Source organism: Streptomyces sp. NPDC126499, assembly GCF_040302485.1.
In the GTDB taxonomy this organism is placed as follows: Bacteria; Actinomycetota; Actinomycetes; order Streptomycetales; family Streptomycetaceae; genus Streptomyces.
The window spans coordinates 1-57,671 of record NZ_JBEOUO010000026.1 but is presented as its reverse complement, the minus strand read 5'-3'; the positions used below and the strand labels follow the sequence as shown (position 1 = coordinate 57,671).

General features: G+C 73.1%; 42 protein-coding genes, 1 other RNA gene and 1 pseudogene. 21 read left to right on the top strand and 23 right to left on the bottom strand.

The features are described 5' to 3' along the window. Positions 1 to 156: 156 nt before the first annotated feature. Positions 157 to 1,194 (top strand): nucleotidyl transferase AbiEii/AbiGii toxin family protein, encoded by a 1,038-nt coding sequence (locus ABTZ91_RS29080; RefSeq protein WP_407078052.1) that lies wholly within the window; start codon positions 157 to 159, stop codon positions 1,192 to 1,194. A gap of 264 nt (positions 1,195 to 1,458) precedes the next feature. Then, entirely contained in the window at positions 1,459 to 2,286 is an 828-nt protein-coding gene (locus tag ABTZ91_RS29075; RefSeq protein ID WP_352080185.1) for a helix-turn-helix domain-containing protein, read from the top strand. A gap of 29 nt (positions 2,287 to 2,315) precedes the next feature. On the opposite strand, the gene ABTZ91_RS29070 is transcribed toward ABTZ91_RS29075, so the two are convergent. From ABTZ91_RS29070 to ABTZ91_RS29055, 4 genes are all read right to left on the bottom strand, one after another. After that, positions 2,316 to 3,008, bottom strand: coding sequence for a GNAT family protein (locus tag ABTZ91_RS29070; RefSeq protein ID WP_352080184.1), 693 nt, complete (start codon positions 3,006 to 3,008; stop codon positions 2,316 to 2,318). A gap of 44 nt (positions 3,009 to 3,052) precedes the next feature. After that, positions 3,053 to 4,381: a uroporphyrinogen-III synthase gene (locus ABTZ91_RS29065; protein WP_352080183.1), complete on the bottom strand. Its 1,329-nt coding sequence runs from the start codon at positions 4,379 to 4,381 to the stop codon at positions 3,053 to 3,055. A 114-nt stretch (positions 4,382 to 4,495) separates the two neighbouring features. Beyond that, positions 4,496 to 5,851 (bottom strand): nitrate/nitrite transporter, encoded by a 1,356-nt coding sequence (locus tag ABTZ91_RS29060; RefSeq protein ID WP_352080182.1) that lies wholly within the window; start codon positions 5,849 to 5,851, stop codon positions 4,496 to 4,498. 226 nt (positions 5,852 to 6,077) lie between these two features. Beyond that, positions 6,078 to 7,016: a LysR family transcriptional regulator gene (locus ABTZ91_RS29055; RefSeq protein ID WP_352080220.1), complete on the bottom strand. Its 939-nt coding sequence runs from the start codon at positions 7,014 to 7,016 to the stop codon at positions 6,078 to 6,080. A gap of 197 nt (positions 7,017 to 7,213) precedes the next feature. Between ABTZ91_RS29055 and ABTZ91_RS29050 the strand changes: the two genes are divergently transcribed. Next, positions 7,214 to 8,461: an MFS transporter gene (locus ABTZ91_RS29050; RefSeq protein WP_352080181.1), complete on the top strand. Its 1,248-nt coding sequence runs from the start codon at positions 7,214 to 7,216 to the stop codon at positions 8,459 to 8,461. Positions 8,462 to 8,656: 195 nt separating this feature from the next. On the opposite strand, the gene ssrA is transcribed toward ABTZ91_RS29050, so the two are convergent. The 5 genes from ssrA to ftsE all read right to left on the bottom strand — a co-directional run bounded on the left by ssrA (position 8,657) and on the right by ftsE (position 12,668). Then, positions 8,657 to 9,025: a transfer-messenger RNA gene (gene ssrA, locus ABTZ91_RS29045) on the bottom strand. Positions 9,026 to 9,182: 157 nt separating this feature from the next. After that, positions 9,183 to 9,731, bottom strand: coding sequence for an SsrA-binding protein SmpB (gene smpB / locus ABTZ91_RS29040; protein WP_352080180.1), 549 nt, complete (start codon positions 9,729 to 9,731; stop codon positions 9,183 to 9,185). Between the two features lie 18 nt (positions 9,732 to 9,749). Further along, positions 9,750 to 10,964, bottom strand: a complete 1,215-nt coding sequence (locus ABTZ91_RS29035; protein ID WP_352080179.1) for a S41 family peptidase — start codon at positions 10,962 to 10,964, stop codon at positions 9,750 to 9,752. A gap of 79 nt (positions 10,965 to 11,043) precedes the next feature. Beyond that, positions 11,044 to 11,961, bottom strand: coding sequence for a permease-like cell division protein FtsX (ftsX, locus tag ABTZ91_RS29030; RefSeq protein ID WP_352080178.1), 918 nt, complete (start codon positions 11,959 to 11,961; stop codon positions 11,044 to 11,046). A 17-nt stretch (positions 11,962 to 11,978) separates the two neighbouring features. Next, on the bottom strand, positions 11,979 to 12,668 hold the full coding sequence (gene ftsE / locus ABTZ91_RS29025) for a cell division ATP-binding protein FtsE (RefSeq protein WP_345487862.1): 690 nt from the start codon (positions 12,666 to 12,668) through the stop codon (positions 11,979 to 11,981). A gap of 225 nt (positions 12,669 to 12,893) precedes the next feature. Between ftsE and ABTZ91_RS29020 the strand changes: the two genes are divergently transcribed. Next, on the top strand, positions 12,894 to 13,079 hold the full coding sequence (locus ABTZ91_RS29020) for a hypothetical protein (RefSeq protein WP_352080177.1): 186 nt from the start codon (positions 12,894 to 12,896) through the stop codon (positions 13,077 to 13,079). A gap of 114 nt (positions 13,080 to 13,193) precedes the next feature. Here ABTZ91_RS29020 and ABTZ91_RS29015 read toward each other — a convergent pair whose 3' ends face one another. Then, positions 13,194 to 14,225 carry a hypothetical protein gene (locus tag ABTZ91_RS29015; protein WP_352080176.1) on the bottom strand — a complete coding sequence of 344 codons (1,032 nt, stop codon included), beginning with the start codon at positions 14,223 to 14,225 and terminating at the stop codon, positions 13,194 to 13,196. A gap of 738 nt (positions 14,226 to 14,963) precedes the next feature. Between ABTZ91_RS29015 and ABTZ91_RS29005 the strand changes: the two genes are divergently transcribed. Together ABTZ91_RS29005 and ABTZ91_RS29000 are read left to right on the top strand one after the other, a co-directional pair. After that, positions 14,964 to 15,218, top strand: a complete 255-nt coding sequence (locus ABTZ91_RS29005) for a CopG family transcriptional regulator (RefSeq protein ID WP_352080175.1) — start codon at positions 14,964 to 14,966, stop codon at positions 15,216 to 15,218. Further along, positions 15,215 to 15,658: a PIN domain-containing protein gene (locus ABTZ91_RS29000; RefSeq protein ID WP_352080174.1), complete on the top strand. Its 444-nt coding sequence runs from the start codon at positions 15,215 to 15,217 to the stop codon at positions 15,656 to 15,658. Before ABTZ91_RS29005 ends, ABTZ91_RS29000 begins: the two co-directional genes overlap by 4 nt. A gap of 79 nt (positions 15,659 to 15,737) precedes the next feature. Here the strand turns inward: ABTZ91_RS29000 and prfB are convergent, their stop codons facing one another. From prfB to ABTZ91_RS28985, 3 genes are all read right to left on the bottom strand, one after another. Next, positions 15,738 to 16,850, bottom strand: coding sequence for a peptide chain release factor 2 (gene prfB, locus ABTZ91_RS28995; protein WP_352080173.1), 1,113 nt, complete (start codon positions 16,848 to 16,850; stop codon positions 15,738 to 15,740). Between the two features lie 154 nt (positions 16,851 to 17,004). Beyond that, positions 17,005 to 18,246 carry a serine/threonine-protein kinase gene (locus ABTZ91_RS28990; RefSeq protein ID WP_352080172.1) on the bottom strand — a complete coding sequence of 414 codons (1,242 nt, stop codon included), beginning with the start codon at positions 18,244 to 18,246 and terminating at the stop codon, positions 17,005 to 17,007. A 116-nt stretch (positions 18,247 to 18,362) separates the two neighbouring features. Then, entirely contained in the window at positions 18,363 to 20,090 is a 1,728-nt protein-coding gene (locus tag ABTZ91_RS28985; RefSeq protein WP_352080171.1) for a protein kinase domain-containing protein, read from the bottom strand. Positions 20,091 to 20,567: 477 nt separating this feature from the next. On the opposite strand from ABTZ91_RS28985, the gene ABTZ91_RS28980 reads away from it, so the two are divergent. From ABTZ91_RS28980 to ABTZ91_RS28955, 6 genes and pseudogenes are all read left to right on the top strand, one after another. Beyond that, entirely contained in the window at positions 20,568 to 24,440 is a 3,873-nt protein-coding gene (locus ABTZ91_RS28980) for an FHA domain-containing protein (protein WP_352080219.1), read from the top strand. Positions 24,441 to 25,100: 660 nt separating this feature from the next. Continuing rightward, positions 25,101 to 26,459: an ABC transporter substrate-binding protein gene (locus ABTZ91_RS28975; RefSeq protein ID WP_352080170.1), complete on the top strand. Its 1,359-nt coding sequence runs from the start codon at positions 25,101 to 25,103 to the stop codon at positions 26,457 to 26,459. A 129-nt stretch (positions 26,460 to 26,588) separates the two neighbouring features. Next, positions 26,589 to 27,860, top strand: a complete 1,272-nt coding sequence (locus tag ABTZ91_RS28970; protein WP_352080218.1) for a sugar ABC transporter permease — start codon at positions 26,589 to 26,591, stop codon at positions 27,858 to 27,860. Next, positions 27,857 to 28,798, top strand: coding sequence for a carbohydrate ABC transporter permease (locus ABTZ91_RS28965; RefSeq protein ID WP_352080169.1), 942 nt, complete (start codon positions 27,857 to 27,859; stop codon positions 28,796 to 28,798). Before ABTZ91_RS28970 ends, ABTZ91_RS28965 begins: the two co-directional genes overlap by 4 nt. A 6-nt stretch (positions 28,799 to 28,804) precedes the next feature. Beyond that, positions 28,805 to 29,056 (top strand): annotated as a pseudogene (locus ABTZ91_RS28960) (ABC transporter ATP-binding protein); the annotation flags it as partial. 11 nt (positions 29,057 to 29,067) lie between these two features. Further along, a complete protein-coding gene (locus ABTZ91_RS28955; protein ID WP_352080168.1) occupies positions 29,068 to 30,420 on the top strand; it encodes a glycosyltransferase 87 family protein in 1,353 nt (450 codons plus the stop codon). 53 nt (positions 30,421 to 30,473) lie between these two features. Here the strand turns inward: ABTZ91_RS28955 and ABTZ91_RS28950 are convergent, their stop codons facing one another. Further along, positions 30,474 to 35,435 (bottom strand): NAD-glutamate dehydrogenase, encoded by a 4,962-nt coding sequence (locus ABTZ91_RS28950; protein ID WP_352080167.1) that lies wholly within the window; start codon positions 35,433 to 35,435, stop codon positions 30,474 to 30,476. A 384-nt stretch (positions 35,436 to 35,819) separates the two neighbouring features. Here ABTZ91_RS28950 and ABTZ91_RS28945 point away from each other — a divergent pair, with 384 nt between their 5' ends. Beyond that, entirely contained in the window at positions 35,820 to 36,377 is a 558-nt protein-coding gene (locus ABTZ91_RS28945) for a DJ-1/PfpI family protein (RefSeq protein WP_352080166.1), read from the top strand. Positions 36,378 to 36,488: 111 nt separating this feature from the next. Here ABTZ91_RS28945 and ABTZ91_RS28940 read toward each other — a convergent pair whose 3' ends face one another. After that, positions 36,489 to 37,148 carry an HAD family hydrolase gene (locus tag ABTZ91_RS28940; RefSeq protein ID WP_352080165.1) on the bottom strand — a complete coding sequence of 220 codons (660 nt, stop codon included), beginning with the start codon at positions 37,146 to 37,148 and terminating at the stop codon, positions 36,489 to 36,491. A gap of 23 nt (positions 37,149 to 37,171) precedes the next feature. Continuing rightward, positions 37,172 to 37,678 carry a DUF6912 family protein gene (locus ABTZ91_RS28935; protein ID WP_352080164.1) on the bottom strand — a complete coding sequence of 169 codons (507 nt, stop codon included), beginning with the start codon at positions 37,676 to 37,678 and terminating at the stop codon, positions 37,172 to 37,174. 205 nt (positions 37,679 to 37,883) lie between these two features. On the opposite strand from ABTZ91_RS28935, the gene ABTZ91_RS28930 reads away from it, so the two are divergent. Next, the gene (locus tag ABTZ91_RS28930; protein WP_407078050.1) at positions 37,884 to 38,294 is read left to right on the top strand and encodes an Rv3235 family protein; all 411 of its coding nucleotides are present in this window, start codon (positions 37,884 to 37,886) and stop codon (positions 38,292 to 38,294) included. A gap of 963 nt (positions 38,295 to 39,257) precedes the next feature. Here the strand turns inward: ABTZ91_RS28930 and secA are convergent. Then, the gene (gene secA / locus ABTZ91_RS28925) at positions 39,258 to 42,068 is read right to left on the bottom strand and encodes a preprotein translocase subunit SecA (RefSeq protein ID WP_352080163.1); all 2,811 of its coding nucleotides are present in this window, start codon (positions 42,066 to 42,068) and stop codon (positions 39,258 to 39,260) included. Between the two features lie 252 nt (positions 42,069 to 42,320). Between secA and ABTZ91_RS28920 the strand changes: the two genes are divergently transcribed. Together ABTZ91_RS28920 and ABTZ91_RS28915 are read left to right on the top strand one after the other, a co-directional pair. Continuing rightward, on the top strand, positions 42,321 to 42,905 hold the full coding sequence (locus tag ABTZ91_RS28920) for a GNAT family N-acetyltransferase (protein ID WP_352080162.1): 585 nt from the start codon (positions 42,321 to 42,323) through the stop codon (positions 42,903 to 42,905). A 178-nt stretch (positions 42,906 to 43,083) separates the two neighbouring features. Then, positions 43,084 to 44,250: a DNA glycosylase AlkZ-like family protein gene (locus tag ABTZ91_RS28915; protein ID WP_352080161.1), complete on the top strand. Its 1,167-nt coding sequence runs from the start codon at positions 43,084 to 43,086 to the stop codon at positions 44,248 to 44,250. 44 nt (positions 44,251 to 44,294) lie between these two features. On the opposite strand, the gene ABTZ91_RS28910 is transcribed toward ABTZ91_RS28915, so the two are convergent. The 6 genes from ABTZ91_RS28910 to mtrA form a co-directional block, all read right to left on the bottom strand. Then, complete coding sequence (locus ABTZ91_RS28910) at positions 44,295 to 45,050, bottom strand: response regulator transcription factor (protein WP_345487824.1); 756 nt, start codon at positions 45,048 to 45,050, stop codon at positions 44,295 to 44,297. 275 nt (positions 45,051 to 45,325) lie between these two features. Then, positions 45,326 to 46,006 carry a ribosome hibernation-promoting factor, HPF/YfiA family gene (gene hpf / locus ABTZ91_RS28905; RefSeq protein WP_352080160.1) on the bottom strand — a complete coding sequence of 227 codons (681 nt, stop codon included), beginning with the start codon at positions 46,004 to 46,006 and terminating at the stop codon, positions 45,326 to 45,328. Between the two features lie 292 nt (positions 46,007 to 46,298). Continuing rightward, positions 46,299 to 47,129: a ComF family protein gene (locus tag ABTZ91_RS28900; RefSeq protein ID WP_352080159.1), complete on the bottom strand. Its 831-nt coding sequence runs from the start codon at positions 47,127 to 47,129 to the stop codon at positions 46,299 to 46,301. 92 nt (positions 47,130 to 47,221) lie between these two features. Beyond that, entirely contained in the window at positions 47,222 to 49,045 is a 1,824-nt protein-coding gene (locus ABTZ91_RS28895) for an LpqB family beta-propeller domain-containing protein (RefSeq protein ID WP_352080158.1), read from the bottom strand. Positions 49,046 to 49,085: 40 nt separating this feature from the next. Continuing rightward, on the bottom strand, positions 49,086 to 51,083 hold the full coding sequence (gene mtrB / locus ABTZ91_RS28890; protein WP_352080157.1) for an MtrAB system histidine kinase MtrB: 1,998 nt from the start codon (positions 51,081 to 51,083) through the stop codon (positions 49,086 to 49,088). A gap of 1 nt (position 51,084) precedes the next feature. After that, positions 51,085 to 51,762: a two-component system response regulator MtrA gene (gene mtrA / locus ABTZ91_RS28885; protein WP_197990047.1), complete on the bottom strand. Its 678-nt coding sequence runs from the start codon at positions 51,760 to 51,762 to the stop codon at positions 51,085 to 51,087. Between the two features lie 414 nt (positions 51,763 to 52,176). On the opposite strand from mtrA, the gene ABTZ91_RS28880 reads away from it, so the two are divergent. Genes ABTZ91_RS28880 through ABTZ91_RS28860 form a run of 5 tightly spaced genes read left to right on the top strand, consistent with a single transcriptional unit; the run spans position 52,177 to position 57,543 of the window. Continuing rightward, positions 52,177 to 53,376, top strand: a complete 1,200-nt coding sequence (locus ABTZ91_RS28880; RefSeq protein ID WP_352080156.1) for a glycerophosphoryl diester phosphodiesterase membrane domain-containing protein — start codon at positions 52,177 to 52,179, stop codon at positions 53,374 to 53,376. Between the two features lie 4 nt (positions 53,377 to 53,380). Next, entirely contained in the window at positions 53,381 to 54,061 is a 681-nt protein-coding gene (locus ABTZ91_RS28875; RefSeq protein WP_352080155.1) for a DUF4129 domain-containing protein, read from the top strand. Then, a complete protein-coding gene (locus tag ABTZ91_RS28870) occupies positions 54,058 to 55,254 on the top strand; it encodes a DUF4350 domain-containing protein (protein WP_352080154.1) in 1,197 nt (398 codons plus the stop codon). The genes ABTZ91_RS28875 and ABTZ91_RS28870 overlap by 4 nt, the downstream gene beginning before the upstream one ends. After that, positions 55,251 to 56,234: a MoxR family ATPase gene (locus ABTZ91_RS28865; protein WP_352080153.1), complete on the top strand. Its 984-nt coding sequence runs from the start codon at positions 55,251 to 55,253 to the stop codon at positions 56,232 to 56,234. Before ABTZ91_RS28870 ends, ABTZ91_RS28865 begins: the two co-directional genes overlap by 4 nt. A gap of 13 nt (positions 56,235 to 56,247) precedes the next feature. Continuing rightward, positions 56,248 to 57,543 carry a DUF58 domain-containing protein gene (locus ABTZ91_RS28860; RefSeq protein WP_352080152.1) on the top strand — a complete coding sequence of 432 codons (1,296 nt, stop codon included), beginning with the start codon at positions 56,248 to 56,250 and terminating at the stop codon, positions 57,541 to 57,543. Positions 57,544 to 57,671 lie beyond the last annotated feature (128 nt).

Here is a 57,671-nt window from a genome sequence, read left to right as displayed (position 1 = left end):
GAGGACGTGGGAGGGGACGTGGACGAGGAGCCGGCCGAGAAGGGCGAGGCGGGTCCGGCGGGCGCGGCGGACGAGGCGGACGAGGCGGGCGCGGCGGGTCCGGCCGGCGAGGCGGGTCCGGCCGGCGAGGTGGGTCCGGCCGGCGCGGCGGGCGAGGTGGGCGGCTGGGGTGACGACCGGTGGCGTGCCGCGCACCGGGCCGCGCTCGACCATCTGGTCCGGCTCGTCGCCGGCTCGCCGCTCGGGGACGAGCTGGTGCTGCGGGGCAGCGCGGTCATGCCGGCCTGGGTGGGGGCCGAGGCGCGGGAGCCCGCCGATCTCGACTGGATCGTGCCGCCGCCGCTGCTGGTCCCGCTGGATCCCGCGCATCCCTACCCGTACGTGGACGAGCTCGCGACCGTCCAGCAGTGGCCCGAGGCGGCCGACGGCGCCGGCCGCTACGAGATCTGGACCTTCGAGGAGTTCGAGACCCGTGGCCTGCACCCACGGCTGCCGCCCGAGGGGCTGCGCTGGGTCGTCGAGCCGGAAGCGCCGGTGGAGCCGGAGACCACCGCGCCGCACGAGGTCCTGCTCGCCCTGGTGCGGGAGAACCCGGTGGCCGCGCCCGGTGTGGTGCTCGACGCGGACGGCGCCCGTGTCGACGGGACGTGGACCTACACGGCGTACGACTGTCCGGGCATCCGCCTCGTCGTGCCCTGGACGGCGCAGGCCCTCCCGCCGGACCTGCCGCCGGGCCGGGTGCGGCTGGACTTCGCCCGCGACGAACGGCTCCCGGAGCCGCCGGTCCTGACGGCGGTGCCGCGCGGGGACGGCTCGGGGCGGACCGTGGTGCGGACCGCCGGGCGCGCGCTGTCGCTGGCCTGGAAGCTGCTGTGGCTGTACGAGGACTCGGCGACGGAGGGGCGGGCGCGGGCCAAGGACCTCTACGACGCGGTGCTCCTCGCGGAGGCGGAGGGCGCCCCGCCCTCGCGCGCGCTGCTGCGCAGGGTCTTCGGCGTCTTCGGCGACCGGCCGGACGTCGAGGCCCCGGGCCTGGGCACCCCGGACGGGTGCGAGCCGGACGGGTGCGCGCCGGGCCGACGGCAGATCGTGCTGCCGCCCGCCGACTGGGAGGCCTTCCGCGCCGAGCACCCACGGGTGCGGGGTACGGCCGAGGAGTGGCTGGAGCGGCTGCGCCGGGCGCTGGAGCCGTAGCGGGGCGGGGACCCGGAAGCGGGGAAGGGGCGCGGGGAGAGGGGCGCCGGGAGAAGCGAGGGCGTCCGGGAAAGGGGGGGCCGGCCCGGGCGTACGGGGGAGCCGCCCGGGCCGGCGGCAACCGGACTGCTCGGGGGCGTGCCGTCCGGTTGACATGGTGTCCCCGCAGGTCAGCGCGGGGCACCCACAGCATGAACGTTCAACTGTTTATTATCTACGGACCGTTTTTCCTAGTAATTCGCGCACGGACATATGGGGGGTGTGGTGAACAAGACGGCGCTACGGGCCCTTCTGAAGGAACGCCGTGAACTGATCGCACCCGAGTCCCACGGCCTCTCCCGGCCGACCGGCCGCGGCCGGCGCGCCCGCGGCCTGTCCCAGCAGCAGGTCGACGAGCTGACCTGCCGTGCGGTCGACACGTACAACCGCCTGGAGACCGGCCGCTATCCGAACCCGCCCGCCGACTACCTGCGGCAGGTCGGCCGCCTCTTCGGCCTCAACGAGCAGGAGTGGGTGATGCTCTGCCGGTACGCGGGGATCGGCGACCCGCCCGGACCGCTCACCCCTTCCTCCGGCCTGGAGGTCCCCGGGGTGTGGCAGGAGGCCGTCGACGGCATCGGCCACATGGCGTACGTCACCGATGCCTCCTGCAACCTGCTCGCCCACAACCGGCACTTCGCCGACATGCACCCGGGGCGCCGGGTCCCCGCGAACACCATGCGGTGGATGCTCCTCGACCAGGAGGCCCGCGAGACGACCCTCGTCGACTGGCACACCGTGTGGGCCCCGCTGGTCCTGCCGCAGCTGCGCGCCGCACTCGCCGCGCGCCCGGAGGACGAGACCCTGCGCCGGATCGAGCGGGAGGTGCGCGCGGACCGGGACCTCGGCCCGATGTGGGAGGCGGGCGGCGCCCACATCCACCCGGACGGCGACGAACGGCCGCTCCACCACGCCCTCCACGGCCCGGGCCACGTCAGCATCTGTGCCGCCCAGCCACTCACGGCCCCCGGCGCCCGTCTGATCATCATGTTGTTCCGGCCGGGCCCCGGGAAGTCCCACCCGAGGGTGCCGATGCTGCGGGCGGAGCACTGAAGCATCGGCACCCTGGGACGGCTGGGCTCCTACGAGAGGGCCGGCGGCGGGTCGTCGTGCAGGACGCGCTGGAAGAGGTGGTGGTCGCGCCAGTCGCCGTCGATGTGGAGATAGCGGGGCGCGGTGCCGATCCGCTCGAAGCCGCACTTGTCGAGGACCCGCTGGGAGGCGTGGTTGTGGAGCAGGGTGCAGGCCTCGATCCGGTGCAGGCCGAGCTCCTCGCGGGCGGCCCGGCACGCCTCCTCGACCAGGGCGGTGGCCAGGCCGCGTCCCGCGTGGTCCTCGGCGACCCAGTAGCCGAGCGAGGCGCTGCGGAAGGGGCCGAGCGCGATCCCGGACAGCGTGACCGACCCGACGATCACCTCACCCGCACCGCCCACACCGTGCCCACCGCCGGCACCCTCCGCACCGCCGACACCGTGCGCACCGCCGGCATCATCCGCGCCGCCGACACCGTGCGCACCGCCGCCCCTGTCGGCCCTGCCTGCCCCGTCAGCGCTGCCCGGTCCGTCGGCCCTGCCCGGCCCGTCGACCACGGCGAACCACCGCGGCCGTCCGTCGCCGAGCCGTGCCGCCTGCCCCTCGGCCGTGTAGTAGGTCTCGCTCCACCGCGGCTCCCAGGGCCGCAGGTACGCCCGGTTGCGGAGCAGTGCGTCGGCGAGGGCGGCGGCGTCGGCGGGGGTGCCCGGTCGGATGCGGACGTTGTCGGGGATCTTGGTCATCCGCGTACGGTAATCGCGCGGGCGCACCGGTGGGTGCGGACCCCCTACGTCCCCTCGCCCGCCCCGTACTTCGTGTCCGCCGCCGGGTCGAGGGCCAGTCGGTAGCCCCGTTTGACCACCGTCTGGATCAGCTTCGGTGCGCCCAGGGCCGTGCGGAGGCGGGCCATCGCCGTCTCGACGGCGTGCTCGTCGCGGCCCGCGCCCGGCAGGGCGCGGAGGAGTTCGGGGCGGCCGACGACCCAGCCGGGGCGGCGGGCGAGCAGGCCGAGCAGGGCCATGCCGGCCGGCGGGACCGGGCGCAGGGCGCCGTCGACGAGGACCGCGTGGCCGCGGATCTCGATGCGGTGGCCGGCGACCGGCAGCACCCGGGCCCGGGCGGGCAGCTCCTGGCACAGGAGCTGGACGAGGGGGCCGAGCCGGAAGCGCTCGGGCTGGTGGGTGTCGACGGCGAGGGCCTGCAGCGGAAGCGCCGTCACGGGGCCGACGCAGACCGGAAGCACGTCGTGCCGCAGGGCGGCGAGGAGCTCGTCGAGGAGCCCGCGGTCGCGCGCCCGGTCGAGCAGGGAGGCGGCAGCCGGGGCGCTGGTGAAGGTCACGGCGTCCAGGGCGCGGCCCACGGTCGCGTCGAGCAGCCGGTCGAGCGGGGCGATGTCCTCGGGCGGCATCCAGCGGTAGACGGGGACGGGCACGACCTCCGCGCCGGCCGCGCACAGCGCCTCCACGAAGCCGGGCAGCGGCTCGCCGTGCAGCTGGAGGGCGATCCGCCGCCCCGCGACGCCCTCGTCGAGGAGCCGGTCGAGGACCTCGGCCATGGACTCCGAGGACGGCGACCAGGACTCGGTGAGCCCGGCCGCCCGCACGGCGCCCTTCACCTTGGGGCCGCGGGCGAGCAGTTCGACCCCGCGGAGCCGGTCGACGAGCTGTTCGCCGAAGCCCCAGCCGTCGGCGGCCTCGACCCAGCCGCGGAAGCCGATCGCCGTGGTGGCGACGACGACGTCCGGGGCGTGGTCGATGAGGTCCTTGGTCGCGGCGAGCAGCTCGGTGTCGTCGGCCAGGGGCACGATCCGCAGCGCGGGGCCGTGGACGACGCCCGCGCCGCGGCGGCGCAGCAGCGCGATCAGCTCGTCCGCGCGCCGGGCCGCCGTGACCCCGACGGTGAAGCCGGCCAGGGGCCCCTGCTCGCCCGGCCCGCCGGCCCCGCGCCCGCCGCCGCCCGCCGCGCGCCCACCGGACCCACCCGGCCGGCCCGTCCCGTTCTCGCGCGTCTCGTTCTCGCCCGTCCCGTTCTCGCGCGTCCCGTTCTCCCCCGTCCCGTTCTCGCGCGTCTCGTTCTCGCCCGTGTGGCGCTCGTCCATGTCGTGCTGTTCGCCCATGTCGTGCTCGCCCCTGTCGTGCTCGTCCCTGTCGGCCGAGACTGCCGGGGCCGCGTGTCGGTCTCGGTTCGCGCGTATTTCCTGGTCGTTACGGCCGTACGGGCCCACTGTGACTCATACCTCGGCGGGTGCGCGCCGCTGTTCCGCTCCGGCGGCGGTGTCCGGGACGGGGGCCACGGCGGAGGGCCGGCGAAGGTATACCGCCCAGGTGACCAGCATGCACGCCGCGTAGAAGGCGAGGAAGGCGACGAAGGCGGCGGTGCCGGAGCCGACGGTGAGGAAGGACTGGCGGAAGGCGAGGTTGATGCCGAGGCCGCCGAGCGCGCCGACCGCGCCGATGAGCCCCATCGAGGCACCGGACAGGCGCCGGCCGTACGCCTCGGCCTCCTCGCCCGCGAGGCCCTTGCGGTGCCCCTGGGTGAGGAAGATCGCCGGGATCATCTTGTACGTGGAGCCGTTGCCGAGGCCGCTGAGGACGAAGAGGCCGATGAAGCCGACCAGGAAGAGGGCGAGGGACTCCACGACCGAGGCGTAGAGGACGACCCCGGCGGCGAGGGCCATGGCGGCGAAGGTGGCCAGGGTGATGCGGGCGCCGCCGTGCCGGTCGGCGAGCGCGCCGCCGACCGGACGGACGAGCGAGCCGAGCAGCGGGCCGATGAAGGTGAGCGAGGCGGCCTGGAGCGGGGTGCGCCCGAACTGGGTCTGGAGCACCAGGCCGAAGGCGAAGCTGTAGCCGATGAAGGAGCCGAAGGTGCCGATGTAGAGGAAGGCCATGATCCAGGTGTGGCGGGCCTTCACGGCCTCCTTGACGGCGCCGGTGTCGTTCCTGACGGGCGCCAGGTTGTCCATGAACAGCGCGGCGCACACGGCGGCGACGACGATCAGCGGAAGGTAGACGCCGAGGACGATCCTCGGGTGCATCGCTCCGGCGGTGCCGATGACGAGAAGGCCGACGAGCTGGACGACGGGGACGCCGATGTTGCCGCCGCCCGCGTTCAGGCCGAGCGCCCAGCCTTTCTTCCGCAGCGGAAAGAAGGCGTTGATGTTGGTCATGGACGAGGCGAAGTTGCCGCCGCCGACGCCGGTGAGGGCGGCGACGAGCACGAAGGTGCCGTACGAGGTGCCCGGCTCCATCACCGCGTAGGCGAGGCCCGTCGGCAGCAGGAGCAGCAGGGCGCTGAAGATCGTCCAGTTGCGGCCGCCGAAGCGGGCGACGGCGAAGGTGTACGGGATGCGGATGAAGGCGCCGACGACGGTGGCCGTGGCGATGAGGAAGAACTTGCCCGCCGGGTCGACGCCGTACTGGGGCCCCATGAAGAGGACCATGACGGACCACAGGCTCCAGATCGAGAAGCCGATGTGCTCCGCCAGCACCGAGAACCACAGGTTCCGGCGCGCGATCCGCTCCCCCTGTTCACGCCAGAAGGTCTCGTCCTCCGGCTCCCAGCGTTCGATCCACCGGCCGCCCATCTCGCACCTCCACGCTGTCGGTCCCCTTGCCCCAGTGCTCGGGTCCCTGTGGGGCCGACGCTAGAAAGGCCGCGTTTCAGGGCGGTGCCGTGAGGTGACGGGTACGGAACCTTGCTCTCACCCGGAGCACGGGACTGCTGTGAGCGCCCCCGCCCCCGCCGACTGCCCCCGCCCTCGTCCCCGCCGACCGCCCTGGTCCCCGTACGGCGCCCAGCCCGTACGGCGGCTACGCCGCGTCCGGGAGGCCCGGCTCGCCCTCCGGCAGCCAGGAGCCGGGCGGCCGGACGTGCCAGCCCTCGCGGGCGGCGAGCTCGGCGGCGGCGCGGCGCAGGGCGTCGAGGCCGGGATGCCGCAGCCCCCGGCGCCACACCAGGCTCACGGGCGACAGCGGTACGGGGTCGGCCAGGGGCCGCAGGACGCTGCCCGGCATGGGCGGGAAGTCGACGACGGCGAGCACCGAGACGCGGGCCTTCTCCATGATCCGGCGAAACTCCTCCTTGCCGACGGCCAGCGGCGCGGGCGGCGCGACCCGGATGCCCCGGCCGGCGAACAGCCGGGCGGCGAGGTCGGTCCACTCGGGCGTGCGGTCGTTGCCGGCGCCCGCGTAGACGTCCCGGCCGGCGAGGGCGGCGAGCGGGACGGCGGGCAGCTCGGCAAGCGGGTCGTCCTCGGGCAGCAGCACGGCCATCGGCTCGTACCGCACGAACTGCGTGTCCAGGCCGGCCCGCAGCTCGGGCGCGAGCCCCCCGTACCGTCCGAAGGAGGCGTCGAGCCGGCCGGCCAGGATCTCGCGGACGGCGCCGGTCAGTCCGCTCTCGTAGCGGGCCATGAGCTCCAGCTCGGGGGCGAGTTCGCGGGCGCGGTGGAGCACGGACTCGTGGCCGAGGCCGGGGCTGTTGAGGTCGACGAGGAGGGGGCGGGGAACGCCGCGGAAGGCGTCGGCGAGCTCGTCGTGCGCGGCGAGGACCGCGCGGGCGTACGGGAGGAGCCGTTCGCCGTCGGGGGTGAGGGTGACCTGGCGGGTGGTCCGTACGAACAGTTCGGCGCCCAGCTCCCGTTCGAGCCGCCGCACGTCCCGGCTGAGGGCCTGCTGGGCGACGAAGAGCCGGCCGGCGGCACGGGTGAAGTGGAGCTCCTCGGCGACGGCGACGAAGGCGCGCAGCAGCCGGGGGTCGACGTCGGTGCGCTGTCCGACGGAGGAGGCGGCGCGGGACGTGGCGCGGGACGTGCTTGGAGGGCTCGGGGTGCTTGGAGGGCTCGGGGTGCTCGGGGTGCTCACCGCCGCAGTTAACAACCCGAACGCGTGAATCGCCACCGAATAGGTGTTGGACCGACAGGGCCATGCCAAATGAGCCTTGATCCATGCCGCCCTCCGACCATCTGACGCTGACCCCCACCGGCCCCGCCCTCGCCCCCCGCTACCGCGAGACCGCGCCCCGACCGCCCGCCAACCCCTACCTCCGCCTCTTCACCGTCCCCGGGGCCCGCGCCTTCACCGCCGGCAACCTCATCGCCCGGCTGCCCATGGGCATGTTCGGCGTCAGCACGGTCGTCATGATCGCGGAGGGGTACGGCTCCTACGCCCTCGCCGGGGCCGTCAGCGCGGCCGGCCTGGTCGCCGGGGCGCTCACCGCGCCCTGGATCGCCCGGCTCGTCGACCGCCACGGCCAGGCCCGCATCGCCGTGCCCGCCACCGTCTGGGCCGTCCTCGGTCAGCTGCTCCTGCTGCTGGGCGCGTACAGCCACGCCCCGGCCTGGGTGCTGGCCGCCACGGCCGTGCTGAGCGCCACCGCGCCCAACACCGGCGGCATGTCCCGGGCCCGCTGGGCCCACCTCCTGAAGGACGACCCGAACGCCCTGCACACCGCCAACGCCTTCGAACAGGCCGCCGACGAGCTGTGCTTCATGCTCGGCCCGGTGCTCGCCGCGTTCCTCTGCTCGGCGCTGTTCCCGGAGGCGGGCACCCTGGTCGCCGCCGTCCTCTTCCTCACCGGAGTGCTGCTGTTCGCCGCGCAGCGCGCCACCGAGCCGCCGGTCGCCCCGCGCACCAGCGCCGGCTCCCCGCTGCGCGCCCCGGGCATGCCGGCGCTGCTCGCGGTCTTCCTCGCCACCGGCGCGATCTTCGGCGCGATGGAGGTGGTCACCCTCGCGTACGTGGACGGGCCCGTCGCCGGCCCCGTGCTCGCCCTCCAGGCCGCCGGCTCCTGCGCGGCCGGCCTGGTCTACGGCCGCGCCCGCCGCTCGGCCCGGCTCGCGAGCTGCCTCGCCGCGATGACCGTCCTGATGGCCCTGCCGCTGCTCGCCGCCCTCACGGGCTCCCTGTTCGTCCTCGCGGGCGCCCTGCTGGCGGCGGGCATGGCGATCGCCCCGACGATGGTCACGGGCATGTCCCTCGTCCAGCGCCTGACCCCGGCGGCCCAGCTCAACGAGGGCATGACCCTCGCCGTCACCGCCCTGCTCGGCGGCATCGCCACCGGCTCGGCCACCGGCGGCTGGCTCGCGGACCACGCCCCCTCGACCACCTACGGCTACCTGATCCCCCCGACGGCGGCAGCCCTGGCCCTGACCCTGTGCCTGGCGGCCCGGGTGGGCAGGGGGCGAGTCGAGTGACGAGACAGCGAGGCGGTGTTCGTCGTCCACGCGGCGGGACCAGTAGCCGGACAGCTCCCCCTTGAAGGGCTCGTGTACCGGGCCGACGACAAGGAAGTCGTGATCATCAAGGCCCGCTACCGCACTGAACTCCACCCGGCATGACAAAGGCCCGGCGGTCGCGTACGACCACCGGGCCTGTGCCCACATGGGATGAAGTGGAGATGGCGGGAATCGAACCCGCGTCCAACGGTGCGGAACCAGGGCTTCTCCGTGTGCAGTCTGGTACGAGTTTCTCGGCCCTCCGGATCACCCAGACAAGTCCGGAACGGGCTCAGTCACTGTTTGATTTCCCTCTTCACCCCGTGACCGGGATCAAGGTTTAGTTCCCTGCATGATGCCAGGATCCGGGTCGGGAACAGCCCCGGGCTGACACTTCGCGAGTCGCTACTTAGGCAGCGAGGGCGAAGGAATCGCGCTTGGTGTTGGCGATTATTGGTTTCGGCGCGTGGTTAACGAGATCATTGCCGCTTCCTCGACACGCTTCCCCTGCTTCGACATCCGCTGTCGAAACCGATCATCCCCATGTTGATTTTTCAATCCGCGCACCCTCGGTGAGGTGCGTGGCCCATCGTACGTGACCAACGGCCACGCGTGCCAGCGTATTCCCGGCGGTCGGTCCAGCGGTCGGTCCAGCGGTCGGCCCGGGCCCAGTGGCCGGCCCGGCGGTCGGCCCCGGCGGTCAGCCAGCGGCGAGCTTCGCCGCCCGCTCACGGCGGCGCGCCGCCGCGATGGCGCGGCTCGCCTCGCGCGTGTCCTGCTTCTCCCGCAGCGTCTGCCGCTTGTCGTACTCCTTCTTGCCCTTGGCGAGCGCGATCTCGCACTTGACCCGGCCGCCCAGGAAGTACAGCGCGAGGGGCACGATCGTGTGACCCGTCTCGGAGGACTTCTGCGCCAGCTTGTCGATCTCCGCCCGGTGCAGCAGCAGCTTGCGCTTCCGCTTCGCCGAGTGGTTGGTCCAGCTGCCCTGGGAGTACTCCGGGACGTGGATGTTGTGCAGCCAGGCCTCTCCGCCGTCGATCTGGACGAAGCCGTCGACGAGCGACGCCCGGCCCATCCGCAGCGACTTCACCTCGGTGCCCATGAGCACCAGGCCGCACTCGTAGGTGTCGAGGATGTGGTAGTCGTGCCGCGCCTTCTTGTTCTGCGCGATGAGCTTGCGCTCCGGCCCCTTGTCCTGGCTCTTCTTCTTCGCAGGCTTGCCCTGCACGTTGACGAGTCCCTTTGCCATAGTGCGGTCATTTTCGCACTACGAGCCCCCTCCGAGGCCACTCAATACCGTACGGGCCCGCTGCTCGGCCCGGTCGCCGCCCGCGTCGCGGACCACGAGGTCCGGGACGATGCCGCGGCCGTCGACCGCGTGCCCGGCGGGCGTCCGGTAGTGCCCGACGGTCAGCTCGGCCACGGAGCCGTCCGGCAGCGTGCTCGGCATCTGCACCGCGCCCTTGCCGAAGGTGCGCGAACCGACCGTGACCGCCCGGCCCCGGTCCTTCAGCGCGCCGGTCAGCAGCTCGGCCGCGCTCATCGTGCCGCCGTCCACCAGCGCCACCAGGGGCCGCCCGGTGTCGCCGCCGCCCTCCGCGTACACCGCGCGCTGTTCGCCGTCGACGTCGTACGTGGCGACGAGTCCGCCGTCGAGGAAGGCGGAGGCGGCGGTCGCGGCCTCCGCGAGCAGGCCGCCGGAGTTGCCGCGCAGGTCGAGCAGCACCCCGGCACCGGCGGGCGCGGCGCGCACCGCCGCCCGTACCCGCTCCCCGGTGCCCTTGGTGAAGGCGGACACCCGGATCAGGACGGCGCCGTCGTCGAGCCGGCGGACGGTGACCGGATCGGTCGCGAGCCGCGCCCTGCGCAGGGTCGCGGTCCAGGCGGCCCGGCCGCGTTCGAGACCCAGGACGACGGTGGAGCCGGGGGCGCCGCCGCGCAAGCGCGCGACGACCTCGGAGACGGAGAGGCCACCGACCGGGCGGCCGTCGACGGTGGTGAGCCGGTCGCCCGGCCGCAGCCCGGCCCGCGCGGCGGGCCCGCCGGCCTGCACCCGGCTGATCGCCACCCGGTCGGGCCCGGCCTTGCGGGCGGAGAGCCCCACGCCGGTGTACGTGCCGTCGAGGGCCTGCTCGAACTCGGCGTACTCCCGCTTGTCGTACACCACGCCCCAGCGGTCCCCGCTGCGGCTGACGAACTCCTCCGCCGCCTCGGTGCCCGACTTGCCGTCGGCCATGGCCTCGGCGGCGGCCCGGGCGAGCGCGGCCCGGTCGACGGTGCCCCGGTCGGCGGTGTCCCGGTCCGCCCGGGCCCGTTCGGCCGCCACGGGCGCGGACGCCGGTTCGTACGCCTGCTCCCGGCGCGGCAGGGAACCGGTCGCCGCGGCCGTACCGAGCACTCCGGCGAAGACCAACGTCAGGGCGGCCCCACGGAGGACTCCGCGGGGCCGTCGACAGAACTCGGGGCCGGCACCGGCACGCATGTCGCCCACTCTAGGACAAGCGGACGGCGCCGTACGGCCGTTGGCCGGACGACGCCGCACACGCAACGCGAGGGAACCGTCACACCTTCAGGTACTTGCGCAGGGCGACGAAGGCCGCCAGGGCCGGCATCAGCAGGCCGATCGCGAGGACGAGGGGCAGCTTGGCGAAGACGGCGTCCCAGCCGATGAAGTTGACGAGCTGCATCTTCTCGGCGAGTGCGATGCCGTGGTCGATCAGGAAGTACCGGCCGACGAGGAGCATCACGCAGGCGACGGCGCCGCCGAGGAGTCCGGCGAAGGCGGCCTCCATGATGAACGGCATCTGGATGTAGAAGTTGGTCGCGCCGACGAGCCGCATGATGCCGGTCTCGCGGCGGCGGCTGAAGGCGGAGACGCGCACCGTGTTGACGATCAGCATCAGCGCGATGACCAGCATGAGGCCCATGACGCCGAGGGCGGCGATGTTCATGCCGTTCATCAGGTCGAAGAGGTTCTGCAGGATGTTGCGCTGGTCCTGGACCGACTCCACGCCGTCACGGCCCGCGAAGGCGGTCGCGACCACCTTGTACTTCTCCGGGTCCTTCAGCTTGACCCGGAACGACTCCTGCATCTGATCCGGCGTCACCACCGAGGCGATGGCCGTGTCGCCGTACTGCTCCTTGTAGTGCTTGTAGGCCTCGTCGGCGGTCTCGTGGTGGACCGTCTCGACGATGTCCATCTTCTTCAGGTCGGCCTCGATCTGCTCCTTCTGCTGCGCGGTGACCGCGCCCTTGGCGCACTTGGCCGAGGTGGCGCCGTCGCTCTTGTTGCAGAGGAAGATGGAGACGTTGACCTTGTCGTACCAGTAGTCCTTCATCGTGCTGACCTGCTCGCGCATGAGCAGCGCGCCGCCGAAGAGGGCGAGCGAGAGGGCCACGGACACGATGACGGCGAAGGTCATCGTGAGGTTGCGCCGGAGACCGACCCCGATCTCCGAGAGCACGAACTGAGCGCGCATGTGAGTACCCCCGCCCGTCAGTGCTGGTAGCCGTAGACGCCGCGCGCCTGGTCACGGACGAGGCGGCCCTTTTCGAGCTCAATGACGCGCTTGCGCATCTGGTCGACGATGTTCTGGTCGTGGGTCGCCATGACGACGGTGGTCCCTGTCCTGTTGATGCGGTCGAGCAGCTTCATGATGCCGACGGAGGTCTGCGGGTCGAGGTTGCCGGTGGGCTCGTCGGCGATCAGCAGCATCGGGCGGTTGACGAAGGCCCGGGCGATGGCGACGCGCTGCTGCTCACCGCCGGACAGCTCGCCCGGCATGCGGTCCTCCTTGCCGCCCAGGCCGACCAGGTCGAGCACCTGGGGCACGGCCTTGCGGATCTCGCCGCGCGGCTTGCCGATGACCTCCTGGGCGAAGGCCACGTTCTCGGCGACGGTCTTGTTGGGCAGGAGGCGGAAGTCCTGGAAGACGGTGCCCAGTTGGCGGCGCATGTGCGGCACCTTCCAGTTGGAGAGCCGGGCCAGGTCCTTGCCCAGGACGTGCACCTGTCCGTGGCTGGCGCGCTCCTCGCGCAGGATCAGCCGCAGGAAGGTCGACTTTCCGGAGCCGGAGGAACCGACGAGGAAGACGAACTCCCCCTTCTCGATCTCCAGGGAGACGTCCCGGAGCGCGGGGCGGTTCTGCTTCGGATAGGACTTGGAGACGTTGTCGAATCGGATCACGGATGCACCACGGTCGGCCGGGAGTAGGTGTGCGTGACCATACGCGAACGGGGATGGCCCGCGCAGTCGCGGTCCGGGCTTGTGTGCTTTATCCTTTTCGTCCTTGCGCTCGTGGTCGCTCGGGGCGCGCCGAAAAGCTCCGGAGCTGGCACAGTGGTAGGGGGAACGCGCGGGTCACCCGGAGCGTTCTTCTTGTCAGACCCCTGTGCGGGAGGAGGAGAGCGCATGACCTATGACCGATTGGTGTGCGCCAACTGCGCGGCCCCCGTCGCGGAGGGCCGTTGTCCCGTCTGCCGCGCGAACCGCGAGCGACTGCCCCAGCCGTCGGGCCTGACCCCGGCGATGCTGCTGGCCCTGGTGATCGCCCTCGTGGCGGCGATGGCCCTGCTGGCGGCGGTGCGGGGCGCATAGGGGCCCCTGGGAGTACGTGGAAGGGCCGGAGGTGCTGGGAAGCACCTCCGGCCCTTCTGTGTGCCGTCACCGGCCGTCCGTGACCCTTATGGCCTGACGGCCGGGGCTCAGGGCTCAGACGGCGGCGCGGCCACCGCCCACGAGGCGCGGCAGGAAGCGGAAGCCGATGCCACCGGCGATCATGGTGGCGGCACCGATGATCAGGAACGAGGTCTCGGCGGCGCCGGTCTCGGCCAGCTCCTCCTTGGCCTTGCCCTGCTCGACGGGCTGCGAGCCGGCGTTGTTGGTGCCGGGGTTGTTGTCGACGCACTCGGCGCCGTCGAGGTCGACGGTGCAGGTGCCGGCGCCGCCGTCGGTGGAGGACCCACCGTTGCCGCCGTTGCCGCCCTGGCCGCCGTTGTCACCGGACCCGCCGTTGTCGCCGGACCCGCCGTTGTTGCCGTTGCCACCGTTGTTGCCGTTACCGGCGGAGGTGCCGGCCGAGGTACCGGTGGACGTGCCGGCGGAGGTGCCCGTCGACGTACCGGTCGAGGTGCCGGTGGACGTACCGGTCGAGGTACCGGCCGAGGTGCCGGTGGACGTACCGGTCGAGGTGCCCGCCGAGGTACCGGTGGACGTACCGGTCGAGGTGCCCGTGGACGTACCCGTCGAGGTACCGGTGGAAGTACCGGTCGAGGTGCCCGCCGAGGTACCGGTGGACGTGCCCGTCGAGGTACCGGTCGAGGTGCCCGTGGACGTGCCGGTCGACGTACCCGTCGAGGTACCGGTCGACGTGCCCGTGGACGTACCCGTCGAGGTACCGCCGTCGGACGTGCCGGTGGACGTACCCGTCGAGGTACCGGTCGAGGTGCCCGTGGACGTACCGGTCGACGTACCCGTCGAGGTACCGGTGGACGTACCCGTCGAGGTACCGGTGGACGTGCCCGTGGACGTGCCGGTCGAGGTGCCCTCGGTGGTTCCGACGGACGTGTTGCCCTCCGAGTCCCCGATGCCGAGGCCGGCGTCCAGGCCCTCGTTGGTCACCGTGACCTCGGCCTCGATGCCGTTCACGGCCTGGGCGGCACCGGCAACGGTGAGCGACGCGCCGGCCGCGATCACGGCACCGGCAGCTATCCGCGCGACGCGGACCCGCGTCTTCTTGGTCATCTGGCTGCTACCCCCAGTAGCTGAAATCGTCTGTAGAGCCGCGCTCGGGGCTACGGACACCGGGGGCCGTCACACACGCGCTGGACCTGCCCCCGTTCACACGCGCCCCAGAAATACGCATGCCGCGGGCCACCCTTTCGAGTTTCCGAGGGTGCGTCAAGGTCGTTGCGCGTGCGATGCCCGAAAGATCACCGTCTGCCCGCCATGCGGGGATGCAACTGTGACGTAAACCCGGAACTCCCGCACTCACCGCACCAGTTCCCATGTCGACAAAGCGTCAGAATCGTCCGTCCGTCGCTTGCGCCCGCGAATCCAACGTCGCGTCCCCATCAGCCGCACCAAGTCGGACTCGAGCGAACCCGGCCTCAACCACCCTGGTCCCTCCCCCACCCGCGCACACAAGACAGCGCGAACCAAGGCCAACAGGTCACTGACAGAGTGAACCTCAACCGTCACGTTGCTCAGGCCGCTCACACCGGGAACTTCACCTGGCACGACTGTCGGGACTGCATCCCGGACCGCGCAGAGGCGGCCGCACATCACCCTCGCCAGCAGGCCGCAGAACGCCGCAAATGGATCGGGGGCCGTGCAGAGGTCCTTGACCATCCGGTACGAGTGGAGGGCGCACGAGCACATCTGCTTTCCCCAGCAGCTGCCACCATCGCCCTTCAGGGCGCCTAGCTCGGCCTGCCCCTCCTGACCGGGCGATCCGCCCACCACATGGACTACTGTTGGTACATGTCGATGAAGCGAACCAACGTCTACGCCGACCCCGCGGACCTCGCGCTCATCAAGGAAGCTGCCAAGCGGCGCGGTATCAGCGAGGCGGAGATAATCCGGCAGGGTATCCACCTCGCGGCCATGGCCAATCGGGTGTGGGACGAGCCGCTCTTCTCGCGTACCTTCGAGGGGGCGGGGCGGACGCTCTCGCGGGACGAGGTGCGGGACGCGGTCGCGGACGGCGTCACGGGCGAGGCGGGGACCACCGCGTGATCATCGTCGTCGCCGATACGTCGGGGCTGCTCGCCGCGCTCGACTCGACGCATCCCGAGCACCAGGCGGCCGGTGAGGCGATCATGGCCGCCGGGCTGCTGGTCATCTCCCCCCTGCTGCTCGCAGAACTCGACCACGTGGCGACTCGGGAGCTCGGCCGGACGGCGGCGATCAGCGCGGTCGACGACATCCGGCACTGGTTGAGGCGCGGACGCGTCAGTGTCCCCGAGGTCACGGACAACCATCTGGGGGCCGCGCAGTCGCTGCGGGCGCGGTACGCAGGGCTGGATCTGGATCTCGCCGATGCCGTGAATGTGGCGCTCGCCGCCGACTACGACACCGACGCGATCCTCACCCTCGACCGTCGCGACTTCCGCGCCGTACGCCCACTGGGCCGCCACAAGGCGTTCCGGGTGCTGCCTGACGATCTTCCGCTCTGAGGCCGGCTTCCTGTACACCGGGCCCCGCTCACCTCGTGCGGTGAGCGGGGCCTGGTTACGCGTACGGAAGGGGCGGCCGTTACTGCGCCTGCTCCTGCTGCTTGCGCCAGCGGATGCCCGCCTCGAGGAAGCCGTCGATCTCGCCGTCCAGGACGGCCTGCGGGTTGCCGACCTCGAACTCCGTACGGAGGTCCTTGACCATCTGGTACGGGTGGAGGACGTACGAGCGCATCTGGTTGCCCCAGGAGCTGCCGCCGTCGCCCTTGAGCGCGTCCATCTTGGCGCGCTCCTCCTGGCGCTGGCGCTCCAGGAGCTTGGCCTGCAGGACGTTCATGGCGCTCGCCTTGTTCTGGATCTGGGAGCGCTCGTTCTGGCAGGAGACGACGATGCCGGTCGGGAGGTGCGTGATGCGCACGGCCGAGTCGGTGGTGTTGACGCCCTGGCCGCCGGGGCCGGACGCGCGGTAGACGTCGATGCGGAGCTCCGACTCGTCGATGTCGACGTGGTCGGACTGCTCGACGACCGGGAGGATCTCGACGCCGGCGAAGGAGGTCTGGCGGCGGCCCTGGTTGTCGAAGGGCGAGATGCGGACCAGGCGGTGGGTGCCCTGCTCGACGGAGAGGGTGCCGTAGGCGTAGGGGGCCTTGACCACGAAGGTGGTCGACTTGATGCCGGCCTCCTCCGCGTACGAGGTCTCGTAGACCTCGGTCGAGTAGCCGTGGCGCTCGGCCCAGCGCAGGTACATGCGCTGGAGGCGCTCGGCGAAGTCGGAGGCGTCGACGCCGCCGGCCTCGGCGCGGATGTTGACCAGCGCCTCGCGCTCGTCGTACTCGCCGGACAGGAGGGTGCGGACCTCCATCTCGTCGAGGGCCTTGCGGACGGCCGTGAGCTCGGTCTCGGCCTCGGCCCGGGTGTCCGGGTCGTCCATCTCCTCGGCCAGCTCGAAGAGGACCGCGAGGTCGTCGATCCGGCTCCGCAGGGCCTCGGCCTTGCGCACCTCGGCCTGGAGGTGCGAAAGCTTGCTCGTGATCTTCTGCGCCGCCTCCGGGTCGTCCCACAGGGACGGGGCCGCGGCCTGCTCTTCGAGCACGGCGATGTCTGCCCTCATCTTGTCGAGGTCCAGGACGGCCTCGATCGACCCCATGGTCGAGGAGAGGGACTTCAGCTCTTCGGATACATCGACGACTGCCACGCGTCCAGCGTAACGGCTCCGGGCAAGGACCCGGACCTGCGATCCCGCCCGACGGCGACGATCCGGCGCCGGGCGGTGTCAAGCGGCGCCGGACACGGGCGGGGGCCGGGACCGGGCCGGTGCCCCGAGGTACGGGCGCGGCGGCCCGGGCCGCCTACGGCTGGGACGACGTCTTCGAGTCCTGCGGCGGGCCGTCCCCGTCCCCGGACGTCGCCAGGTAGCCGCCCGCGCCCAGCGCGCCCGCGATCACGACCGCCGCGACGGTGAGCGTGATCCGGCGCTTGCGGACGGCGCCGGCCTTGTGGCGGGCCGAGCCGGGGCGGCGGGCGCCCGCCGGGCGCGGGGCGCGGGCGGTGCCGAGCGGGCCGCCGGAGAGCTCGTCGGGGCCGGGGACCCGCATGGAGGTGTGGGTGTCCCGGTTGGAGTCGGGGGAGGCGCCGGGGACGAGCGGGACGGCGGCGCGGCGCGGGGCGGGCGAGCCCGTGCCCGTGGCAGTGGGGTAGGGGTCCTCCTCGTACGAGGGTTCCGCCGCCGGGTCCGCGTCCGGCTCGTCCACGTCGAGCGGCGGGATGCCCTTGAGCGTCGGCAGCACGTCCCGCAGCCGGGTCGCGAGCTCCGAGGCGCGCAGCCGGGAGGCGGGGGCCTTGGCGAGGCACTGGACGACGAGCTGCCACAGCTCCTCGGGGATGCCGGGCAGCGGGACGACGGTCTCGGTGACGTGGCGGCGCAGGACGGCGCCGGGGTGGCCGCCGCCGAACGGGGTGAAGCCGGCGAGCAGCTCGTACAGGACGGTCGCGAGCGCGTAGATGTCGACGGCGGCGCGGGGCGGCAGGCCCTCGACGATCTCGGGGGCGAGGTAGTCGGGGGTGCCGATGATGCGGGTGGCCTTGGTGCGGCCGGGGGTGTCGATGAGCTTGGCGACGCCGAAGTCGGTGAGCAGGGCGGGGTGGGCGCCGCCGGGGCCGAGCGGCCCCTCCATGTCGAGGAGGATGTTCTCGGGTTTGACGTCGCGGTGGACGACACCGGCCTTGTGGGCGACGGCGAGGCCGTCGGCGACGTCGGCGATGATCGCGACGGCGGCCTCGGGGGCGAGCCGGCGCTCGCGGTCGAGGCGGGTGCGCAGGTCGGTGCCGCGGACGAGGTCCATGACGAGGGCGAGGTCGTTGCCGTCGACGACGAGGTCGCGGACGGAGACGACGTGCGGGTGGTCGAGCCCGAGCAGGGCGGTGCGCTCCTGGACGAAGCGGCCGACGAGTTCCTGGTCGGCGGCGAGGTCCTCGCGCAGCAGCTTGATGGCGACGGGGCCCTCGGGGCCCTCGCCGAGCCACACCGTGCCGGCGCTGCCCCGCCCGAGGATCTGGTGGGCCGTGTAGCGGCTGCCGATATTCCGTGCCAAGACTGCTCCCTCAGCGCTGCGGTTCGCGTCAAAGTTACGCGTCCGAAGGTGCCGACCGGCACTTCCGAGGGGAAATCACCCCTCGGAAGTCGACAAATCGATGCCGTGGCCGTGCGCTACTGGCCCGTACCGCCGGTAGCACCCGTGTTCGTGCTGTCGATGAGGTCGGAGACCCAGCCGGTGAACGAGGAGATCCCGTCGCCGATCGCCTCCCAGTAGCCCTTGCCCTGGGCGACCCAGTCCTGGAGCGGGGTGAGCTCCCAGACGAGCCAGCCGGCGATCACGAACAGCAGGACCGTGAACAGGCAGCCCTTGAGGCAGCCGAGGCCCGGGATGCGCATCGGGTTGGCGCTGCGCTGCCGCGGCGGCCGCGGTTCACGCGGTACGGGGGCGGGCGCCGGGGCCTGCGGGGGCGGCTGCGGGGGCGCGTACTGCTGCTGCGGCGGCTGCGGCGGCTGGGGCGCGTAGTGCTGCCGCTGCGGGGGCTGCTGCTGGTACGGCTGCGGCTGGTGCTGCTGCTGGTACGGCTGGGGCTGGTGCGGCGGCGGGGCCTGCGGCGGGCGCTGCGGGTACTGCTGCGGCTGCGGCTGGCGCTGCGGACGGCGGCGCAGGGGGTCCTGGCTCGGGTCCAGGTACTGCACCTGCGTCTGCTCGTTGCGGTCGCGGGCCGCGCGCAGCTGGGTCTGCCAGGGGTGCGGCTGCTCGGCCGGCGGGTTCTCCGGTACGGGGGGCATGACCGCGGTCGGGTCGGCGGCCCCCGTGGCGGGGAGCACGGAGGTCGGGTCGGAGGCGCCCGCCGGGCCGCTGGTCGGCATCACGCTGGTGGCCGCGGCCGGGTCGTACTGCGGGGGCTCGGGGGCGCCGGAGGTGCTGGGCAGCACCTGGGTGGCGCCGGCCGGGTCGACGCCGGGGGTGTCCGGGACGGGCGCCGGGGCCGGGTCGGGGGCGAGCAGGGCGCCGACGCCCTCGGCGGCCTCGATCTGGGCGGGACTGGCGTGCACGCCGATGCCGGCGGCGACCGTGCGCAGGGCGCGGGCCAGGTTCTCGGCGCTCGGCCGGCGGTCCGGGTCCTTGCTGAGGCAACGCTCTATCACCGTCCACAGCGGGCCGGGCACGGTCGAGGGGCGGCGCGGGTCCTCGCTCAGGTGCCGGTGGAGCACCTCCAGGGCGGTGCCGCCGGCAAACGGGGGCCGGCCGGTGACCAGCTCGTAGAGCAGGATGCCGGCGCCGTAGATGTCGACGGCGGAGGTCTGCGGGCGGCCCTCGGCGGACTCGGGCGCCACGTACGCGGGCGTGCCGACGAACTCGTGGGTGCGGGTCAGGCCCGGGGAGTCGGCCAGGCGCGCGATGCCGAAGTCGGTGAGCATCGGGAACATGGCGCCGTCCCGCTCGGCGAGCAGCACGTTGGCCGGCTTGAGGTCGCGGTGCACGACGCCGTCGGCGTGGCTCGCGGCGAGGGCGTCGGCGATCTGCGCGGTGAGCAGCGCGGCGGCGACCGGGGTGAGCGGGCCGTTCTCGCGGATGTAGCGGTGCAGGTCGGGACCCTCGACGAGGTCCATGACCAGGGCGAGGACGTCGCCCTCCACGACGAGGTCGCGCGTACGCACGATGTTGGGGTGGGTGAGCCGCAGGAGCACGGAGCGCTCGCGCAGGAAGCGCATCACGATGTCCGCGTCGTTGGCGAGCTCCTCCTTGAGGACCTTGATCGCGACGGTCTCGCCGGGCTGGCCGGGCACGGCCGCCTCGGCGCCGGCCGTCTCCCTCTGGCGGGCTCGCCAGACGGTGCCCGTGGCGCCGCGGCCGAGCGGCTCCTCGAGCAGGTACTTGCTGCCGATAGGCCGCACGTCACGCGCTCCCTGCTGATCGTGGTCCTGGGGTGGTACGTGGAGGGTCCCCGGGGTTCCTGTGTGTTCTGTGACCCGTTTTGCTCTGTGACCGTTGTGTTCTGTGGCCCGTCCGGGTGTCCGACCCACTTTAGTGCCGCCGAACGGGTCACCGGCCGTCTCCCGATCGGCCGATTTCGACACTCCTCGTGTCCGAAAAGGAGACGCGGACCGCGCGGCCGAGGTTGCCGGAAGCGACGCGAGACATACGTAACCAGGCGTTTTCACGTCGAGAGACGACCGAACAAGATCACTTCTGGGCGACCCGTGGGCGGGTTGTCAGTGGCAGGTGCGAGGATGCCTCCAGCACGTCGTGTCGGAGGTCGGGAGCCCCCGCACCGTGCCGACCTGTACCGGACGACGCGTCCGTGCCGGGTGGGGGGAGAAGTGGGCGATTCCCCTGCCCGGCGCGGCGCGCAGAAGGGACCGCTGACGGCGATGCAGATCCGGCTGACCGTCCTCGCGCCGCACGCCGGCCACGGCATCGGGCGCGCCTGCGACGTGCTCGTCACCGCACCCGCGGGGACCGAGCTGGCCGCCGTGGCCTCCTCGCTCGCCGCGGCCGTCTCCGGCCCCGACACCTCCTCCTCCGGGACCACCGTGCTGTACGCGGGTGGCGAGCGGCTCGACACGCGCCGCTGCCTGCTCGGCGAGCCGCCCCTGGTCGACGGGGCCGTGCTCTCCCTCCAGGTGCCCGGCGCGGACGACGGCGGCGGCGAGGACGCCCCGGCCCGGCTCCATGTGGTCGCCGGCCCCGACGCGGGCGGTGTGCACCTGCTGCACGGCGGCGCGATCAGGATCGGCCGCTCCGCCGACGCGGACGTGCCGCTCGACGACCCGGACGTCTCCCGCTCCCACTGCACGGTGACGGTGGGCACCGACGGCCGCGTCACGGTCACCGACCAGGGCTCCACGAACGGGACGACCCTCGACGGCGCCCCCGTCGGCCCGCGGCCCGTCCGCTTCCCGCCCGGCTCCCTGCTGCGGGTCGGCGAGTCCGCCCTGCGCCTGACCGGCCCGGGCGCCGGACCTGCCGCCGGGCCGGGCGGATCCGGCCAGGCGCTCGCCACCGCGCCCGACGGCGAGGGCCATCTGCGCGTGACCCGCCCCGCCGCGGACGGCGAGGGCGGCGGCGCGGGCCACGGCGGGGACACCGGCATCGAGCCGGGCCCGGCGCCCGGGGCGTATGCGCCGCCCTACGAGACGCCGCGCTCCTCGGACGCCACCCACGCCGCGGCCCACGGGGCCCTGGCCGCCGCGGACGGGCACGCGCGCGCGGAGGAGCCCGGCGAGACCGAGGGCGAGATCGAGGCCCACAGCAGGACCCGGCAGAACCGCCGACGCGGACTCGGCGCCTGGGCCCGGCGGATCGCCGGCGGCCGGGAGGAGGCGGCGTCCGCCGAGTACGGCGTCGCCCCGGTACCGGCCTTCCCGGGCGCACGGCCCGACCCGGCGCCCGGCGCCGGCCCCTCCCCCGACACCTGGCCCGACCCCGCCGCCGTCCTCCTCACCGCGCTCGGCCCCGGCCCGCGCCTGTGGGAGCGGGGCCCGGACCACCCCGAGGCCCTGGTCGTCCGGCTCGGCACCACCGACCGGGCCGAGCTGTCCGGGGTGCCCGTCACCGTCGGACTGCGCGAGGCCGGCTCCCTCGGCCTCGCCGGGCCCGCGCCGCGCCTGGGCGGCCTCGCGCGCTCGGTGGTGGCCCAGCTCGCCGCCCTGCACTCCCCCGGCGACCTGGAGATCGTGCTGGTCAGCGCCGACCGGAACCGCCCGCTCGACGAGCGGCGCCGGGCCTGGGGCTGGCTCGGCTGGCTCCCGCACGTGCGCCCGGCACACGGCCAGGACTGCCGGCTGCTCCTCGCCTACGACCGCGACCAGGCGCAAGCCCGGCTGACCGAGCTCACCCGCCGCCTCGACGACGGCCCGCTCGGCCCCGGCTGGGCCAGCGCCGACCGGGCGGCGATCGCCGAGGCCGCCGCGCGCCACGAGGGGCCCACGACGGTCGTGGTCCTCGACGGCGACCCGGGCTCGGCCGCGCTGCGCGAGACGGCGGCCCGGCTCGCCGGTGCGGGCGCCGCGGCCGGCATCCATCTGATCTGCCTGGCGGAGGCCCCCGCCGCCTCCCCCGCCTCACCCGTGGCGGCGACCTACGAGGAGGCGTGCGCGGCCTCCTTCGCCTTCCGCGAGTGCGGGGCCGCCGCCCTGCTCAGCGGCGACGTGGCGACCGCGCTGCGGCTGCTGCGGACGGTCGGCGGCCGGGCCGCGGGACACGGCACCGTCGGTGTGGTGGACGCGGTGTCGGTGGCGTGGGCCGACCGGTTCGGGCGGGCCCTCGCCCCCTTGCGGACGGACACGGCCGGCGGCGCCGGTCAGGGCCGGGCCGCCGCGGCACTCCCCCCGTCGGCCCGGCTCCTCGACGAGCTGGGCCTGGCCCGGGCCACGCCCGCGTCCCTGATGGCCCGCTGGGCCTCCTCCTCCGACGGCACGGCCGTCCTGGGCGCCGGACCGCGCGGGCCGGTCGCGGTCGACCTCACGAAGGAGGGCCCGCACCTGCTGATCGAGGGCCCGCCGGGCAGCGGACGCACCGAGCTGCTGCGCTCCGTCGCCGCCTCCCTCGCGGCCGGCGGCCGCCCCGACCGGCTCGGCCTGCTCCTGGTCGACGGCGCGGGCGGCGAGCGCGGCGAGGGCCTCGCCGCCTGTACGGAGCTGCCGCACGTCACCGAACACCTGGTCGCCTCCGATCCGGTACGGATGCGGGAGTTCGCCCAGGCCCTGGGCGCCGAGCTGAAGCGCCGCGCCGAGCTCCTGGGCGACACGCACTTCGCCGACCGCCGCTCGGGCCGCCTCATCGGCCAGCGCACCGCCAGCGCCGCCGAGACCCTGCCGGCCCCCGCCCGCACCAGCGCCCGGATCCCGGCCGACCTGACCGGTGCCGGCAGCGTCCGCGCACCCCGACCGTCCGCCGGTACGGCCGTGGACACGGGGAGGGGTACGGGCGCGGGCGCGGGTGCGGCTACGGGCGGCGGCGCCGGTTCCTGGCCCGGGACCGGGACGCCGTCCGGCCCTGACTCCGGCTCCTGGCCCGGAACCGGAACCCCGTCCGGCCCGGACTCCGGCTCCTGGCCCGGGACCGGGACGCCGTCCGGCCCGGACTCCGTTCACGACTCCCGGGCCCGCGGCGACCGCACCCCGCCACCCGGCTCGGACCTGCTCGGCGACCGGCCGAGCGGCCGCGCCCACCGACCCGCCGCCGCCCCTGGGCCGGCCGATCGCACCCCCGCGCCCGGCTCCGACGTGCTCGGCGACCGCCCCAGTGGGCGCACCCTGCGCGTGGCGGCCGACGGCTCCGTGGGCGACACCCCCAGCGGACGGCTGCCGAGACCGGCGGCCACACCCCTCGCCGATCGCACCCCCGCGCCCGGCTCCGACGTGCTCGGCGACCGGCCCAGCGGCCGCGCCCACCGACCCGCCGCCACCCCAGCGGCCGACCGCACCCCGCCGCCCGGCTCCGACCTCCTCGGCGACCGGCCCAGCGGGCGCACCTATCGCACCCCGGCCGGTGCCGTGTACGACCCGACCGGCGGGCCCTCGTACCGCAGCACGCCGCCGCCGGGCTCCGACCCGCTCGCGGAGCGGCCCAGCAGCCGCACTCTGCGCGCCGACTCGGGCCGCGCCGACGGCGACCGGGGCGATGTGCCGGACACCGGCGAGCTCGGCCACCGTGCCGTGCCGCGGGTCCCGGGGGCCCGGAGCGGGCCGCCGGCCGAGGGGGCCGGGGCGCTGCCGCGGCTCGTCGTGCTCGTGGACGACTTCGACGCGCTGGTCGCGCCCCCGCTCGGCGCCCCGGGGCGGCCGGCGGCCGGGTCCGTGGTGCGGGCCCTTGAGGCGGTCGCCCGGCACGGGGCGCGGCTCGGGGTGCACCTGGTCGCGACCTCGGCGCGGCCGGACCGCACGGCGGACACGGAGCTGGCGCACGGTGCGCGGCTGCGGATCGTGCTGGACGCGCCGCCGGCCGTGCCCGGCCCGGAGGGGCCGCAGCCGGGGCGCGGACGCCTCGGGCATCCGGACGGTCGGGTGACGCCGTTCCAGGCCGGCCGGGTCACCGGGCGCATCCCGCGCACGGCCACCCTGCGTCCGACGGTCGTCCCGCTGGAGTGGGAGCGGATGGGCGACCCGCCCACCCGCCGCCCGGTCCGCGAGCTGGGCAACGGCCCGACGGACCTGGCCCTGCTCGCGAGCGCGCTCGACCGGGCCGCCCGCTCCGTGGAAGCCACGCCCGTACCGCCCCTGACCTCGCCGACACACGCCTGAGGGCCGGGCCCGGCCTGGGGCGCCCCGGGCGCCGGGGCGCCGATGCCTGACGGGCCGGCCCGTCCGAGACCGCGCCCGGGCGCCGGGCGCGGGGCAGCCACGCGGGCAGCCCGGCTCCTCCAGAGACCGTGCCGGGCACGGGCCGCAGGGCCACCCCGAGCAGCCCGGCGCCCGGCCAGGGGCCCCTGCCCGCGCCACCCGGGCCACGGGACCCGAGCCATGGGACCCGGCCCACCTCCGCAAGCCCCTGCCCGCGCCACCGCACCGTCACCCGAGCCCCGAGCCCCGTCCCAAGCCCGAGCCGAGCCGAGCCGCGCCGCGCCATCGCACCGTCACCCGAGCCCCGAGCCCCACCGCGCCGCTGCCCGAACCCGACCCCTCCACCCCCAGCCCCAAAGCCCTGAGGCCCCAAGCCCCACCCCCCAACCCCCCAGCCCCTCCCGTCACCGAACCCCCTCCCGTACCCGCCCCTGACCCCGCCACGCCACCCCGGGCACTCCCCCGCACGACACCCTCACCCCGCCTCCCCGATCCCCTGACGTCACGTCACGAGCCGATCACGATCCACCACTTGACACCGGAGGCGGTATTGCGAGCCCCGGGCGCCCGGCGTAGACCTGAGCGCACGGGACCGGAAGACGCGGGAGAAGCGGGGTTCGGATGCGTAACGGCAGAACTCTTCGACTGATCGGCGTGGCGGCGCTCGCCGCCCTGACGGCGGTGGCGTGCGGCGACGGGGACGGCGGCGGAGGCACGAAGCCCGGCGCCGGCACGCCCAGTGGCGGTTCGGGGCTTTCCCTGCCGTCGCTCAAGGGCGAGAAGATCGAGGTCGCCGCCGTCTGGACCGGGCCCGAGCAGCAGAACTTCACCAAGGTCCTGAAGGAGTTCGAGAAGCGCACGGGCGCGACCGTCACCTTCGTGCCGGCGCAGGACCCGATCGTGAACTTCCTGGGCACGAAGATCGCCGGCGGTTCCCCGCCGGACGTGGCGATGCTGCCGCAGGTCGGTGCGATCCACCAGGCGGTGGCGCAGAAGTGGATCAAGCCGCTGGGCCCGGAGGCGAAGGCGCAGCTGGCCAAGAACTACTCCAAGGGCTGGCAGGATCTCGGCGCGGTCGACGGCACGCCGTACGGCGTGTACTTCAAGGCCGCCAACAAGTCCCTGATCTGGTACAACACCGCCGCCTTCGACAACGCGGGCGCGAGCGAGCCGAAGACCTGGAAGGAGTTCCTGGCCACCGCCGAGACGATCTCCAACTCCGGTGTCACCCCCGTCTCGGTCGGCGGCGCGGACGGCTGGACGCTCACGGACTGGTTCGAGAACGTCTATCTCTCCCAGGCGGGCCCGGAGAAGTACGACCGGCTGGCCCGGCACGAGCTGAAGTGGACCGATCCCTCGGTCACGCAGGCCCTGAACACCCTCGGTGAGCTGTTCGGCAAGCCGAATCTGCTGGCGGGCGGCACGAACGGCGCGCTGCAGACGGAGTTCCCGGTGTCGGTCACCCAGACCTTCACCGGCGGCGACCAGGCCAAGGCGGCGATGGTCTTCGAGGGCGACTTCTCGGCGATCAACATCGCGGAGACCGGCGCGAAGATCGGTACGGACGCGAAGGTGTTCCCCTTCCCCGCCGTCGGGGACACCGGCACCGCCCCGGTGGTGACCGGCGGCGACGCGGCCGTGGCGCTGAAGGACTCCAAGGGCGCGCAGGCGCTGCTGACCTTCCTCGCCTCGCCCGACGCGGCGCGGATCTGGGCGGCCGAGGGCGGCTTCCTCTCCCCCAACAAGGCGCTCGACCCGGCCGCGTACCCGAACGACGTCCAGCGGGAGATCGCCACGTCCCTGATCGGCGCGGGTGACGACTTCCGCTTCGACATGTCGGACCAGATGCCGCAGTCGTTCGGCGGAACGCCCGGCAAGGGTGAGTGGAAGGCGCTCCAGGACTTCCTGAAGAACCCGAAGGACGTGCGGGCGATCCAGCTCAGGCTGGAGGCGGACGCCGCCAAGGCGTACAAGGACTGACCGGTGGCCCGCGCGCAGAGCACCACCGCGACCCACACCGGCGGCGGCGCCCGCCCCGCCCGCGAGGCGCGCTCCGGCCGGGGCACCGGCCGAAGCGGTGGCCGGGGCGACAGCCGCCGCACCACCCTCATCGCCGCGGCCTTCCTCCTGCCCGCCCTCGTCCTGCTCGGCGCGCTCGTCGTCTACCCGATCGGGTACTCGGTGCAGCGCTCCTTCTTCGACAAGACCGGTGACTCCTTCGCCGGCCTGGACAACTACGTCACCCTCTTCACGGACGAGTCCCTGCGCACCGCCGTCCGCAACAACCTGATCTGGGTGGTCGTCGCTCCCACCGTGGCGACGGCCCTCGGTCTGGTCTTCGCGGTGCTGACCGAACGGGTGTGCTGGGGAACGGCGTTCAAGCTGGTCGTCTTCATGCCGATGGCGATCTCGATGCTCGCCGCGGGCATCATCTTCCGGCTGGTGTACGAGCAGGACCCGGACCGCGGGGTCGCCAACGCCGTCTGGGTCGGCGTGCACGACACCTTCGCCGAGTCGTCCGTCTTCCCGCGCGCCCGGCCGCTGCCCGTGCACCCGCTGAAGGCGGCGGGCGGCGGGGCGTACGTCACCAAGTCCCCGGTCCGTACGGGAGAGGTCGCCCTGCTGCCGCTGGTCGGGGTCGCGCCGGCGCAGATGCCCGGGGACGCCCGCCCCGCGCGTACCGCCGCGCCCGAGGGCGAGGGCATCAGCGGCACCGCGTGGCTGGACTTCACCCGGGGCGGCGGCGGGAAGCCCAACGTCGTCGACGCCAAGGAGCTCGGACTGAAGGGCCTGCGGATCGAGGCGGTGAAGGACGGCGCGGTGGTCGCGCGCGCCACGGCCGCCGCCGACGGCACCTTCACGCTTCCGGCCGCCGCGGACGGGGCGGTCCTGCGGTTGCCGGAGAGCAACTTCCGCGAGCAGTACAACGGCGTGTCCTGGCTGGGTCCCTCGCTCGTCACGCCCGCGATCATCGGCAGTTACGTGTGGATGTGGGCCGGATTCGCGATGGTCCTCATCGCCGCCGGGCTCGCCGGGCTGCCGCGCGAACTTCTCGAAGCGGCGCGGGTCGACGGGGCGAACGAGTGGCAGGTGTTCCGCAGGATCACGGTGCCGCTGCTCGCGCCGGTCCTCGGCGTCGTCCTCGTCACCCTGATGATCAACGTCCTGAAGGTCTTCGACCTGGTCTTCATCATCGCCCCGGGCTCGGCCCAGGACGACGCGAACGTGCTCGCGCTCCAGCTGTACCGCTCGTCCTTCGGCACCGACGCGGACCTGGGGGTCGGCTCGGCCATCGCGGTGCTGCTCCTGCTGCTCGTCCTGCCGGTGATGGCGGTCAACATCCGCCGCGTCCGCCGTACCCGAAGGGAGTCCCGCCGATGAGCCGCCCGGCCTCCCGGACGACCACGCCCGGGATCGCGTCCCGGACGACCAGGCCCGGGACCACATCCGGGGCCACGCCCGGGCCCAAGCCCGGAATCGCGTCCCGCATCGCCGCCCGGACGGCGTCCGGTGCCGTGCGTGTCGTCCTCGTCCTCGTCGGCCTGTTCTGGCTGATGCCGACGGTCGGGCTGCTGATCTCGTCCCTCCGCTCCCCGTCCGCGATCGCCACCGACGGCTGGTGGCGGGTCTTCGCGGCCCCGGCCGAGCTGACCACGGAGAACTACCGGGCGCTCCTGTCCGACGGGGCGATCACCGACTCGCTCGTCTCCACGATCCTGATCACCGTGCCGGCCACGCTCCTCGTCGTGGTCATCGGCGCCTTCGCCGGCTACGCCTTCGCGTGGCTGGACTTCCCCGGCCGGGACTGGTGGTTCCTGCTGGTCGTGGGGCTGCTCGTGGTGCCCGTACAGGTGGCGCTCGTACCGGTGTCGCAGCTGTTCGGCGCGGTCGGGATCTTCGAGACGACGCTGGGCGTGGTGCTGTTCCACACGGCCTTCGGCCTGCCGTTCGCGATCTTCCTGCTGCGGAACTTCTTCGCGGAGATCCCCCGGGAGCTCCTGGAGGCGGCCCGGCTCGACGGGGCGGGCGAGATCCGCCTCTTCGCGCGCGTGGTGCTGCCACTGGGCGGCCCGGCGCTGGCCTCGCTGGGGATCTTCCAGTTCCTGTGGGTGTGGAACGACATGCTGGTGGCACTGATCTTCGCGGACGCCCAGTCGCCCCCGATCACGGTGGCGCTCCAGCAGCAGGTCCGGCAGTTCGGCAACAACGTCGACGTGCTCGCGCCGGGCGCGTTCGTGTCGATGGTGATCCCGCTGCTCGTCTTCTTCGCCTTCCAGCGGCAGTTCGTGTCCGGGGTGATGGCGGGCGCGGTGAAGTAGCGCCGCACCGGCGACGCCGCCTTCCGGCTCCGCAGCCGGCAGCGGATCGACGAGCTGCGCGCCGAGGCCGGGACGGTCTTCCTGGTCAGCCACTCGAACTCCACCATCACCGAGACCTGCGACCGCGCCCTGTGGCTGGAGGCGGGGACCCTGTGGAGCGACGGGCCGGCGGACGCGGTCGTGGCGGTGTACGAGGAGTACACCCTCGGCACCCGGTCGGCCGTCAAGACCGGGAAGAAACGGGACATATCTGACTAAAGTGCGGAGGGATGACTTCCGAGCCCACTCCGCACGACGCCGCCCCCGGCCCGGCGCCCGGCCCCGGCCCCGCGCCGGGCCCCGGTGCGGGCGCCCCCGCGCGCGCCGGGGCGCCGCCGCCGTCCCTCACCCGCTCCCCCTTCGAGTCGGAGACCTTCACCTCCGCCACCTTCGTGACCGTGGGCCGCGGCCCGCTGCTCGCCCTCGCCGTCGTCTGGCTGGTCACCCGCGCCGGGATGCTGCTCCTGCTGTACCGCGACAACCTCGGCATCGGCGGAGTCGCCGGCGAGGTCCACTCCCTCTACCGGCACTGGTACGGCCAGTTCGCGCAGGGCACCTTCCCGCCCGGCGACGTCACCTGGCAGTACCCCCCGGGCGCCGGCCTGGTCATCATGTCGCCCGGGATCCTGCCCTGGCTCACCTACTTCCAGGGCTTCGTGCTCCTCACCCTGCTCGCCGACCTGGCCGTCGCCGCCGCCCTCGCCCGCGCCGACAGCGTCCGCCTCACCCACGGCGCCTGGTACTGGGTGCTCGGCCTCCCGCTGCTCCTGCACCTCCCGCTCGCCCGCTACGACGTCCAGACCACCGCCCTCGCCGTCCTCGCCCTGCTCGCCCTCAAGGCCCGCTCTCCCGCCGCCCACTGGATCGGCGGCGCGCTGGCCGGACTCGGCGCCCTGGTGAAGGTCTGGCCGGCCCTCGCCCTCATCGGCACCCCGCGCGGCCGCACCACCCGCGCGGCCTGGACCTCCGCCGCCGTCACCGCCGTGGCCCTGCTGCTCACCCTCGGGACGCTGTTCTCCGAGTCCCTCGGCTTCCTGCGCCAGCAGGGCGACCGGGGCATCCAGATCGAGTCCCTCGGCGGCACCGGGCTGGCCCTCGCCAAGGCCCTCGGCGGCTGGCCCGGCACCGTACGGTTCCGCTACGGCGCCTTCGAGTACATCGGCCCGTACGTCTCCACCATCGGCCACCTCGCCCTGCTGCTCACCGCCCTCGCCTTCATCTGGCTGCTGCTGTGGCGGATGCGGGCCCGCGACTGGACCGAAGCCACCCCGCCCGACGCCGCCCTCGCCGCCGTCCTGCTGTTCACCGTCACCAGCCGGGTGATCAGCCCCCAGTACATGATCTGGCTGCTCGGCCTGGCCGCCGTCTGCCTCACCTCCCGCCGCACGGTGATGCGCCCGGTCGCCCTGCTGCTCCTGCCCGCGGCCGCCCTGAGCTCGCTCGCGTACCCGGTCCTCTATCCGGACGTCGTCGCCGGCACCTGGCAGGGCCTCGGCGTCATGGTGCTGCGCAACGGGCTGCTGCTCGCCGCGGCGCTGCTGGCCGCCCGCCGCCTGTGGACCTCGTCGGTCGCGACGGCATAAAAAGGGCCCCCGCCGGTCCGTACCGGCGGGGGCCCTCCCTTTGCTGAAACCGATCAGCTGTGCGTACGGAGCAGCGTGCGCATCGTCCGCATGGCCACCGACAGGTTCGCCAGGTCGAAGGCGTCCGAGCCCTGGATCTCCTCCAGGGTGGTGCGCGCCCGGCCCAGGATCGCCGCGTTCTTCTGCTCCCACGCCTTGAACCGCTCCTCCGGCGTGGAGGTGCCGTTCCCGGCCGCGAGGACGTCCGCGGTGAGCGCGGCGTGCGCCGCGAACAGGTCCTCACGGATGGAGGCGCGGGCCATGGACTGCCAGCGGTCGTTGCGTGGCAGCTCGATGATGCGGTCCATGAGGTCGGTGATCCGCAGCCGGTCCGCCAGGTCGTAGTAGACCTCGGCGACCGCCAGCGCGTCCTTGCCCACGCGGTCCGCGATCGCGACGACGTCGAGCGTCGGGAAGGCGGAGGAGAAGCCGGCCACGCGCAGCGCCAGCTCCTCCGGGACGCCGGCCCCGGTCAGCTCCTCGAAGATCGACTCGTACCACTCCAGGTCCGCGCCGCGCAGCAGCTGCGGCAGCTTCTCCCAGACCTGCTCCACCCGCTCCGAGAAGAACTCGATGGTCTCGCCGATCCGGAGCGGCTGCGGCCGGTTGTTGAGCAGCCAGCGGGTGCCGCGCTCGACCAGGCGGCGCGAGTGCAGGCGCATCCGGGTCTGGATGTCGGCCGGGACCTTGTTGTCCAGCGCCTCGACCGCGTCCCAGACCTCGCTCAGGCGGAAGATCGCGCGGGCGGCGGCCTGCGCGCGGACGATCTCCTCGATCGACGCGCCCGTCTCCTCGCGCAGACGGTGCAGGAAGGTCGAGCCACCGGTGTTGACGGTGTCGTTGACCAGGACCGTGGTGATGATCTCCCGGCGCAGCGGGTGGTGGTCGATGGTCTCGGGGAACTTCTCGCGCAGCAGCGTCGGGAAGTAGGCGTGCAGCAGCCCGCGCAGGTGCGGGTCGTCGGGCAGCTCCGTACCGATCAGCTCGTCGGCCACCGTGATCTTGGTGTACGCGAGGAGGACGGCGAGCTCCGGCTGGGTCAGGCCCTTGCCGGCGTTGAGCAGCTCGCGGATCTGCCGGTCGTTGGGCAGGAACTCCAGCGAGCGGTCGAGCGCGCCGTCGCGGCCCAGGCGGCGCATGAAGCGCTGGTGGGCGTGGAGCAGGGACGGCGACTGGGCGACCGCGTTGGCCAGGGCGGTGTTCTGCGCGTAGTTGTTGCGCAGCACGAGCGCGCCGACCTCGTCGGTCATCTCGGCGAGGATCTTGTTGCGCTGCTTGACGGTCATGTCGCCCTCGGCGACGAGACCGTTCAGCAGGATCTTGATGTTGACCTCGTGGTCGGAGGTGTCGACACCGGCGCTGTTGTCGATGGCGTCGGTGTTGACCTTGCCGCCCTCGCCGTCGGGTCCGCCGGAGCGGGCGAACTCGATGCGGCCCAGCTGGGTGGCGCCGAGGTTGCCGCCCTCGCCGATGACCTTGGCGCGCACGTTCTGGCCGTCGACGCGGATGGCGTCGTTGGCCTTGTCGCCGACGTCCGCGTTGGACTCGACGGAGGACTTCACGTACGTGCCGATGCCGCCGTTCCACAGCAGGTCGACGGGCGCCTGCAGGATCGCCTTCATCAGCTCGGCCGGGGTCATCTTGGTGATCCCGTCCTCGATGCCGAGGGCGGCCCGCATGTGCGCGTTGACCGGGATCGACTTGGCGGTCCGGGGGTGGACGCCGCCGCCGGGCGAGAGGAGCGCGGTGTCGTAGTCGGCCCAGGACGAGCGGGGCAGCTCGAAGAGGCGGCGGCGCTCGGCGTAGGAGACGGCCGCGTCCGGGTTCGGGTCGACGAAGATGTGCCGGTGGTCGAAGGCGGCGACGAGGCGGATGTGCTCGGAGAGCAGCATGCCGTTGCCGAAGACGTCGCCGGACATGTCGCCGACGCCGACGACGGTGAAGTCCTCGGTCTGGGTGTCGTGGCCGAGCTCGCGGAAGTGCCGCTTGACGGACTCCCAGGCGCCGCGGGCGGTGATGCCCATGCCCTTGTGGTCGTAGCCGGCCGAGCCGCCGGAGGCGAAGGCGTCGCCGAGCCAGAAGCCGTACGACTCCGCGACGCCGTTGGCGATGTCGGAGAAGGTCGCGGTGCCCTTGTCGGCGGCGACGACGAGGTAGGTGTCGTCCTCGTCGTGGCGGACCACGTCGACCGGCGGCACGACCTCGCCGCCGACCAGGTTGTCGGTGATGTCGAGGAGCGCCGAGATGAAGGTCTTGTACGAGGCGATGCCCTCGGCCATCCAGGCGTCCCGGTCCACGGACGGGTCCGGGAGCTGCTTGGCGACGAAGCCGCCCTTGGCGCCGACCGGCACGATGACGGTGTTCTTCACCATCTGCGCCTTGACCAGGCCGAGGATCTCGGTACGGAAGTCCTCGCGCCGGTCGGACCAGCGCAGGCCGCCTCGGGCGACCTTGCCGAAGCGCAGGTGGACGCCCTCGACGCGGGGCGAGTACACCCAGATCTCGAAGGCGGGGCGCGGGGCCGGCAGGTCGGGGATGGCCTGCGGGTCGAACTTCATCGACACGTAGGAGTGCGGCTTGCCGTCCGCGGACTTCTGGAAGAAGTTGGTCCGCAGCGTCGCCTTGATGACGGTGAGGAAGGAACGCAGGATGCGGTCCTCGTCGAGGGAGGCGACCTGGTCGAGGGCGCCGTCCAGCTCCTCCATGAGGCCGTCGATCAGCTCGGTGCCGGCACGCTGGCGCTCCGGGGCCATCCGGGCCTCGAAGAGGGAGACCAGCAGCCGGGTGGTGTGGACGTTGTTGCGGAGGGTGTCCTCCATGTAGTCCTGGCTGAAGGTCGAACCGGCCTGGCGCAGGTACTTGGCGTAGGCGCGCAGCACCATCGCCTCGCGCCAGGTGAGCCCGGCGGACAGGACGAGGGAGTTGAAGTTGTCGTTCTCGGCCTCGCCGTTCCAGGTGGCGGCGAAGGCCTCCTGGAAGCGCTCGCGGGCGTCGTCGCCGAGGTAGTCGCCGCCGTTGCCCGTCGTCTGCGGCATCCGCAGGCCGAAGTCGTAGATCCAGGCGTGCGTGCGGTCGGCGCAGCGCAGCTCGTACGGGCGCTCGTCGGTGACCTCGACGCCGAGCCGGTTGAGGACCGGCAGGACGGCGGACAGCGAGATCTGGTCGCCGGTCTTGTAGATCTTGAAGCGGCGCTCGCCGGTGCCGGAGCCGACCGGCTCGTACAGGGAGAGCGCGAAGTCCTTGTCGCTGTCGGCCAGGGCGTCCAGGTGGACGAGGTCGGAGACGGCGGCGCGCGGGGAGTGGTCGGCCTTGTAGCCCTCGGGGAAGGCGTTGCCGTAGCGGCGCAGCAGCTCGGCGGCGCGCTCCTCGCCCAGCTCGGCGTTGAGGGCCTCGGAGAAGCCGTCGGACCAGGAGCGGGCGGCGTCGGCGAGCCGGGACTCGATGCGGTCGACGTCGGCGTCGGTCAGCTTGCTGAGCGTGGTGCCGGGCTCGACGCGGATGACGAAGTGGAGGCGGGAGAGGACCGACTCGGTGTTCCAGGCCGTGAAGTCGACGCTGGTGCCGTTCAGCTCCTCCTTGAGGATGTCGATGATCCGCAGCCGGACGCGGGTGGTGTAGCGGTCGCGCGGCAGGTAGACGAGGGCCGAGTAGTAGCGGCCGTACTCGTCCTGGCGCAGGTAGAGGCGCAGCCGCCGCCGCTCCTGGAGGTACAGGACGCTGGTGACGATGGCCTGGAGCTGGTCGACCGGGGTCTGGAACAGCTCGTCGCGCGGGTAGGTCTCCAGGATCTGGAGCAGGTCGCGGCCGTCGTGGCTGCTGGGCGAGAAGCCGGCGCCGTCCAGGACCTCCTGGACCTTGCGCTTGACGACCGGGACGCGGCGGACGGACTCGGTGTACGCGGCCGAGGAGAACAGGCCGAGGAAGCGGCGCTCGCCGATGACGTTGCCGTCGGCGTCGAACTTCTTCACGCCCACGTAGTCGAGGTACGAGGGGCGGTGCACGGTCGCGCGGCTGTTGGCCTTCGTCAGGATGAGCAGCTTGTGCTCGCGCGCCTTGGCGCGGGCGTCGGCGGGCAGCCGGTTGAAGGACGGCGAGACGGGGTGCGCGTGGTGGTCCTCGCCGCTGTGGTGCGGGTCGGAGCGCAGGATGCCGAGGCCGGTGCCGGGGACGGCGGCCAGCGCGTCGCCGTTGACCAGCTCGTACTCGCGGTAGCCGAGGAAGGTGAAGTGGTCGTCCGCGAGCCAGCGCAGCAGCTCGCGGGCCTCCTCGACCTCGGTGGGCCGCAGGTCGGAGGCGGTGGGCTCGTCGGGCAGGCCCTCGGCGATGCGCAGCGCGGCGTCGCGCATCTTCTCCCAGTCCTCGACGGCCTCGCGGACGTCGGACAGGACGCGCAGCAGGTCGTTGGTGATCTGCTTGAGGTCGGCCTTGTCGGTCTCGCGGTCGATCTCGACGTGGATCCAGGACTCGGTGAGCGCGTCGTGCGGCAGGGCGTCCTTGGGCAGCTGCTTGGAGATGACCTCGATGAGCCGGCCGGTCACGTCACGGCGGACGAGGACCTGCGGGTGGATCACGACGTGGATGCCGCGGCCCTGGCGGGACAGCTCGTTGGTGACGGAGTCGACGAGGAAGGGCATGTCGTCGGTGACCACCTCGACGACGGAGTGGCTGCAGGTCCAGCCGTTCTCCTCCACCGTCGGGGTGTGGACGCGGACGTTGGCGGTGCCCTGCGGACGGTTCTCCGCGAGGCGGAAGTGCGAGAGGGCGGCGCCGAACACGTCGACGGGGTCGCGGTCGGTGAGGTCCTCGGGCGCGGTGTGCAGGTAGTAGCGCTGGAGGTAGTCGAGCACGCTCGCGTGGTCCGGACGCTTCCCGTTCTCCGGCCCTGTCGGAAGTCGCCCCCCGACCGGGCTGTTCTCAGCTACCCGGGCGGCCCGATCGAGCAGCTCGGCCTTGGCTTCGTCCAGCTTGGTCTGCATGTCCTCTGACTCCTGTCGCGCGCCATTGCGTGACGTCGGTGGAAGAAAGGACACAACGCCACGACGCGGTGGTACCGGTCGGAGTCGACGTTATGCCGCGATGAGAGATGTCCAGGTGGTTCTCGGCCACCCGACCCAGGGGATCGGCGAACGCACCCTCGGCCCGGCCGCTGTCGCGGACCGGGCGGATGCCGGGGGCTGCGCTGCCCCCTCGGCGTATCGCGCTGATCACGAGAAAAGCCTATCGCTGTTGACCCCCCGGCCGTCATGAGCCTTATGTGTACAAAAGCGGGGCGCGAAGTTTGACAGTGTGGACAGCGACGAAGGGTTACCGGGCACACCCACATCAGGGGATCCGACGGATCCGGGAGTCCGGGAGGCGCCATGGCGAAGATCTTGATCGTGACCGGGGACGCGGCGGAGTCGCTGGAGGTGCTGTACCCGTACCAGCGACTGCTCGAAGAGGGGTACGAGGTCGACATCGCGGCCCCGGCCCGCAAGCGGCTGCGGTTCGTGGTCCACGACTTCGAACCGGGCTACGACACGTACACCGAGAAGCCCGGCTACACCTGGCCGGCCGACCTGGCCTTCTCGGAGGTCGACCCGGGTTCCTACGCGGCCGTGGTCATCCCGGGCGGCCGGGCGCCCGAGTACCTGCGCAACGACCCGGAGCTCCGCAAGATCCTCAAGTCGTTCTTCGACGCCGACAAGCCGGTCGCCCAGATCTGTCACGGCCCCCTCCTGACGGCGGCCGTGGGAAGCCTGGAGGGCCGCCGGGTCACCGCCTACCCCGCCCTGGAACTCGACATGCAGGCCGCGGGCGCCACGTTCCGGGACACGGCGGCGGTGGTGGACGGCCGCCTGGTCTCGTCGCGGGCGTGGCCGGACCACCCGATGTGGATGCGGGAGTTCCTGAAGGTGCTGAGGGAGACGGGGGACTGAGATCCGGGGGACTCGGATCCGGGGGCGGGAAGCGGGAAGGGGGCGGCGGGGGCGGGGCGAGCCGGGTGTCGGGCGCCCTCGGGGTGACCGCCGACCGCCGACCGCCGACCGCTAGACCAGCTCCTCGGCGACGGCGACGGCCTCTTCGAGGGAGTCGACGACGGGGACGCCCGCCGCCTGGAGGCTGCGCCGGCTGTGCGAGCCGCCGGTGTAGAGCACCGCCTTGGCGCCCACGTGCGCCGCCGCGCGGGCGTCGTCCGCCGCGTCGCCGATGACGACGATCCGCTCGGCCGGCACGTCGCCCAGCGCCAGCAGGTGCCGCACCATGTGCCCGGACTTGCCGTCCGTGGAACGGTCGGTCCGCCCGTCGACCCGTACGAACCGGTCGTGGATCCCGTGCCTCCGCACCAGCGGAACGAGCTCCTCGTGGGGCGCGAGCGAGAGCAGCGACTGAGTGAACCCGGACGCCTGCCGCGCGGCGAGCAGCTCCGCGGCGCCGGCGGTGAGCCCGCAGACCTCGGCCCTGACCCAGTAGTGCCGGTGGAAGGCGTCGTCCATGACGATCCATTCCTCGTCGGTGGGCAGCCGCCCCATCAGCCGCTCGTAGAACTTGGGCACCGGCACGGTGTAGAGCTCGCGGTACCGCTCCAGGGTGATCGGTTCGAGCCCCAGTTCGGCGAAGGCGGCGTTGGTCGCGCCGATGACGGCGGCGATGTCGTCGAGCAGAGTGCCGTTCCAGTCCCAGACCAGGTGCTTCGCGTGCTTCCCCATGGGAAGCCACGGTACCGGCAGGCTCAGCCGAGCAGCGCCGGGATTTCCTGCACCCCGTACCAGAGCAGCTCGTGGTCCTCGGCGCCGTCGACGACGAACTGCGCGTCGTCGTCGCCCTGGTCGGCGGCCCCGAGCGCGTCGGCGGCGGCCGAGACGTCCACCTCGGCGTCGTCCGCGTCGGCGTGCACGGCGGCGGCCTTGGCCAGCGGTACGGCCGAGGCGATCCGGACCTCGCCGAGGGAGCTCGCGTCCAGCCCCCGGTCGGGGTCGACGACGGCCTCCTTGTCGGGGACGTCCACGGCGACGACGACCCTGCGCCGGGCGGCCTCGGGGTCACCCGCGAGCATCCGGAGCGAGGCGGCTGCGGCGCGGCTGAGCGCGGCGTACTCCAGCTCCTCGATGTCGTCGGAGACGTACCACTCGCGCAGCGCGGGAGTGACGGCGTAGGCGGTGAGCGGCCCTGGTCCGAGCTCGCCCGCCTTGTGCGCCTGTGCGAGACCGGGGAGGGTCAGGGGGACGTACACGCGCATGGCTGGCCGCTTTCGTAGTCGGAGACGCCCTCAGGATACGCGCGGAGAGCTTCGCCGGCCCGGGTCACCCTGATAGGCGAATTACGCTGCGTGCACGTTCGGCGACGCAGAGCTCTTGCCGGGGCGGAAGTGGCGCTCGTACAAGATCCCCCGTCGAAGTTACCGGCGAGTAGCCGGTGGCCCATCGCGATGAACGGGGACCCGCATGACCACGCACACCCGCCACCCTGCCGGCCCGGCCGGCACCCACCCGCGCGGCCGCGCCGGAACCGCCCCGAGGCGGACCCAGCCGCCGCACGTCATGTTCGCCGAGCGCCTCCTCGCCGTCCTGAGCGGGGAACGCCCGGTCCACTGGATGCTCGGCCACACCATCGGCGAGGCCTACGAGCAACTCGTCCAGCTCGCCCCCGCCACCCCCCTCCGCTCCACCGGCCCCCGCCCGGTCCTCCGCCGCTGCTCCGCCCACCTCCCGGGCCGCACCGACGCCGTGGAGGCCTGCGCCACGATCACCACCGGCGACCGCGTCCGCGCCATGGCCTTCCGCCTCGAACGCGGCCCCGACCGCCGCTGGCGCTGCGCGGCGGTGGAACTGGACGGGCTGCCGGGGGAGCGGTAGGGGCGGGGCCATGAGGGCCTCCGGGGTGCACGCCGGGGCGGCCGGGGACTCCCGAGGGCGCCGGGCCTCCGGGGACCGCCGGGGTGTCAGGGACCCCCGAGGACGCCGGGCGCCGCGTGGGGGGCGCCGGAGGGCGAGGGCGCCGGGGCGCCCGGGGGCCCCGGGGGCCCGGGAGCCCAGGCGGCCCGGGAGCCCAGGTGGCCCGCCGGGCCTTCTGGGCGTCCGGCCCTCGGGCCCGTGAGCCGTCGCACGGCCGGTTGAGCCGCCCGTAGCGCGGCCACGGGCAGCCGTGCTCCCAGACGGCCCGCGCCGCCAGGAGCAGGTCCCCGCACGAGCCGCCCGTCTCGCAACCCGGCTCCCAGAGGGCCCGCCCCGCCAGGAGCAGGCACCACGCCCCACGACCGACCGACCGGCGCGCTGCGTGCCGTCTGAGCACACCCACACCACCCAGCAGGCCCCTCGGGCCCCGTGCGACCAACCCGGCCGCACGGGGCCCGCGGCATGTCCGAGAGCGCACCCACGCCGCAGCCACCTCGGTCCGCCCCGACCGGTCGGCCCCCACGGGTCTTCCTCGCCCGCCCCGGACAAGACCTCCACGCGGCTCCACCCGGGAAGGCTCCGAGACCGCCCGCCCGCGCCGCCCGGGCGGCGCGTGCACCGGACGGCGGCTCACGGACCTCGCCGTGCCGCGGAGCCCTGGACGTGCCCCTACGCCCCGTCAGACGAACGGCGGGCCGCCCGGCACCGTGGGCCGAAGGCCGCCGAAAGCCGTGCCCGATCGGCAGGCCGTCGGGCACCTCCTGTGTCCGGTCCGCAGCCCACGGCCGTAAACCGGCACACCGCCGCCGAACACCCTCGGCGTACCCGATCGGATGAACCACGGGGCCCGGCATCCGTCCCTGCCACTCCCACGCGGAAGGGCCGGTCGCCCGAAGGCGACCGGCCCTTCCCTCAGCGCACCGCTTACTTCTTGCGGCGACGCCCACCCGCGTTCTTCTGCGCCTTGCGGCGCTCCGCGCGCGTCATGCCGTCGCTCGCGTCCGCCCCGCCGTCCGTGGTGAAGTCGCCCTCGATGACCGAGCCGTCACCGTCGACCTTCGGCGCGGTGAAGTGGAGCCGGTCCGGGCGCTGCGGCGCGTCCAGGCCCTTGGCGCGGATCTCCGGGCGGCCGGCGCCGGCCGGGACGGCGTCCTGCTTCTGGAGGGAGGGGGCCGCGTCCTGCACCGGGACCTCCTCGACCTGCTGCTCGACCTGGACCTCCAGGTTGAACAGGTAGCCGACGGACTCCTCCTTGATGCCCTCCATCATCGCGGTGAACATGTCGAAGCCCTCGCGCTGGTACTCGACCAGCGGGTCCTTCTGCGCCATCGCGCGCAGGCCGATGCCCTCCTGGAGGTAGTCCATCTCGTAGAGGTGCTCGCGCCACTTGCGGTCGAGGACCGACAGCACGACCCGCCGCTCCAGCTCACGCATGATCTCGGAGCCGAGCTGCTTCTCGCGCGCGTCGTACTGCTCGTGGATGTCGTTCTTGACCGCCTCGGCGATGAACTCGGCGGTGATGCCGGCCCGGTCGCCGGCCGCCTCCTCCAGCTCCTCGATCGTGATCTTGCACGGGTAGAGCTGCTTGAACGCGGTCCACAGCCGGTCCAGGTCCCACTCCTCGGCGAAGCCCTCGGCGGTCTCCTGGCGGATGTAGTCGTCGATCGTGTCGTCCATGAAGTGGCGGATCTGCTCGTGCAGGTCCTCGCCCTCCAGGACGCGGCGGCGCTCGCCGTAGATGACCTCGCGCTGCCGGTTGAGGACCTCGTCGTACTTCAGGACGTTCTTACGGGTCTCGAAGTTCTGGCTCTCGACCTGCGCCTGCGCGGACGCGATGGCCCGCGTGACCATCTTGTTCTCGATCGGCACGTCGTCCGGCACGTTCGCCATCGCCATCACGCGCTCGACCATCTGCGCCTTGAACAGGCGCATCAGGTCGTCGCCCAACGACAGGTAGAAGCGGGACTCGCCCGGGTCGCCCTGACGGCCGGAACGACCGCGCAGCTGGTTGTCGATACGACGGGACTCGTGGCGCTCGGTGCCCAGGACGTACAGGCCGCCGAGCTCCTTGACCTCCTCGAACTCCGCCTTCACGGCCTTCTCGGCCCGCTCCAGCGCGCCGGGAAGGGCGGCCGCCCACTCCTCGACGTGCTCGACCGGGTCCAGGCCCGCCTGCCGCAGCTCGGCCTCGGCGAGGTCGTCGGGGTTGCCGCCGAGCTTGATGTCCGTACCGCGGCCGGCCATGTTCGTCGCGACGGTGACCGCGCCCCGGCGGCCCGCCTGCGCGACGATCGCGGCCTCGCGCTCGTGGTGCTTGGCGTTCAGCACCTCGTGCGGGATGCCGCGCTTGCTGAGCTGCTGCGACAGGTACTCGGACTTCTCGACCGAGGTGGTGCCGACGAGGACCGGCTGGCCCTTCTCGTGCTTCTCCGCGATGTCGTCGACGACGGCGGCGAACTTGGCGACCTCGGTCCGGTAGATCAGGTCCGGCTGGTCCTTGCGCTGCATGGGCTTGTTCGTCGGGATCGGCACGACGCCCAGCTTGTAGATCTGGTGGAACTCGGCCGCCTCGGTCATGGCCGTACCGGTCATGCCGGAGAGCTTGTCGTAGAGGCGGAAGAAGTTCTGGAGGGTGATCGTGGCGAGCGTCTGGTTCTCGTCCTTGATCTGCACCCCCTCCTTCGCCTCGATCGCCTGGTGCATGCCCTCGTTGTAGCGGCGGCCGGCGAGGATACGGCCGGTGTGCTCGTCGACGATCATGACCTCGCCGTCGATGACGACGTAGTCCTTGTCCTTCTTGAAGAGTTCCTTGGCCTTGATCGCGTTGTTGAGGTAACCGACGAGCGGGGTGTTCACCGACTCGTAGAGGTTGTCGATGCCCAGCCAGTCCTCGACCTTGGCGACGCCGGACTCGTGGATGGCGACGGTCCGCTTCTTCTCGTCGACCTCGTAGTCGCCGGTCTCCTCGATGCCCTTGAGCGGGTTGCCCGGCTCACCGCGCGTGAGGCGGGTGACCAGCTTGGCGAAGTCGCCGTACCACTTGGTGGCCTGGTCCGCGGGGCCGGAGATGATCAGCGGCGTACGGGCCTCGTCGACGAGGATGGAGTCGACCTCGTCGACACAGGCGAAGTTGTGGCCGCGCTGGACGAGCTCGTCCTTCGACCACGCCATGTTGTCGCGGAGGTAGTCGAAGCCGAACTCGTTGTTCGTGCCGTACGTGATGTCGCAGGCGTACTGCTCGCGGCGCTGGGCCGGCGTCATGTTCGCCAGGATGCAGCCGACGGTCAGGCCCAGGAACTTGTGGACGCGGCCCATCATCTCGGAGTCGCGCTCGGCGAGGTAGTCGTTCACCGTGATCAGGTGCACGCCCTTGCCGGACAGCGCGTTCAGATACGCCGGGAGCGTGCCGACGAGGGTCTTGCCCTCACCGGTCTTCATCTCGGCGACGTAGCCGAGGTGGAGGGCCGCGCCGCCCATGATCTGCACGTCGTAGTGGCGCTGGCCCAGCACGCGCTTGGCCGCCTCGCGGACGGTCGCGAACGCCTCCGGGAGCAGGTCGTCGAGGCTCTCGCCCTTGGCGTAGCGCTCCTTGTACTCCTCCGTGAGCGCCCGCAACTCGGCGTCGGAGAGGTTGACGAAGTCCTCTTCGATGGAGTTGACCTGGTCCGCGATGCGGTGCAGTTTGCGCAGGATCTTGCCTTCGCCTGCACGCATGAGCTTGTGGAAGACGGACACTGAGGCTGGTCTCCTTGCCGATCGGGCCTGGCACTGGGTCTTGTCATGACTCGGGCACGGGCACGGCAGGTGGTCCCCACCGCAACGGCCATCGTAAGCGAGACCGCCCTCGCGAAGGGAGGCCCGCAGTGCCGGAGCCCCGCGCGCGCCCGTGACGCCTCCCGTACACAGAGAACGCACGAGGCCGCCGGAAGGTGCCGCCCCACCCGAAAAGTGTTCGCATCGGCCCGGGCGGGTCACCACAATTCCGTCATGGAGCCCATCACCCTGACCACCGACCGCCTGCGCCTGCGCCCCTTCACGGCCGCCGACGTGGACGCCGTCGACGCCGCCTGCCAGGACCCCGACATCCAGCGCTGGACACAGGTCCCCTCCCCCTACACCCGCGCGGACGCCGAGCTCTTCGTCACCCGGCTCGTCCCGGACGGCTGGCGCGAGGACAAGGAGTACTCCTTCGCCGTCGAGCCGCTGGCGGGCGGGCCGCTGATCGCCGCGGCCGGTCTGCACGCGCGCGGCGAGGGCGTACGGGAGGTCGGCTTCTGGAGCGCCAGGGAGCACCGCGGCCACGGCTACATGACGGAGGCCGTCGACGCGCTGGCCCGCTGGGCCTTCACCTCGCTCGGCGTCCACCGCCTGTTGTGGCGCGCCGAGGTCGGCAACGTCCCCTCGCGCGCGGTGGCCGAGCGGGCCGGCTTCACCCTGGAGGGCGTCGAGCGGGCCGGTCTGGTCAACAAGGGCACGGCCCGCGACGCCTGGATCGCCTCGCTGCTCCCCTCCGACCTCGGCCTGCCCTCGCCGCTGCCGTACCTCCCGGCGAAGGCGGGCGTGGAGACCTGAGGGCGGTGGTCCGGGCACTGGGGCCTGCGCCGGGTGGTCCGAGCGCCGGAACCCGCGCCGGGTGCCGGGCGGGCCGAGGAGCCCGGGCCGGGTCGCCGGGGGCGGGGCCCGTTGGTCCCCGGGGTCTCTCGTCCGAATCCCGTACCCGTTGTCAGTGCCGCGTTCTAAGGTGCGGATCATGACGACCGCCGCGCCTCGCCCCGCCGCCGAACTGTCCGCCGACGAAGCCCGCCGGATCGCCCTGCGGGCCCAGGGATTCCTCGGAGCCCCCGACCGGCGGGGCGGGGTCCGGGGCGTGCTGCGCCATCTCGGGCAGGTCCAGCTGGACACCATCTCGGTCCTGGCCCGCTCGCACGAGCTGATCCCGTACGCGCGCCTGGGCGCCGTCGGCCGCCGCGCCGTCGAGGACGCCTACTGGACGGAGGGCCACGCCTTCGAGTACTGGTCGCACGCCGCCTGCATCCTGCCCGTCGAGGAGTGGCCGCTGTTCGCCTTCCGCCGCCGCGCGTACCGCGACCGCCCGCACTGGGGCCACGAGCTCGCGGACGGCGCGTACGAGGCGGTGATCGCGCAGCTCAAGGCCGAGGGACCGCAGACCGCCACCGAGCTCGGCGGCGCCAAGAACAAGGGCGAGTGGTGGGACTGGTCCGACTCGAAGATCGCCGTCGAGCGGGCCCTGATGTACGGCGAGGTGGTGGTCACCGAGCGGCGCGGGTGGAAGCGGGTGTACGACCTGGCCGAGCGGGCCATCCCGGACGCCCTGCTCCACGACGACCTGGACGACCGGGAGTGCCTGCGCCGGCTCGTACGGCAGGCGGGCGAGGCGCTCGGCGTCGGCACCCGCGCGGACATCGCCGACTACCACCGGATCAAGGCGGAGGCCTTCGACGCGGTCGTGGCGGACTCGGGCCTGGTGCCGGTGACGGTCGCGGGCTGGGGCAAGCCCGCCTGGGCCGATCCGGCCGCGCTCGCGAGCGAGCCGCGCGGCCGGCACCGCACCACGCTGCTCTCGCCGTTCGACTCGCTGATCTGGGAGCGGGCCCGCACCGAGCGGATCTTCGGCTTCACCCACCGGCTCGAGGCCTATGTGCCCAAGCCGAAGCGGGTGTACGGGTACTTCGCGATGCCGGTCCTGTCCGGCGGCCGGCTGGTCGGGCGGGTGGACCCGGCGCGCGACGGCCGCACCCTGGTCGCCCGGCAGGTCTCCCTGGAGAACGCCAAGGCGGTGCCCGCGGTGGCACGGGCGCTGCGCGAGGCGGCCGAGTGGGTGGGCTGCGACGCGGTGGCCGTGGAGCGGGTGGACACCCCGGAGCTCGCGCCCGAGCTGGTGAAGGCCCTCGCCTGAGCCTCGGCCGAGGCCCGCCCTCCGCGGCGGGTCCCAGCGGATCCTCAGCGGATCTCGAGGATCTTCTCCCGCATCGCGTAGACCACGGCCTCCATGCGGGAGTGCAGCTGGAGCTTCTCCAGGATGTTGCGGACGTGGTTCTTCACCGTGTTCTCGGAGATGAACAGCTCCTTGGCGATGTCCCGGTTGTTCATCCCGGTCGCGACGAGCTTGAGGACCTCCAGCTCGCGGTCGGTCAGCCGGGGCGCGGGCACGAGCCGGCGCTCGTCGGTGCGCTGGATCATCGACTTGAACTCGGTCAGCAGTTTCGACGCCATCGAGGGGCTGATCTGCGACTGGCCGTCGGCGACCGCGCGGATCGCGGTGGCGACCTCGTCGGTGGAGATCTCCTTGAGGAGGTAGCCGGTCGCGCCCGCCTTGATCGCGTCGTAGAGGTCGGCCTCCTCGTCGCTGATCGTCAGCATGATGATCTTCGCGCTGGGTGCCACCTCCTTGATGGAGGTACAGGCCTCGATGCCGCCGCGCTTGGGCATCCTGACGTCCATGAGGATGATGTCGGGAAGAAGGTCCGCGGCCTTGTCGACGGCCTCGGCTCCGTCTCCCGCCTCTCCGACGACCTGGATGTCCTCTTCCTGTGCGAGGACGATCTCCAGACCTCGGCGGAAAAGGGCGTGATCGTCCACGACCAGGACCCGGATCGGCTCGTCCCGCGTCGCGCCGGTGGCCGAATCCGGTACCTCCGAATTCACCGTGCCATGGGGCTCTCGCCCGCCGTGCACCGGCCCGAAGCCGTCCGCCATCGTTCCTCCCCCTGAAGGCCGTGGCCTGAAGTCGTTGTACTGATGCGCATTCGGTCCCAACCACTGCTCGGGGAGCACCGGTTGGCGTGCACGCCATGATTTCATGCCCCGGCGACCACGCGGTGATCCCGTGGTCGCACGGGGGCGCGCACGGTCGCGCAGGGGTGCCCCTGGGAGCGCGAGGGGCGCTTCAGGGGCACCGTTTCATGGTCTGCGGTGTGTCGAGGTTTTCGGGTGTTGTCGCGGTCCGCGGTGTGCGGTCTGCGGCCGGGGCTTCAGCCGCCGAGCGCACCGCCCACGCCGCCGCCCTCGGCGAGCGGGTCGCTCTCGAGGTGGATGACGCCGTAGTCGTACGCGTGCCGCCGGTAGACGACACTGGGCTGCTTCGTGTCGGAGTCGACGAAGAGATAGAAGTCGTGCCCGACCAGCTCCATCTCGTAGAGCGCCTGGTCGAGCGTCATCGGTGCTGCCTTGTGGGTCTTCTCGCGGACCACCAGCGGGCCTTCGCCCTGGACCTCGAGGGAGCCCATCTTCGTGGTGGGCACACCGCCGGTCTCCTCGGACACCACCTCGCCGCTCCCGTTGAGCGCGGCGACGCCCGGCACCACGTCGGCGACCTCGGCGGCCGACAGCCTGCCGGTGCCACGGCGGGTGAACCGCTTGTCGTGCTGCTTGCGCAGTCGCGCCTCGAGCTTGCCGTGGGCGAGGTCGAGCGCTGCGTACGGGTCGCCTGCCGCCGCTTCCGCCCGGATCACCGGGCCTCGGGAGTGGAGGGTGATCTCCACGCGGTCGGACCGGTCGGCCTGCCGCGGGTTGTGCTCCTTGGACACCTCGACGTCGAGGCTGATCACCTTGCCGTCGAGCTTCTGGATCTTCTCCAGGTTCAGCTTCTCGGCCACGTGCTTCCGGAACCGCTCGGGCACCTCGGTCTTGCGGCCCTTGACGACGATGTCCACGCAGAACTCCGTTCCCGGATCACTCGCTCCGGCGCCTTGGCCGGCGAGCTTCTCCCTTTGCACCAGACCCCGGCGTTTACCGGAGTCTCGGACTTGGCGACTGACCTCCTCCTCCCCCGCCGACGAGCTCCCCATCCCACGAACCAGAGGTGAATTCGCCCTGAACTCCTGTCCGGTAGGCGCACCCGTGTATTCGGTGAGGCGTAGCATTCGCCATTCCTCACAACCGAACATAGCTCCTTCGGAGGGGTGTCGGCACCCGCTGGCGTCAGTTACCTCCATTCGGGTGTTCTCACCTCTCACCACCTGCAACGACGCAACTTCCCCGGGAGTTCCGGTTTATTTCGAACGAGGCGGGAGAAGATGCGACTACCGCCGCCACGGGCTGTTCGAATAGCGCTTCCGCCGCCGCTCTCTCCGGGCTGTCCGGTAATCCGGGATTGAACGGACGGTGTACGGAGTCACGGGCCGCCGTGAGCGCCCGCGCGGCCTCCGCGAGTGAGGCCCCGGTGGTCATCAGGTCGTCGACGAGCACCACCCGTCCGCCCGCCCGCGCGGCCTCGTCCAGAAGCCGCACCCCGTCGCGGCCGGCCTCCAGCGCCCCGGCCAGGTTGGCCAGCCGCCCGCGCGCGCCGAGGCCCGCCTGGTCGGCCACCCTCCTGCGCTGCCGCAGCACCGGCAGCACCCGCGCCACCCGGCCGGACCGCCGCAGCCGTCCGGCCGCCGCGAGCGCGATCCGCCGGGTCGGATCATGGCCACGGGCCCGTACGGAGCGCCGTGACGAAGGCACCGGCACGAGGAGCAGGGGGCTGTCCCCCGTCGCGTCGACGGGCCCTGCGGCGGCCTCCACGGCGGCGGCCAGCGCCTCGCCCAGGGGCCGGGCCAGCGGCAGCGCGCCGCGCTCCTTGTGCGCGACGAGCAGCGCGCGGACCGCGCCCTCGTACGGCACCGCGGCGTGCACCGCCGGCAGTCCCCGTGGCTCGGGGCTCGGCCGCACCCTGCCAGGGCCGGTCCCGCTCAGCTCGGCCGCGCACGGCGGGCACAGCGCCGTACGAGGTCTCCCGCAGCCTCCGCAGGAGACCGGCAGCATCAGTCCGGCGAACTCGCGCCACCACCCCCGCATGGCTCCACTGTCCTCCTGCGGGCCCGGCGCGGCCACCCCTGTGGAAAACCGTCGGCGGCAGGCGCAGCGGGAGGCGGTCCGCTGGGGAGTCCTCAGCCCGGGTAGACCGGGTGACCGCCCTCCTTGACCATGGGCTGCCAGTTCGCACCGGGCACCAGGCGCACGATGCCGTCCTGGTCGGAGTCCGCGACCACGGGCGCCTGCTCGCCGCCCGGCGCGGCCACGGCGGTCACCCCGTTCAGGCCCGGCAGGACCGACGAGGTCGAGGTGGAGCCGTCCGTCTGCACGTACCGCACCTGCTGCACGCCGCCGGTCTCCGTACCGACCACGACCAGGCGGCTGGGACCGGCCCACGAGACGGCGGCGACCGACTCCAGGCGGGGTGCCGCGTTCTGCAGGTCCATGACGGAGACGGTCGCCCGCCCGTCCACGTAGGAGCGCTCGACCCGACCGATCTGGAGGGTGGTGCGCTCGTCCTTCGTCACGAGCAGGGCGATCCGCACGCCGTCGGCGGAGACCCGCAGCGACTCGATGCGGGCCCCGTCCTTCAGCCACGGGGTGCTGACCTCGATCCGCTCGCCCTGGCCGCCCGGCACCATCCACAGCCGTGGCTTCACCGGGTTGCGGTCGGCGACCCACAGGTCGCCGCGGCCGTCCCAGCTGGGGGCCGACAGCCGGTTCTCGGGCCGCAGCGCGCTGCTGGTCACCACGGGAGCCGGAAGCTCCTCGTCCGCGGTGATCGAGCCGACCCGCAGCTCGCGCCCCTCGTGCAGGATCCCGGCGGCCCGGCTCTCCTCGCGGTCGACCGCCACATAGCGCAACGGCGCGACGCCCTTTCCGAACGGTCCAGGCACCTCGGCCGGCGTGTCGGGCTGCTTGCCGCCGACCGACAGCATCCTCAGCTTGCCGTGCTCGTCGACGAAGTAGGGGTTCTCGCCGCGGCGCGGGTCGCGCACCGGGGAGTACTCGTCCATGGCCTGGTCCTTGCCCAGCAGGCACAGCGCCTTGCCGTCACTGCCCTGGACCTCGACCTGCTCGACCCGCACCGACGTCAGGTCCCCGAGCGTGAACAGCAGTTGCGCCGCCATGCCCTTGCAGGCGAGGGCACTGACGTGGTCGGCCTTGGAGTTGAGCGGGACCTTCAGGGTGGACTGGTCGTCGGTCGTCAGCGTCCGCACGCCCGCGCGCAGTTGCGTGCCGGACGGGAAGCGCGAGTCGACGGCGGGGCTCAGCCAGCCGGTCGGGCCTTCGAGCAGCGCCTTGACGGTCTGGGTGACCGGGTCCATGCGGGTGACCGGGTCCTGCCGCTGCCGGATGTAGACGGGATCGGCGACGACCCAGTTCTCGCCGGAGGCGAAGTAGTACTTGTTGACGGAGCGGTAGTTGCGCAGGAAGTCCGCCTCGCCGAGGACCAGTCCCTTGGGCAGGCTGTCGATGCGCCATTCCTTGCCCTTGCCGTCCGCGGACGGCTGCTGCACCACGTGGATCGACTGGTTGAACTCGGCCGGTGTCTGCGGCTGGTACGCGCGGCTGGCGTCCACCGTCGCGATCCGCCGCCCGGAGATCGGGTAGGTCCGCCCCTTGCTCTCGGGGTCGGTGAGATGGTCGGCCTGGTCGCGGTCGGGCGCGTTGGTGAGCACCGTGATGCTCTCCTCCGGCCGCCACGTGGCGGCGGCCCGCGTCGTCAGGTACTTCCGCGCGGTGGCGAAACCGGGGTCGTCGCTCGTCATGGCCTCCAGGAAGCCGTCGACGATCTCGTCCGGGTCGGCGTTCTCGCGCGGTGCGACGGCGTACACGCGCACCTGCGAGTCGCCCGCGTTGGACGCCTTCACCGCCTGTACGTCGCCGCTGTCGGGCATGCTCGCGCAGCCGGCCACCAGCAGCGAACCGCAGGCCAGCAGCACCGTGCCGCGCATCGACCGTCCCCGCCCCAGGGCCTGCCGCTTCCCTCGAAGGTCAGCGCCCACCTGTTCCGTCCTCCCGCTCGGCGCGCGTCGACGCCATCGCCTCACCACCGTCGCCGGCCTCCCCGTCGGCGGGCCTTGCCACCACCCGGGCACCGCTGCCCGGCAGAGCCGTGGGGTCCGCCGCCGCCCGCGGCAGGTGCCTCGGCGGTACGGACAGGGCCGGACGGTCCCCGCCCGGCTGCGCCGGCACCGCCGCCAGACGCCCACCCGCACCGGAAGCACCGGAAGCGCCGGCCGCGGCGGCCTGCGCGCGGTTGCGCCGCGAGTCGTCCGGCTCCAGCGGGATGGGGGAGCCGCGCAGCGGCTCGTCCGCCGTGCGCGGCAGGGTCAGCCGGAACTGCGAGCCGCCGCCCGGCTCGCCCCACGCCTGGAGCCAGCCGCCGTGCAGCCGGGCGTCCTCCACCGCGATCGACAGGCCCAGGCCCGTACCGCCGGTGGTACGGGCGCGTGCCGGGTCGGCGCGCCAGAAGCGGTTGAACACCCGGGTCGCCTCGCCGGGCTTGAGGCCGACGCCGTAGTCGCGTACGGCGATGGCGACGGCCCCGCCGGCGGCGGCGAGGCGGACGATCACGTCCCGGCCCTCGCCGTGCTCGACGGCGTTCACGACGAGGTTGCGCAGCACCCGCTCGACCCGGCGGGCATCCGCCTCGGCCACGACGGGCTGCTCGTCGCCGACGACGACGATCCGGCTGCCCTTGCGCTCGGCCAGCGGCTCCGCGCCGCCGATGACCCGCCGTACGACCTCGCGCAGGTCTATCGGGGCGGCCTCCAGGGCCGCGGCGCCCGCGTCGAAGCGGCTGATCTCCAGCAGGTCGGACAGCAGCGACTCGAACCGGTCGAGCTGGTCGCCGAGCAGCTCCGCCGACCGCGCGGTGACCGGGTCGAAGTCGGCGCGGGCGTCATGGATGACGTCGGCCGCCATCCGCACGGTCGTGAGCGGGGTGCGCAGCTCGTGGGAGACGTCGGAGACGAACCGCCGCTGCATCCGCGAGAGGTCCTCCAGCTGCTGGATCTTCAGCTGGAGGTTCTGCGCCATCTTGTTGAAGGCCTCGCCGAGGCGCGCGATGTCGTCCTCGCCGGTGACCTTCATGCGTTCCTGGAGCCGTCCCGCCGACAGCCGCTCGGCGATCCCGGCGGCCATCCGCACGGGCGTGACGACCTGTCGCACCACCAGCCACGCGATGGCGCCGAGCAGGACCACGACGAACAGACCGGCCGTCGCCAGGGTCCCCTTGACCAGGGCGAGGGAGTCCTCCTCCTGGGTCAGCGGGAAGAGGTAGTACAGCTCGTACGGGATGCCGTCGGCGTCGTTGAGCCGCTTGCCGACCACGAGGCCGGGCTCGGACGCCTTGCCGCTCGTGTAGTGGATGCGGGTGTAGGTCTGGTAGGTGCTGGTGCCCTGGGCGACGTTGTGCCGCAGGCCGGCGGGGATGCTGGTGGTGGGGTCGACCTCGCCGGAGGCGCGGGCGCCGCGGCTGGCGATGTCGCCGGTCTCCAGGGAGAGCGCGACGACGTTGAACGCGCTCTGGCCGCCGCTGGCGAGCTGCTCGACCAGCGTGGAGCGCCAGTTCACCGACACGCCGGTGCGGCCGCCGTCCTGCCCGCCCGGCGCGGGCGGCGTGGTCGCCGCCCGGTCCTGGGCGGCGGAGAACCCGCCGGCCGCCTGGCTCTGCGCGGCCTTCTCCTTGGCGTCGAGCAGGCCGTTGCGGACCTGTCCGATGACGACCAGGCCGAGGAGGAGCACCACGCCGAGCGACATCAGCAGGGTGCCCGCGACCACCCGCACCTGGAGGTTGCGCCGCCACAGCCGTACGGCGGGCAGCAGCGGCCGTCGCACCCAGCGCGCGAGGATCCGGAACACCCGTCCGCCGGGTGTCCCGTCCTGGAGCAGACGGCCGAGACTCGAGCCCCCCCGCCCCGGTCCGGCAGCCCGCCCCGTACGGACTCCCGGGTCCCCGGGCTTCGGAGCAGTACTGCCCGCACTCATGTCAGCTCGGTCCTGCCTTGTAACCGACACCGCGGACGGTCACGACGATCTCCGGGCGCTCGGGGTCCTTCTCGACCTTGGAGCGCAGCCGCTGGACGTGCACGTTCACCAGGCGGGTGTCGGCGGCGTGCCGGTAACCCCACACCTGTTCGAGGAGCACCTCGCGCGTGAACACCTGCCAGGGCTTGCGGGCCAGGGCGACGAGCAGGTCGAACTCCAGCGGCGTGAGGGCGATGGACTGCCCGTCCCGCTTCACGGAGTGTCCCGCCACGTCGATGACCAGGTCACCGATGGTCAGCTGCTCGGGCGCCGGCTCCTCCGACCTCCGCAGCCGCGCCCGGATGCGGGCGACGAGCTCCTTCGGCTTGAACGGCTTCACGATGTAGTCGTCGGCCCCGGATTCCAGGCCCACCACGACGTCGACGGTGTCGCTCTTGGCCGTGAGCATGACGATCGGCACCCCGGACTCGGCCCTGATGAGCCGGCACACCTCGATGCCGTCCCGCCCGGGCAGCATCAGGTCGAGCAGCACCAGGTCGGGCTTGGCCTCCCGGAAAGCGGCGAGCGCCTTGTCACCGTCCGACACGAACGACGGCTCGAACCCCTCACCTCGCAGCACGATCCCGAGCATCTCGGCCAGTGCGGTGTCGTCGTCGACGACAAGAACGCGTCCCTTCATATCGACATCATCCCATTTCCGTATCAGTCTCAAGGCGGCTGGTGAGATACCTCACTGACCTGCGGTGACGGGCGGATGTCACCTTCAAGGGCCCCCGGTGGTCGGCCTGCACCGTACCCCGTGCGCTCACAGCCGTACGAAAAGCGCGCCCCCCGCGCTCCGCACGACGTCCGGCGGAAGATCGTCCGCGCCCGCGGGGCGCCGGCGGTCGTCCTTCCCCGCGCGGATCGGACATCCGCTCAGTCTGGCTCCCGCCGCGCCCGGAGGGAAGCCATGGAAGGAAAGCCCGGGCCCGCCCGTCGGCGGGGCCCGCGTGGCACGATGGCTCCCGGCCCGCCGCGTCAGGCGGTCGGCCGCAGAGACCGAGCCGGTTCGCCGATCCGGCCCCGCGACCATTCCTCGAGGTGGACGACCGTGAACGACACTCCGGGCTGGGCCTCGCCCGGATCTGCTCCGTCCGACGGGCAGGACGACGCCGGCGTGCCCCGGCCCTCCTCGCCCGGTGACGCGAACGACTCCGCCCCCCCGTGGTCCAAGGACCAGCCCCCCGCCGGCCAGTGGCAGCCGCCGACGCCGCCCGCGCCCGGCACACCGCCTCCGCCGCCGGCCCGCGCGCAGAGCGGGCCCGGCTGGGGCGCCCCGCCGCCGCACGGGCACTGGGGTCCGCCGCCGGCGGCGAAGCCGGGGGTGATCCCGCTGAGGCCGCTCGGCCTGGGCGAGATCCTCGACGGTGCGGTGACGACCCTGCGCCGCTACTGGCGCACCGTCCTGACCATCACGATCGCCGTCGCCGTGATCACCGAGGTCACCAACGTCCTCGTCCAGCGCTATCTCGTCGTACCGGCGGAGCCGGTCCACCCGGACGCGAGCCCCGCCGAGGCGTTCGCGGCCGCCGCCGACGCCGCCCGGTCCGCGCTGGCCGAGTCGGCCCCCGCCGCCCTCGTCGCGATGGCGGCCTCCCTGTTCAGCGCGGCCCTGCTGACCGTGGTGATGAGCCGGGCGGTCCTGGGCCGCCCCGTGACCCTCGCCGCCGCCTGGCAGGAGGCCCGCCCCCGCCTGCCGCAGCTGCTCGGGCTGACCCTGCTGCTGTCCGCGATGGCGGCGGGCATCATGACGGTCGGCCTCCTGCCCGGCCTGCTCGCCGACAACACGGGACTCGCCGCCCTCGGTGCGCTCGCGGCGTTCGCCGTGACGATCTGGCTGGTGATCCGCTTCAGCCTTGCCTCTCCCGCCCTGATGCTGGAGCGCCAAGGCGTGATCAAGGCCCTGAAGCGCTCCGCGAAGCTGGTGCAGGGCTCCTGGTGGCGGATCTTCGGCATCACGATCCTCACCCAGGCGATGATCTTCTTCCTCACGATGATCGTCGCGATCCCGTTCATGATCCTCGCGATGCTCGCGAGCGGCGACGGCATGTCTGCCCTCGAGAGCACCACGTTCCCGTACAGCTGGACGTACCTGATCATCATGGGCATCGGAGGGGTGATCGTCAGCGCGATCACCTACCCGATCTCCGCCGGTGTGACCGTCCTCCTCTACATCGACCAGCGCATCCGCCGCGAGGCCCTCGACCTCGAACTCGCCCGCGCCGCCGGACTCCCCGGCCACGGGGGCTGATGGCGTGAGAACCACGGGGGGCACGGCCGGGGACGTACCGGTGGACGTCTCCCGCGTCCCCGCCCGGGAGGCGGCGGAGCGGGAACTGTCCAAGCCGATGTACCACGAGAACGACCCCAGCCTTCTCCAACGCGGCCTCGACCGCTTCTGGGACTGGGTCGGCGGCCTCTTCGACGCGGCCTCCCAGGCGACACCGGGCGGCGTGGTCGGACTCGTGGCCGTCGTCACCGTCGTACTGGCCCTGCTCGCCGCCCTCTGGTGGCGCCTGGGCACCCCCACCCGCACGCCTACCGGCGCCGGCGACTCCCTCTTCGACGAAGGCCCCCGCACGGCCGCCGAACACCGTGCCGCCGCCACCCGGCACGCCTCCGCCGGCCAGTGGAACCAGGCCGTCCAGGAGCGGATGCGGGCGATCGTCCGCTCCCTCGAGGAACGCGCCCTGCTCGACCCGCGCCCCGGCCGCACCGCCGACGAGGCGGCGGCCGAGGCCGCCCGGCCCCTGCCCGCCCACGCCGACGGCCTGCGCGCGGCCGCCCGGGCCTTCGGCGACGTCACGTACGGCGGCCGCACCGCGGACGAGGCCGCGTACCGCCGCATCGAGCAGCTGGACACCGCCGTGGAGCGGACCAAGCCGGACCTCGGCGCGGCCATGGCCACCGCCGCCTTCACGGAGGCGCCCCGATGAGCCGGCCCGTCACCAGCGCCACCTCGACCTCCCTCACCCCCCGCCAGATCTGGACCCGCGCACGCGGCATCCTCCTGATCGTCGCCCTGCTCCTGATCGGCGGCGTCCTCCTCGCCACGATGCGCTCCGGCGGCCACCACGGCCGCCTGGACCCGCGCTCCGCCGATCCCCAGGGCAGCCGCGCCGTCGCCGAGCTCCTCAAGGCCCAGGGCGTCACCCTCACCGTGGCCGACACACTCGCCCAGGCGACCACCGCCACCGGCGCCGGCACCACCCTCCTCGTCACCCACCCGGACCTGCTGACCGGCGAACAGCAGGCCACCCTGTACGAGGCGATGACCGGCTCGGCCGGCCGCACCGTCCTCCTCGGACCCGACGCTCCCTCCCTCCAGACCCTCGCCCCCGGCATCGGCACCGACCTCAGCACCACGGTCTCCGCCCTGGAGCCCGCCTGCGCCCTCCCGGCCGCCACCCGCGCCGGCAGCGTCGACCTGGGCGGCGAGCGCTATGTCACCGGGACGGCCACGGCCGACACCTGCTACCTCTCCGACGGCCTGCCGACCCTGGTGCGCCTCCCCGGCTCCGGCTCCGGCGACACGGTCCTCCTCGGCTCCGCCGAACTCCTCACCAACAAGCGCCTCGCCCAGCAGGGCAACGCCTCCCTGGCCCTCCAACTCCTCGGCTCCCGCCCTCATCTCGTCTGGTACCTCCCCTCGCTCACCGACGCACCCGCCGACTCCGACACCCCGGGCGTCACCACCGGCACCTTCCTCGGTCTGATCCCCTCCGGCTGGCTCTGGGGCACCCTCCAGCTCGCCGTCGCCGCGGTCCTCGCCGCGATCTGGCGCGGCCGCCGCCTGGGCCCCCTCGTGCCCGAACGCCTCCCCGTCGCCGTCCGCGCCTCCGAGGCCACCGAAGGCCGCGCCCGCCTCTACCGCAGGGCCGACGCCCGCGACCGCGCCGCCACGGTCCTGCGCACCGCGACCCGCGGCCGGATCGCCCCGCTGCTCGGCGTCCCCACCAAGGACGCCCACTCCCCCGATCTCCTCCTCCCCGCACTCTCCGCACGGCTCCCCGCGGCCGCCGCGACCCACCGGGACCTCCTCTTCGGCCCGGCCCCCGCCGACGACGCCACCCTCATCCGCCTCGCGGACCAACTCGACGCCCTCGAAAGAGAGGTACGCACCTCATGAGCGCCCCGACCCCCGAGACCCAGGCGAACTCGGACAGCGCCCGCGCCTCCCTGGAGGCCCTGCGCACCGAGATCGGGAAGGCCGTGGTCGGCCAGGACCCCGCCGTCACCGGTCTCGTCGTCGCCCTGCTCTGCCGGGGCCACGTCCTGCTCGAAGGCGTCCCCGGCGTCGCCAAGACCCTCCTGGTGCGGACGCTCGCCGCCGCCCTCGAACTCGACACCAAGCGGGTCCAGTTCACCCCGGATCTGATGCCGAGCGACGTCACCGGCTCCCTCGTCTACGACGCCCGGACAGCGGAGTTCTCCTTCCAGCCCGGCCCGGTCTTCACCAACCTGCTGCTCGCCGACGAGATCAACCGCACGCCCCCGAAGACCCAGTCCTCGCTCCTGGAGGCCATGGAGGAGCGCCAGGTCACGGTGGACGGCACGCCCCGTCCCCTGCCCGAGCCGTTCCTCGTCGCCGCCACCCAGAACCCGGTCGAGTACGAGGGCACCTATCCGCTGCCGGAGGCCCAACTCGACCGCTTCCTGCTGAAACTGACGGTCCCGCTGCCCTCACGCGAGAACGAGATCGACGTCCTCACCCGCCACGCCCGTGGCTTCGACCCTCGCGACCTGAAGGCCGCCGGAGTCCGTCCCGTGGCCGGCGCCGCCGAACTGGAGGCGGCCCGCGAAGCGGTCGCCAAGGTGACGGTCTCCGCCGAGATCGCCGGCTATGTCGTCGATATCTGTCGTGCCACGCGTGAATCCCCCTCGCTCACCCTCGGCGTCTCCCCCCGAGGCGCCACCGCACTGCTCTCCACCGCCCGCGCCTGGGCCTGGCTCACCGGCCGGGACTACGTCACCCCGGACGATGTGAAGGCCCTGGCCCTGCCGACCCTGCGCCATCGCATCCAACTGCGGCCCGAGGCCGAGATGGAGGGAGTCACCTCCGACTCCGTCCTCCACTCGATCCTCACCCACGTCCCCGTACCCCGCTGAGAACGGCGCCCCCATGGCCCTCACCGGACGAACCGCCCTGCTCGCCGCCATCGGGTCGCTCCCCGTGGGCATCCTCGCCCCCAGCTGGGCCGGGATGCTCGCGGTGAACGCGCCCCTCACACTCGCAATTCTGTGCGACTACGCCATGGCCGCGCCAGTGCGAACGCTCCAGTTCACCCGAACCGGTGATACGTCTGTTCGACTGGGTGACGGTGCCGAAGTCCACCTCACGGTCACCAACCCGTCCCGCCGCCGTCTCCGCGCGCAGCTCCGCGACGCCTGGCCGCCCAGCAGCGCCCAGGCCCCCGGCCGCCAGAAGGTGACCGTCCCCGCGGGCGAGCGCCGCCGCATCACCACAGTCCTGCGGCCCACCCGCCGGGGCGACCGCCGCGCCGAACGCGTCACCGTCCGCTCGTACGGTCCTCTCGGTCTCGCCGCCCGCCAGGGCAACCACGTCGTCCCCTGGACCGTGCGCGTCCTGCCGCCTTTCGCCAGCCGCAAGCACCTGCCCTCGCGCCTGGCCCGCCTCCGCGAACTCGACGGCCGCACCAGCGCCCTCACCCGTGGCGAGGGCACCGAGTTCGACAGCCTCCGCGAGTACGTCCCCGGCGACGACACCCGGTCCATCGACTGGCGGGCCACCGCCCGCCAGACCACGGTCGCCGTCCGTACCTGGCGCCCCGAACGCGACCGCCACATCCTCATCGTCCTCGACACCGGCCGCACCTCGGCCGGCCGCGTCGGCGACATCCCGCGCCTCGACGCCTCGATCGACGCGGCCCTGCTCCTCACCGCCCTGGCCGCCCGCGCCGGCGACCGCGTCGATCTCCTCGCCTACGACCGCCGGCTCCGCGCACAGGTCCAGGGACGCTCGGCAAGCGACGTCCTGCCCGCCGTGGTGGACGCGCTGGCCCCGCTGGAGCCGGAGCTGGTCGAGACCGACGCCCGTGGCCTGGCGGCCACCGCCCTGGCCCGCGCCCCGCGCCGCTCCCTGATCGTGCTGCTCACCGGCCTGGACGCCGCCCCGGTCGAGGAAGGTCTCCTCCCCGTCCTCCCCCAGCTCACCCAGCGCCACACGGTCCTGGTGGCTTCCCCTTCCGACCCGCACGTCGCCCGTATGGCCACGCACCGCGGCACCATCGAGGGCGTCTACGAGGCCGCCGCCGCGACGCAGGCCCAGTCCCAGCGCCTGCGCACCGCGGAACAACTCCAGCGCCACGGCGTCACGGTCGTGGACGCCACCCCCGACGACCTGGCCCCCGCCCTCGCGGACGCCTATCTGGCCCTGAAGGCAGCCGGCCGGCTCTGACGTCCAGGTCCGGTCGGGGCCGGTTCGGGCCGGCCGGGCCGTGAACGCAGAAAAGCCCCGCACCAAAAGGTGCGGGGCTTTCCCACAATGATTGTTCGGCGGCGTCCTACTCTCCCACAGGGTCCCCC

Excerpts from the sequence above, each read along its gene's own strand:
- ABTZ91_RS29070 (WP_352080184.1), bottom strand. The coding sequence starts at position 3,008 with ATGACCAAGATCCCCGACAACGTCCGCATCCGACCGGGCACCCCCGCC.
- ABTZ91_RS29065 (WP_352080183.1), bottom strand. The coding sequence starts at position 4,381 with ATGGGCGAACAGCACGACATGGACGAGCGCCACACGGGCGAGAACGAG.
- ABTZ91_RS29060 (WP_352080182.1), bottom strand. The coding sequence starts at position 5,851 with ATGGGCGGCCGGTGGATCGAACGCTGGGAGCCGGAGGACGAGACCTTC.
- ABTZ91_RS29050 (WP_352080181.1), top strand. The coding sequence starts at position 7,214 with ATGCCGCCCTCCGACCATCTGACGCTGACCCCCACCGGCCCCGCCCTC.
- smpB (WP_352080180.1), bottom strand. The coding sequence starts at position 9,731 with ATGGCAAAGGGACTCGTCAACGTGCAGGGCAAGCCTGCGAAGAAGAAG.
- ABTZ91_RS29035 (WP_352080179.1), bottom strand. The coding sequence starts at position 10,964 with ATGCGTGCCGGTGCCGGCCCCGAGTTCTGTCGACGGCCCCGCGGAGTC.
- ftsX (WP_352080178.1), bottom strand. The coding sequence starts at position 11,961 with ATGCGCGCTCAGTTCGTGCTCTCGGAGATCGGGGTCGGTCTCCGGCGC.
- ABTZ91_RS29020 (WP_352080177.1), top strand. The coding sequence starts at position 12,894 with ATGACCTATGACCGATTGGTGTGCGCCAACTGCGCGGCCCCCGTCGCG.
- ABTZ91_RS29015 (WP_352080176.1), bottom strand. The coding sequence starts at position 14,225 with ATGACCAAGAAGACGCGGGTCCGCGTCGCGCGGATAGCTGCCGGTGCC.
- ABTZ91_RS29005 (WP_352080175.1), top strand. The coding sequence starts at position 14,964 with ATGTCGATGAAGCGAACCAACGTCTACGCCGACCCCGCGGACCTCGCG.
- ABTZ91_RS28980 (WP_352080219.1), top strand. The coding sequence starts at position 20,568 with ATGCAGATCCGGCTGACCGTCCTCGCGCCGCACGCCGGCCACGGCATC.
- ABTZ91_RS28975 (WP_352080170.1), top strand. The coding sequence starts at position 25,101 with ATGCGTAACGGCAGAACTCTTCGACTGATCGGCGTGGCGGCGCTCGCC.
- ABTZ91_RS28965 (WP_352080169.1), top strand. The coding sequence starts at position 27,857 with ATGAGCCGCCCGGCCTCCCGGACGACCACGCCCGGGATCGCGTCCCGG.
- ABTZ91_RS28955 (WP_352080168.1), top strand. The coding sequence starts at position 29,068 with ATGACTTCCGAGCCCACTCCGCACGACGCCGCCCCCGGCCCGGCGCCC.
- ABTZ91_RS28950 (WP_352080167.1), bottom strand. The coding sequence starts at position 35,435 with ATGCAGACCAAGCTGGACGAAGCCAAGGCCGAGCTGCTCGATCGGGCC.
- ABTZ91_RS28945 (WP_352080166.1), top strand. The coding sequence starts at position 35,820 with ATGGCGAAGATCTTGATCGTGACCGGGGACGCGGCGGAGTCGCTGGAG.
- ABTZ91_RS28940 (WP_352080165.1), bottom strand. The coding sequence starts at position 37,148 with ATGGGGAAGCACGCGAAGCACCTGGTCTGGGACTGGAACGGCACTCTG.
- ABTZ91_RS28935 (WP_352080164.1), bottom strand. The coding sequence starts at position 37,678 with ATGCGCGTGTACGTCCCCCTGACCCTCCCCGGTCTCGCACAGGCGCAC.
- ABTZ91_RS28930 (WP_407078050.1), top strand. The coding sequence starts at position 37,884 with ATGACCACGCACACCCGCCACCCTGCCGGCCCGGCCGGCACCCACCCG.
- ABTZ91_RS28920 (WP_352080162.1), top strand. The coding sequence starts at position 42,321 with ATGGAGCCCATCACCCTGACCACCGACCGCCTGCGCCTGCGCCCCTTC.
- ABTZ91_RS28915 (WP_352080161.1), top strand. The coding sequence starts at position 43,084 with ATGACGACCGCCGCGCCTCGCCCCGCCGCCGAACTGTCCGCCGACGAA.
- ABTZ91_RS28910 (WP_345487824.1), bottom strand. The coding sequence starts at position 45,050 with ATGGCGGACGGCTTCGGGCCGGTGCACGGCGGGCGAGAGCCCCATGGC.
- ABTZ91_RS28900 (WP_352080159.1), bottom strand. The coding sequence starts at position 47,129 with ATGCGGGGGTGGTGGCGCGAGTTCGCCGGACTGATGCTGCCGGTCTCC.
- ABTZ91_RS28895 (WP_352080158.1), bottom strand. The coding sequence starts at position 49,045 with ATGCGCGGCACGGTGCTGCTGGCCTGCGGTTCGCTGCTGGTGGCCGGC.
- mtrB (WP_352080157.1), bottom strand. The coding sequence starts at position 51,083 with ATGAGTGCGGGCAGTACTGCTCCGAAGCCCGGGGACCCGGGAGTCCGT.
- mtrA (WP_197990047.1), bottom strand. The coding sequence starts at position 51,762 with ATGAAGGGACGCGTTCTTGTCGTCGACGACGACACCGCACTGGCCGAG.
- ABTZ91_RS28870 (WP_352080154.1), top strand. The coding sequence starts at position 54,058 with ATGAGCCGGCCCGTCACCAGCGCCACCTCGACCTCCCTCACCCCCCGC.
- ABTZ91_RS28865 (WP_352080153.1), top strand. The coding sequence starts at position 55,251 with ATGAGCGCCCCGACCCCCGAGACCCAGGCGAACTCGGACAGCGCCCGC.
- ABTZ91_RS28860 (WP_352080152.1), top strand. The coding sequence starts at position 56,248 with ATGGCCCTCACCGGACGAACCGCCCTGCTCGCCGCCATCGGGTCGCTC.